At 34.6% G+C, this 57407-nt stretch carries 68 protein-coding genes, 1 tRNA gene and 1 pseudogene (2 of these 70 running past the window's edge); 50 read left to right on the plus strand and 20 right to left on the minus strand.

Going from position 1 to position 57407, the window contains the following annotated elements:
- Positions 1-267 carry the beginning of a citrate synthase gene (gene citZ / locus BK577_RS08695; protein ID WP_078432535.1) on the minus strand. Its footprint begins 849 nt before the window's first position, so only the first 267 of its 1116 coding nucleotides appear in the window; its start codon is at positions 265-267; its stop codon lies off the left edge, out of view.
- A 592-nt stretch (positions 268-859) separates the two neighbouring features.
- Positions 860-1321, minus strand: a complete 462-nt coding sequence (locus BK577_RS08700; protein ID WP_026560832.1) for a DUF441 domain-containing protein — start codon at positions 1319-1321, stop codon at positions 860-862.
- A 164-nt stretch (positions 1322-1485) separates the two neighbouring features.
- Here BK577_RS08700 and BK577_RS08705 point away from each other — a divergent pair, with 164 nt between their 5' ends.
- Positions 1486-1758 carry a tRNA (adenine(22)-N(1))-methyltransferase TrmK gene (locus BK577_RS08705; RefSeq protein ID WP_078432536.1) on the plus strand — a complete coding sequence of 91 codons (273 nt, stop codon included), beginning with the start codon at positions 1486-1488 and terminating at the stop codon, positions 1756-1758.
- A 2-nt stretch (positions 1759-1760) separates the two neighbouring features.
- Positions 1761-2882 (plus strand): Nif3-like dinuclear metal center hexameric protein, encoded by a 1122-nt coding sequence (locus BK577_RS08710; protein ID WP_078432537.1) that lies wholly within the window; start codon positions 1761-1763, stop codon positions 2880-2882.
- A gap of 44 nt (positions 2883-2926) precedes the next feature.
- On the opposite strand, the gene BK577_RS08715 is transcribed toward BK577_RS08710, so the two are convergent.
- Positions 2927-3871 (minus strand): 4-hydroxy-3-methylbut-2-enyl diphosphate reductase, encoded by a 945-nt coding sequence (locus tag BK577_RS08715; RefSeq protein ID WP_078432538.1) that lies wholly within the window; start codon positions 3869-3871, stop codon positions 2927-2929.
- Between the two features lie 149 nt (positions 3872-4020).
- Positions 4021-4668: a VrrA/YqfQ family protein gene (gene vrrA, locus BK577_RS08720; protein ID WP_078432539.1), complete on the minus strand. Its 648-nt coding sequence runs from the start codon at positions 4666-4668 to the stop codon at positions 4021-4023.
- Between the two features lie 206 nt (positions 4669-4874).
- Here vrrA and BK577_RS08725 point away from each other — a divergent pair, with 206 nt between their 5' ends.
- Together BK577_RS08725 and BK577_RS08730 are read left to right on the plus strand one after the other, a co-directional pair.
- A complete protein-coding gene (locus BK577_RS08725) occupies positions 4875-6191 on the plus strand; it encodes a DEAD/DEAH box helicase (protein WP_078432540.1) in 1317 nt (438 codons plus the stop codon).
- An 11-nt stretch (positions 6192-6202) separates the two neighbouring features.
- Positions 6203-7096, plus strand: a complete 894-nt coding sequence (locus tag BK577_RS08730; protein WP_078432541.1) for a deoxyribonuclease IV — start codon at positions 6203-6205, stop codon at positions 7094-7096.
- Positions 7097-7224: 128 nt separating this feature from the next.
- On the opposite strand, the gene BK577_RS08735 is transcribed toward BK577_RS08730, so the two are convergent.
- Positions 7225-7479, minus strand: a complete 255-nt coding sequence (locus tag BK577_RS08735; protein ID WP_078432542.1) for a DUF2624 domain-containing protein — start codon at positions 7477-7479, stop codon at positions 7225-7227.
- A gap of 178 nt (positions 7480-7657) precedes the next feature.
- Between BK577_RS08735 and BK577_RS08740 the strand changes: the two genes are divergently transcribed.
- From BK577_RS08740 to zur, 3 genes are read left to right on the plus strand one after another with little or no spacing between them, the layout of a single operon-like run.
- Positions 7658-8419, plus strand: a complete 762-nt coding sequence (locus BK577_RS08740) for a metal ABC transporter ATP-binding protein (protein WP_026558727.1) — start codon at positions 7658-7660, stop codon at positions 8417-8419.
- Positions 8420-8434: 15 nt separating this feature from the next.
- Positions 8435-9277: a metal ABC transporter permease gene (locus BK577_RS08745; RefSeq protein WP_078432543.1), complete on the plus strand. Its 843-nt coding sequence runs from the start codon at positions 8435-8437 to the stop codon at positions 9275-9277.
- Positions 9274-9687 (plus strand): zinc uptake transcriptional repressor Zur, encoded by a 414-nt coding sequence (zur, locus tag BK577_RS08750; RefSeq protein WP_078432544.1) that lies wholly within the window; start codon positions 9274-9276, stop codon positions 9685-9687. The genes BK577_RS08745 and zur overlap by 4 nt, the downstream gene beginning before the upstream one ends.
- Positions 9688-9725: 38 nt before the next feature.
- Here the strand turns inward: zur and BK577_RS08755 are convergent, their stop codons facing one another.
- A complete protein-coding gene (locus BK577_RS08755) occupies positions 9726-10295 on the minus strand; it encodes a hypothetical protein (RefSeq protein ID WP_245823452.1) in 570 nt (189 codons plus the stop codon).
- 140 nt (positions 10296-10435) lie between these two features.
- Here BK577_RS08755 and BK577_RS08760 point away from each other — a divergent pair, with 140 nt between their 5' ends.
- The gene (locus BK577_RS08760) at positions 10436-10825 is read left to right on the plus strand and encodes a hypothetical protein (protein ID WP_078432546.1); all 390 of its coding nucleotides are present in this window, start codon (positions 10436-10438) and stop codon (positions 10823-10825) included.
- Between the two features lie 100 nt (positions 10826-10925).
- Entirely contained in the window at positions 10926-11114 is a 189-nt protein-coding gene (locus tag BK577_RS08765; RefSeq protein WP_078432547.1) for a hypothetical protein, read from the plus strand.
- Between the two features lie 62 nt (positions 11115-11176).
- Here the strand turns inward: BK577_RS08765 and ispG are convergent, their stop codons facing one another.
- From ispG to BK577_RS08780, 3 genes are all read right to left on the minus strand, one after another.
- The gene (gene ispG / locus BK577_RS08770; RefSeq protein WP_078432548.1) at positions 11177-12289 is read right to left on the minus strand and encodes a flavodoxin-dependent (E)-4-hydroxy-3-methylbut-2-enyl-diphosphate synthase; all 1113 of its coding nucleotides are present in this window, start codon (positions 12287-12289) and stop codon (positions 11177-11179) included.
- Positions 12290-12429: 140 nt separating this feature from the next.
- Positions 12430-12753 (minus strand): LysM peptidoglycan-binding domain-containing protein, encoded by a 324-nt coding sequence (locus BK577_RS08775; RefSeq protein WP_078432549.1) that lies wholly within the window; start codon positions 12751-12753, stop codon positions 12430-12432.
- Between the two features lie 142 nt (positions 12754-12895).
- Positions 12896-13675 carry a DUF1189 domain-containing protein gene (locus BK577_RS08780; protein WP_078432550.1) on the minus strand — a complete coding sequence of 260 codons (780 nt, stop codon included), beginning with the start codon at positions 13673-13675 and terminating at the stop codon, positions 12896-12898.
- 238 nt (positions 13676-13913) lie between these two features.
- Here BK577_RS08780 and BK577_RS08785 point away from each other — a divergent pair, with 238 nt between their 5' ends.
- From BK577_RS08785 to phoU, 10 genes are all read left to right on the plus strand, one after another.
- Entirely contained in the window at positions 13914-15545 is a 1632-nt protein-coding gene (locus BK577_RS08785) for a Na/Pi cotransporter family protein (protein WP_180321205.1), read from the plus strand.
- 238 nt (positions 15546-15783) lie between these two features.
- Positions 15784-17577: a methyl-accepting chemotaxis protein gene (locus tag BK577_RS08790; protein WP_245823453.1), complete on the plus strand. Its 1794-nt coding sequence runs from the start codon at positions 15784-15786 to the stop codon at positions 17575-17577.
- A gap of 213 nt (positions 17578-17790) precedes the next feature.
- Positions 17791-18276, plus strand: coding sequence for a DUF456 domain-containing protein (locus tag BK577_RS08795; RefSeq protein ID WP_078432551.1), 486 nt, complete (start codon positions 17791-17793; stop codon positions 18274-18276).
- Between the two features lie 152 nt (positions 18277-18428).
- A complete protein-coding gene (gene sodA, locus BK577_RS08800) occupies positions 18429-19037 on the plus strand; it encodes a superoxide dismutase SodA (RefSeq protein WP_026558739.1) in 609 nt (202 codons plus the stop codon).
- Positions 19038-19195: 158 nt separating this feature from the next.
- Positions 19196-20485 (plus strand): MFS transporter, encoded by a 1290-nt coding sequence (locus BK577_RS08805; RefSeq protein ID WP_078432552.1) that lies wholly within the window; start codon positions 19196-19198, stop codon positions 20483-20485.
- Positions 20486-20981: 496 nt separating this feature from the next.
- Positions 20982-21974 carry a PstS family phosphate ABC transporter substrate-binding protein gene (locus tag BK577_RS08810; protein WP_078432553.1) on the plus strand — a complete coding sequence of 331 codons (993 nt, stop codon included), beginning with the start codon at positions 20982-20984 and terminating at the stop codon, positions 21972-21974.
- Between the two features lie 182 nt (positions 21975-22156).
- The gene (pstC, locus tag BK577_RS08815; RefSeq protein WP_051475377.1) at positions 22157-23062 is read left to right on the plus strand and encodes a phosphate ABC transporter permease subunit PstC; all 906 of its coding nucleotides are present in this window, start codon (positions 22157-22159) and stop codon (positions 23060-23062) included.
- 2 nt (positions 23063-23064) lie between these two features.
- A complete protein-coding gene (gene pstA / locus BK577_RS08820; protein ID WP_026558742.1) occupies positions 23065-23949 on the plus strand; it encodes a phosphate ABC transporter permease PstA in 885 nt (294 codons plus the stop codon).
- Positions 23950-23969: 20 nt separating this feature from the next.
- Entirely contained in the window at positions 23970-24797 is an 828-nt protein-coding gene (pstB, locus tag BK577_RS08825; protein WP_078432554.1) for a phosphate ABC transporter ATP-binding protein PstB, read from the plus strand.
- 118 nt (positions 24798-24915) lie between these two features.
- Positions 24916-25572, plus strand: coding sequence for a phosphate signaling complex protein PhoU (phoU, locus tag BK577_RS08830; protein WP_078432555.1), 657 nt, complete (start codon positions 24916-24918; stop codon positions 25570-25572).
- A 65-nt stretch (positions 25573-25637) separates the two neighbouring features.
- Here phoU and BK577_RS08835 read toward each other — a convergent pair whose 3' ends face one another.
- A complete protein-coding gene (locus BK577_RS08835) occupies positions 25638-26153 on the minus strand; it encodes an endolytic transglycosylase MltG (RefSeq protein ID WP_078432556.1) in 516 nt (171 codons plus the stop codon).
- Positions 26150-26509, minus strand: coding sequence for a hypothetical protein (locus tag BK577_RS08840; protein ID WP_078432557.1), 360 nt, complete (start codon positions 26507-26509; stop codon positions 26150-26152). Before BK577_RS08840 ends, BK577_RS08835 begins: the two co-directional genes overlap by 4 nt.
- Positions 26510-26688: 179 nt before the next feature.
- Between BK577_RS08840 and BK577_RS08845 the strand changes: the two genes are divergently transcribed.
- The 7 genes from BK577_RS08845 to BK577_RS08870 all read left to right on the plus strand — a co-directional run bounded on the left by BK577_RS08845 (position 26689) and on the right by BK577_RS08870 (position 31879).
- On the plus strand, positions 26689-27153 hold the full coding sequence (locus BK577_RS08845) for a hypothetical protein (RefSeq protein WP_078432558.1): 465 nt from the start codon (positions 26689-26691) through the stop codon (positions 27151-27153).
- Positions 27146-28351, plus strand: coding sequence for a glycosyltransferase family 4 protein (locus tag BK577_RS08850; protein ID WP_078432559.1), 1206 nt, complete (start codon positions 27146-27148; stop codon positions 28349-28351). Before BK577_RS08845 ends, BK577_RS08850 begins: the two co-directional genes overlap by 8 nt.
- A 97-nt stretch (positions 28352-28448) precedes the next feature.
- Positions 28449-28598: a 50S ribosomal protein L33 gene (rpmG, locus tag BK577_RS08855; RefSeq protein WP_026558749.1), complete on the plus strand. Its 150-nt coding sequence runs from the start codon at positions 28449-28451 to the stop codon at positions 28596-28598.
- A gap of 60 nt (positions 28599-28658) precedes the next feature.
- The gene (locus BK577_RS08860) at positions 28659-29216 is read left to right on the plus strand and encodes a 5-formyltetrahydrofolate cyclo-ligase (protein WP_078432560.1); all 558 of its coding nucleotides are present in this window, start codon (positions 28659-28661) and stop codon (positions 29214-29216) included.
- Positions 29217-29993: a DUF92 domain-containing protein gene (locus BK577_RS08865; protein WP_245823454.1), complete on the plus strand. Its 777-nt coding sequence runs from the start codon at positions 29217-29219 to the stop codon at positions 29991-29993. It begins immediately after the preceding gene.
- 55 nt (positions 29994-30048) lie between these two features.
- A complete protein-coding gene (locus BK577_RS25940; RefSeq protein WP_169908045.1) occupies positions 30049-30216 on the plus strand; it encodes a hypothetical protein in 168 nt (55 codons plus the stop codon).
- 124 nt (positions 30217-30340) lie between these two features.
- The gene (locus BK577_RS08870) at positions 30341-31879 is read left to right on the plus strand and encodes a rhomboid family protein (RefSeq protein ID WP_078432561.1); all 1539 of its coding nucleotides are present in this window, start codon (positions 30341-30343) and stop codon (positions 31877-31879) included.
- On the opposite strand, the gene BK577_RS08875 is transcribed toward BK577_RS08870, so the two are convergent.
- On the minus strand, positions 31876-32745 hold the full coding sequence (locus BK577_RS08875) for a hypothetical protein (protein ID WP_078432562.1): 870 nt from the start codon (positions 32743-32745) through the stop codon (positions 31876-31878). The genes BK577_RS08870 and BK577_RS08875 overlap by 4 nt on opposite strands.
- A 150-nt stretch (positions 32746-32895) precedes the next feature.
- Here BK577_RS08875 and BK577_RS08880 point away from each other — a divergent pair, with 150 nt between their 5' ends.
- Both BK577_RS08880 and BK577_RS08885 read left to right on the plus strand, forming a co-directional pair.
- Positions 32896-34359, plus strand: a complete 1464-nt coding sequence (locus BK577_RS08880; RefSeq protein WP_078432563.1) for a spore germination protein — start codon at positions 32896-32898, stop codon at positions 34357-34359.
- Between the two features lie 340 nt (positions 34360-34699).
- Positions 34700-34984, plus strand: a complete 285-nt coding sequence (locus BK577_RS08885) for a hypothetical protein (protein ID WP_078432564.1) — start codon at positions 34700-34702, stop codon at positions 34982-34984.
- A gap of 159 nt (positions 34985-35143) precedes the next feature.
- Here the strand turns inward: BK577_RS08885 and BK577_RS08890 are convergent.
- Together BK577_RS08890 and BK577_RS08895 are read right to left on the minus strand one after the other, a co-directional pair.
- A pseudogene (locus BK577_RS08890) lies at positions 35144-36152 on the minus strand (IS110 family RNA-guided transposase).
- 446 nt (positions 36153-36598) lie between these two features.
- A complete protein-coding gene (locus tag BK577_RS08895; protein ID WP_078432565.1) occupies positions 36599-38029 on the minus strand; it encodes a carbon starvation CstA family protein in 1431 nt (476 codons plus the stop codon).
- A gap of 332 nt (positions 38030-38361) precedes the next feature.
- Here BK577_RS08895 and BK577_RS08900 point away from each other — a divergent pair, with 332 nt between their 5' ends.
- From BK577_RS08900 to BK577_RS08925, 6 genes are all read left to right on the plus strand, one after another.
- Complete coding sequence (locus tag BK577_RS08900; protein ID WP_078433512.1) at positions 38362-38556, plus strand: YqgQ family protein; 195 nt, start codon at positions 38362-38364, stop codon at positions 38554-38556.
- A gap of 98 nt (positions 38557-38654) precedes the next feature.
- Complete coding sequence (locus BK577_RS08905) at positions 38655-39611, plus strand: ROK family glucokinase (protein WP_078433511.1); 957 nt, start codon at positions 38655-38657, stop codon at positions 39609-39611.
- Positions 39612-39957: 346 nt separating this feature from the next.
- Positions 39958-41859: an LTA synthase family protein gene (locus tag BK577_RS08910; RefSeq protein ID WP_078432566.1), complete on the plus strand. Its 1902-nt coding sequence runs from the start codon at positions 39958-39960 to the stop codon at positions 41857-41859.
- Positions 41860-41977: 118 nt separating this feature from the next.
- On the plus strand, positions 41978-42904 hold the full coding sequence (locus BK577_RS08915) for a M14 family metallopeptidase (RefSeq protein ID WP_245823455.1): 927 nt from the start codon (positions 41978-41980) through the stop codon (positions 42902-42904).
- A 248-nt stretch (positions 42905-43152) separates the two neighbouring features.
- Positions 43153-44274: a YqgU-like beta propeller domain-containing protein gene (locus BK577_RS08920; RefSeq protein WP_139367286.1), complete on the plus strand. Its 1122-nt coding sequence runs from the start codon at positions 43153-43155 to the stop codon at positions 44272-44274.
- A 20-nt stretch (positions 44275-44294) separates the two neighbouring features.
- A complete protein-coding gene (locus BK577_RS08925; protein ID WP_078432569.1) occupies positions 44295-44606 on the plus strand; it encodes an MTH1187 family thiamine-binding protein in 312 nt (103 codons plus the stop codon).
- A gap of 52 nt (positions 44607-44658) precedes the next feature.
- On the opposite strand, the gene BK577_RS08930 is transcribed toward BK577_RS08925, so the two are convergent.
- A complete protein-coding gene (locus BK577_RS08930) occupies positions 44659-44832 on the minus strand; it encodes a DUF2759 domain-containing protein (protein ID WP_026558761.1) in 174 nt (57 codons plus the stop codon).
- Between the two features lie 263 nt (positions 44833-45095).
- On the opposite strand from BK577_RS08930, the gene BK577_RS08935 reads away from it, so the two are divergent.
- Complete coding sequence (locus BK577_RS08935; RefSeq protein ID WP_078432570.1) at positions 45096-45728, plus strand: MBL fold metallo-hydrolase; 633 nt, start codon at positions 45096-45098, stop codon at positions 45726-45728.
- 45 nt (positions 45729-45773) lie between these two features.
- Here BK577_RS08935 and BK577_RS08940 read toward each other — a convergent pair whose 3' ends face one another.
- Positions 45774-46022 (minus strand): DUF2626 domain-containing protein, encoded by a 249-nt coding sequence (locus BK577_RS08940; protein WP_026558763.1) that lies wholly within the window; start codon positions 46020-46022, stop codon positions 45774-45776.
- 349 nt (positions 46023-46371) lie between these two features.
- On the opposite strand from BK577_RS08940, the gene BK577_RS08945 reads away from it, so the two are divergent.
- The gene (locus BK577_RS08945; RefSeq protein ID WP_139367287.1) at positions 46372-46752 is read left to right on the plus strand and encodes a Spx/MgsR family RNA polymerase-binding regulatory protein; all 381 of its coding nucleotides are present in this window, start codon (positions 46372-46374) and stop codon (positions 46750-46752) included.
- Positions 46753-46794: 42 nt separating this feature from the next.
- On the opposite strand, the gene BK577_RS08950 is transcribed toward BK577_RS08945, so the two are convergent.
- Positions 46795-46866 (minus strand) — tRNA-Gln (locus tag BK577_RS08950).
- 210 nt (positions 46867-47076) lie between these two features.
- Here BK577_RS08950 and comGA point away from each other — a divergent pair.
- The 9 genes from comGA to BK577_RS08990 are packed head-to-tail and all read left to right on the plus strand — an operon-like array spanning position 47077 to position 51817.
- Entirely contained in the window at positions 47077-48144 is a 1068-nt protein-coding gene (comGA, locus tag BK577_RS08955; protein ID WP_078432572.1) for a competence type IV pilus ATPase ComGA, read from the plus strand.
- A complete protein-coding gene (comGB, locus tag BK577_RS08960) occupies positions 48134-49165 on the plus strand; it encodes a competence type IV pilus assembly protein ComGB (protein WP_169908167.1) in 1032 nt (343 codons plus the stop codon). Before comGA ends, comGB begins: the two co-directional genes overlap by 11 nt.
- Before the next feature lie 9 nt (positions 49166-49174).
- Positions 49175-49477, plus strand: coding sequence for a competence type IV pilus major pilin ComGC (gene comGC / locus BK577_RS08965; RefSeq protein WP_026558767.1), 303 nt, complete (start codon positions 49175-49177; stop codon positions 49475-49477).
- Positions 49467-49913 (plus strand): competence type IV pilus minor pilin ComGD, encoded by a 447-nt coding sequence (gene comGD / locus BK577_RS08970; RefSeq protein ID WP_169908169.1) that lies wholly within the window; start codon positions 49467-49469, stop codon positions 49911-49913. Before comGC ends, comGD begins: the two co-directional genes overlap by 11 nt.
- Positions 49879-50226 carry a competence type IV pilus minor pilin ComGE gene (comGE, locus tag BK577_RS25945; protein WP_169908171.1) on the plus strand — a complete coding sequence of 116 codons (348 nt, stop codon included), beginning with the start codon at positions 49879-49881 and terminating at the stop codon, positions 50224-50226. The genes comGD and comGE overlap by 35 nt, the downstream gene beginning before the upstream one ends.
- On the plus strand, positions 50117-50653 hold the full coding sequence (gene comGF / locus BK577_RS08975; RefSeq protein ID WP_078432575.1) for a competence type IV pilus minor pilin ComGF: 537 nt from the start codon (positions 50117-50119) through the stop codon (positions 50651-50653). The genes comGE and comGF overlap by 110 nt, the downstream gene beginning before the upstream one ends.
- Positions 50650-51030, plus strand: a complete 381-nt coding sequence (gene comGG / locus BK577_RS08980; protein WP_078432576.1) for a competence type IV pilus minor pilin ComGG — start codon at positions 50650-50652, stop codon at positions 51028-51030. Before comGF ends, comGG begins: the two co-directional genes overlap by 4 nt.
- 41 nt (positions 51031-51071) lie before the next feature.
- Positions 51072-51587 carry a shikimate kinase gene (locus BK577_RS08985; protein ID WP_078432577.1) on the plus strand — a complete coding sequence of 172 codons (516 nt, stop codon included), beginning with the start codon at positions 51072-51074 and terminating at the stop codon, positions 51585-51587.
- 35 nt (positions 51588-51622) lie between these two features.
- Complete coding sequence (locus tag BK577_RS08990) at positions 51623-51817, plus strand: YqzE family protein (RefSeq protein ID WP_026558772.1); 195 nt, start codon at positions 51623-51625, stop codon at positions 51815-51817.
- 48 nt (positions 51818-51865) lie between these two features.
- On the opposite strand, the gene BK577_RS08995 is transcribed toward BK577_RS08990, so the two are convergent.
- The 3 genes from BK577_RS08995 to BK577_RS09005 form a co-directional block, all read right to left on the minus strand.
- Positions 51866-52180, minus strand: coding sequence for a DUF3889 domain-containing protein (locus BK577_RS08995; protein WP_139367288.1), 315 nt, complete (start codon positions 52178-52180; stop codon positions 51866-51868).
- A gap of 177 nt (positions 52181-52357) precedes the next feature.
- Positions 52358-52498: an anti-repressor SinI family protein gene (locus tag BK577_RS09000; RefSeq protein WP_078432578.1), complete on the minus strand. Its 141-nt coding sequence runs from the start codon at positions 52496-52498 to the stop codon at positions 52358-52360.
- Entirely contained in the window at positions 52491-52874 is a 384-nt protein-coding gene (locus BK577_RS09005; protein WP_078432579.1) for a helix-turn-helix domain-containing protein, read from the minus strand. The genes BK577_RS09000 and BK577_RS09005 overlap by 8 nt, the downstream gene beginning before the upstream one ends.
- A gap of 410 nt (positions 52875-53284) precedes the next feature.
- Here BK577_RS09005 and BK577_RS09010 point away from each other — a divergent pair, with 410 nt between their 5' ends.
- From BK577_RS09010 to galU, 5 genes are all read left to right on the plus strand, one after another.
- Positions 53285-54025, plus strand: coding sequence for a YveK family protein (locus tag BK577_RS09010; protein ID WP_078432580.1), 741 nt, complete (start codon positions 53285-53287; stop codon positions 54023-54025).
- The gene (locus tag BK577_RS09015; protein WP_245823456.1) at positions 54015-54683 is read left to right on the plus strand and encodes a CpsD/CapB family tyrosine-protein kinase; all 669 of its coding nucleotides are present in this window, start codon (positions 54015-54017) and stop codon (positions 54681-54683) included. The genes BK577_RS09010 and BK577_RS09015 overlap by 11 nt, the downstream gene beginning before the upstream one ends.
- 230 nt (positions 54684-54913) lie before the next feature.
- On the plus strand, positions 54914-55069 hold the full coding sequence (locus tag BK577_RS25950) for a hypothetical protein (RefSeq protein WP_169908175.1): 156 nt from the start codon (positions 54914-54916) through the stop codon (positions 55067-55069).
- Between the two features lie 16 nt (positions 55070-55085).
- Positions 55086-56909, plus strand: coding sequence for a polysaccharide biosynthesis protein (locus BK577_RS09020; RefSeq protein ID WP_078432581.1), 1824 nt, complete (start codon positions 55086-55088; stop codon positions 56907-56909).
- 16 nt (positions 56910-56925) lie between these two features.
- Positions 56926-57407 carry the 5' portion of a UTP--glucose-1-phosphate uridylyltransferase GalU gene (gene galU, locus BK577_RS09025; protein WP_078432582.1) on the plus strand. 400 nt of this gene lie beyond the right edge of the window, so only the first 482 of its 882 coding nucleotides appear in the window; the start codon lies at positions 56926-56928; its stop codon lies off the right edge, out of view.

The following is a 57407-nucleotide window of genomic DNA, read 5'->3' on the forward strand; positions in this document are numbered from 1 at the left end:
GTGGACTTTATCGATAGGATATGATTTGAAGTGTTCAATAACCTGCTGTGGAATTTTTGCATTTTCAGCAAGCTGTTTTTTAATTTCTGCAAGTTGTTCTGAATTTGGAAGTTTTCTGTGCCATAATAAATAAACCACTTCTTCAAAGCTAGCATTTTCAGCTAAATCATCAATATTGTAGCCCACATATGTTAGAGTATCATCAATGATTGAGCTAACAGATGAAGTAGTTGCAACGATTCCTTCAAGACCTTTTGTTGCTGTCATATAAAACCTCTCCTTTGCCTTTTATTCCCCATTTGAGTCATCTTAAAGTTTAAAAGATTTAAGTACAAGAAATATTGACTTCACTATTAAATGGTGTTCCTTTATGTAAGGAAGCTTTGTCAAATATTTTTCTAATCATATATGAAAAAATCATTATGATGGCTCTTTAGAACAAGAATGTTAATACTTAAATGTTTACTTTTAAACTTTTAGACGATCGAGCGCTTGCTCACATGCAAGCAGCAGAAAGAAAATGCTTACATTTTTTATTATTTTGAAAAAATATCACATATTAATTACATGTGACGTATTTTATACTATCTGGTAAGCAAGAATTGAATTGATAGTATAACCAGTTTGCTACAGGCAAACTACCTTCTAGCATGTAGGCATTTTTTTTGAAGCTAATCCTATTATAAACAATTATCTGATTTTTGTGAATGAAAACCACTTTAATAGTTAAAAATTTGTTAGAAAAATGTTTTTTTAAGGATTTCTTCTATATAAACTACAACGCTATTAATACCATAACATAAATTTGTTATATTAGTGTACAGGTTTTTTCTACATAAATGATGACATTTTTTCTATCTTAACTAAAAATCTTAACAATTTGCATAGCTAAATAAGCGATGCCCGCACCAATTAACGGTCCTACTGCAACACCGTTAAAAAGTGTAACCGCAAGAATTGTACCGAGGACTAAAGCTGTTGTAATATGTGGATCTTCTGCAAGTAGTGTAAGACCATTTTTGGCAATCAAGGCAACTGCAATTCCTGCTCCTAAAGCAATCCAGGCATATGATGATTTTAGAGCATCAATTAATTGCTTAAAGCCAATTTCACCTGTTGCAATCGGGACTAATACAGCGATTGTAATGATCGTCACTCCCCAATTAATCCCTTTCGAACCTATCGCAGGTAATAATTTTGCTTCTAAACCTAGCAATTTAATTAGAAGCAAGGCTCCCACTGCAATCAATAATGATTGGTTTTTAGCTATAAATCCAATAGCTAAAAGAATAAATAAAAATAAAGACGATTGACTAAACATGATGTAAAACCTCCATAAATTACTTCGATTTATTCTATTCCTATATATGTCATCATTTCATTTTTAAATTTAAAGTATAAACAAGCTCCATTTGTAATAAACATGCTATATACCAATTAAATATCTATGAGCTCAACTATTTTGATAGTAGATATTCATATAGCATGGAAGAGGACCATAAAATATATGAGGTTCTTGTAGCCGAAAAAGGGGATCCAAAGAGACCTTATCAAACATACTCTTATGAAGCGAATTTACTTCTGGGTCCTTTTTTAGCCCAAAAACAATCGGACATATTTTTGAAAAAATGGACTGGTGAATTAAAGCACCTAAAATCCATAATCCAACAATTAGAACAAGCAGGTTATACATATGAAAATAATGAAAAATACCAAGAATTGAGTAAGCAAGTAAAGCTGATTGAGGAGGTATTGTAAGATTGACAAAAATTCCAAACGGCTATGAAGTCATTCAATTATTTGAACAATATTCACCAAAGTCTCTTGCTGTTGAAGGAGATAAAATAGGGCTCCAAATTGGAACGCTTAATAAAAAAATTGAACATGTTATGGTTACCCTAGATGTGGTGGAGTCAGTTGTCGATGAAGCGATAGCTAAAAAAGTAGACTTAATTATTGCACACCATCCTCCTATTTTTAGACCGATTAAAAATATGACAACAGATACTGCATACGGCAAGATGATTGAGAAATGTATTAAACATGATATTGCGGTATATGCTGCACACACTAATCTGGATGTTGCAAATGGAGGTGTCAATGATTTACTAGCAGAAGCCTTGCAATTGAAGGAAGTGGAAGTGTTTATTCCTACATATGAAGACCAGCTAAAGAAACTGGTTGTTTTTATTCCATCATCATATGAAAAAGAGCTGCGAAATGCACTGGGAAAAGCAGGTGCGGGCCATATTGGAGAATATAGCCATTGTTCATTCGCAACTGAAGGAGAAGGGAGCTTTTTACCTCTTGATAAAGCCAATCCTTTCATTGGTGAAAGAGGAAAAGTTGAATATGTTGATGAATCAAGAGTTGAAACGATTTTCCCTGCTTCTATACAAAAGAAGGTTATTCAAGCTATGTTAAAAGCTCATCCTTATGAAGAAGTGGCTTATGATATATACCCTTTAGAACAAAAAGGATCAATAATGGGGTTAGGGCGTATTGGTGTTGTGGAAAATGAATTAAGCCTTGAAGAATTTGCTGTGCATGTGAAAAATAGCCTTGGAGTTGAACGTGTAAGAATGGTAGGTGACCCTTCCAGTAAGGTGAAAAAAGTGGCTTTATTAGGCGGCGATGGAAACAAATATATCCAACAGGCAAAAATCAAGGGTGCAGATGTATATGTAACAGGTGACCTGTATTTTCATGTTGCACAAGATGCGTTGATGTTAAATCTTAATGTGATTGATCCTGGACATCATGTCGAAAAGGTCATGATCGAAGGAGTAGCTAAAAAGTTAGGGGAATTGTGTGAAGAACATCATTTTGATGTAAATGTGTTTGGCTCACGGGTAGATACGAATCCTTTTAAATTTGTATAAATGTGCATTAAAAAAGCGTCTGACTGAATTCAGACGCTTTTTGGTTAATTTTTTATTTTTACTTTTGGTAATATTTTTGACAGTGGTACTTTATCATTTACATTCCAAGTAGAGTCATCTAGCGGATTGTATTGCTCAAGGAATTGGATGACTTTTTTTGTAATTGGTGTCGGTGTAGATGCTCCTGCTGTAACAGCAACAGTTTGAACATCCTTAAGCCATTCAAGCTTAAGCTCGCTTAAATCTGAGATACGATATGCTTTTGTCCCGGCAATTTCTTCAGATACCTGTGCTAATCGATTTGAGTTATTACTTTTAGGATCTCCGACTACTATTGTTAAGTCAGCATCTTTTGCTTGTTCAGCCACAGCTTCTTGGCGGACTTGCGTTGCCAGACAGATTTCACGGTGAACTTCTACATGAGGGAATTTTTCCTTCACTGTTTCCATAATATCAGCAACATCCCATTGACTCATTGTTGTTTGATTAGTAACAATGACTTTCTCATTTTGAATGTTTAACTTTACGACATCCTCTGATGATTGCACAAGATGTACGATCTGTGGAGCAACACCTACTGCGCCTTCAGGTTCTGGATGCCCTTTTTTACCGATATAAATAACATCGTATCCTTGAGCTTCCTTTTCGCGGATAAGGTCATGTGTTTTTGTTACATCTGGACATGTTGCATCTAGTGTAACAAGCCCTTTTTCTTTTGCGATTCGTCTAACTTCAGGAGAAACACCATGAGCTGTAAACACTACTGTTCCTTGATCTACTTTCTCCAGTATGTCTAATCTGTTTTTTCCATCAAGGGTAATAATTCCATCTTCCTCAAATGCATCTGTTACATGTTTATTATGAACAATCATTCCTAAAATGTAGATGGGTCTTGGTAATGATTTATCTAAAGCAGCGTTCTTTGCAATAACCATGGCATCAACGACACCATAGCAATATCCACGTGGTGCGATTTTAATTATATTCATTAAACTGCCTCCTTAAGAGATCAAATAGGAGCAGGAGCAAAGTAATAGTCATGTCCTGTTTCCACTCAAAAAAGCCGTGTATACGGCCTTTTTCACTAACAATCTCTTAATATTATAACGAAGAATAGGGAATATTACAAAGAAGAATATTATATATACATTTTAGGTTGTGAGCTTCTGGTTGAAGGCTTTCGTTTTTTACTACTTGTTGTCGGTGCTTCTTTTTCCTGTTTATCTTCAGTTACGATTGGCCGAGTAGCCTTTCGCTTATTAGATGGTTGTGTATTGGTTTGCTGGTTTAACTCTTCATCTTTTTCGGAAGAAGAAGATTCCGGTTCCGCTGAGGTTGTGTCAGAATCATCACTACTATTTAGTTCACGATAAATTTTTATCATGGCAGGCAAATTTTTGACAAGTGGTCCATATTGCTGGACCATAGGTGTTACTTGTTGTGCCATCCCAAGAACACGTTGAACGTTTCCTAGCATTCCTGAAATATTTGATGGATTCATCAGGCCTTGAAGTCCTCCGGAAGCCCTAGTTGCATTAGTGACTGCATTAGCCCCCCCCATAAAGCCTTGAGGGTTACCTGCAGCAGCACCCTGTGATCCTGGCAGAAAGCGGGATATTAACCCTTTTAATCCACCGCCACCTGTTCCTCTTGGCGTCATCGAACCAAACTGAGGACCTCTTCCCATACCGGGTCCGGGCATTCCTTGTCGTCCCATTGGAATTTGACCTTGCTGAGGGAAGAATCCTCTAGTGTTCATGGGAGGCATTGGTCTTTGTTGAAACATATTTTTCCTCCTTTCCAATAATTGTTCCTCTATCCTAGACTATGCATAAAAGAGGTATTTGGTTTCTGGGGTATTTCTGCAAAACAAATTGAATTTGAGTTTTTCTTTTATTAAGGTATAATCTAATGATGGACTGATAAAGTGATTCGATAATAATTTTCTATGATCGATTGATATGAAAGCTTTATCGAAAAGGAGAGATACGGATGGAACAAACAAAATTTGAGCGTTTTTCATTAAAACCTTTTATTATAGAAGCATTGACAAAGGAATTAAACTTTTACGAGCCAACTGAAATTCAAGAAAGGTTAATGCCTTCCATTCTAAAAGGGGAGAGTGCAATTGGACAATCTCAAACTGGTACAGGAAAAACTCATGCCTATTTATTGCCTTTATTAAATCAAATAGCAGCGGAGAAAAAAGAAGTACAAGTTGTCATCACTGCTCCTACCCGGGAATTAGCAACTCAAATCTATCAGGAGGTAGGAAAAATTATTACTTATTCTCCCGATGAAATTTCGGCTAAGCTATATATCGGAGGAACAGATAAGCAACGAACCATCGAAAAGTTAAAAACACAACCACATATTGTTGTAGGAACTCCCGGAAGAATTAATGATCTTGTAAAAGAGAATGCATTGATCATAAACAAAGTTCGTTCGTTTGTTGTAGATGAAGCGGATCTCATGCTTGATATGGGCTTCATCAAGGATGTGGATATGGTAGCCGGTCAAATGCCGGAAAACCTGCAAATCTTAGTTTTCTCTGCAACTATTCCTGAGAAATTAAAGCCTTTTTTAAAAAAATATTTGGCAAATCCGCGATTTACACATGTTGCTCCTAAACAAGCAACTGCCGCAAAAATAGAACATGTTCTTGTACCTGCAAGACATCGTGATAAATTAAAGCTCGTTTATGATATGTTAGTTGATTTTAATCCTTTTTTAGCAATCGTTTTTACAAATACGAAAAAAAATGCTGATATTGTTGCGGATGCCCTAATAGAGAAGGGGCTAAAAGTTGGTAGAATACATGGTGATTTATCCCCTCGTGATCGTAAAAAGATGATGAAACAAATAAATGAGTTAGAATATCAATACGTGGTAGCAACTGATTTGGCTGCCCGTGGTATTGATATTAAGGGAGTAAGTCATGTTATAAATTACGAGATTCCAACAACAGAGTTGGATTTTTATATTCACCGCGTGGGTCGTACAGCCAGAGCAGGTAGTTCGGGGATTGCAGTAACATTGTTTGAAACTTCTGACGATGATGCATTAAACAAACTGGAAAAACTAGGAATTGAGTTTGTTAATAAAGATTTTGTTGCTGGAGAGTGGAAGGATATAGATGACCGTAAACGTCGTCAAAATCGAAAAAGGGTAACAGATGAAGTTGATGCATTGGCAAAGAGTATCGTTCAAAAACCAAAGAAAGTAAAACCTGGTTATAAGAAAAAAATGAATCGTGAAATGGATCAAATTAAAAAGAGAAAAAGAAGATTAACAAAGAAACAAAAATAGGGGGAGTAAAAATGCTGAAAATTGGATCACATGTTTCAATGAGTGGGAAGAAAATGTTATTAACTTCAAGTGAAGAAGCCGTTTCATATGGAGCCAACACATTTATGATCTACACAGGTGCTCCACAAAACACAAGAAGAAAAAAGATAGAAGACCTTAACATTGAAGCGGGACAAGCTCATATGAAAGAGAATGGTATAGAGGAAATTATCGTCCATGCTCCGTATATTATTAATATAGGAAACACGACAAATCCGGCAACATTTGAACTAGGTGTAAACTTTTTACGTTCAGAAATTGAACGAACAAAAGCGCTTGGAGCTAAACAAATTGTTCTGCATCCGGGTGCACATGTAGGTGCAGGTGTGGATGAAGGAATACGAAAGATTATCGAAGGTTTAAATGAGGTTTTAGAACAAGATCAGGAAGTACAGATTGCTTTAGAAACAATGGCTGGTAAAGGTTCTGAATGCGGAAGATCCTTTGTTGAATTAGCGAAAATAATTGATGGTGTGACTCATAATCAGCACTTATCAGTTTGCTTTGATACATGCCACACACATGACGCAGGGTATGATATTGTGAATGATTTTGATGGAGTACTAAAACAGTTTGATTCTATTATTGGATTGGACAGAATAAAAGTGCTGCATATTAATGATAGCAAAAATCCAATGGGTTCTAGTAAAGACCGCCATGAAAATATCGGTTTCGGTCATATTGGCTTTGAAGCACTGAATCGAATCGTTCATCACGAAGCTCTAATGAATGTTCCTAAGATTTTGGAAACTCCTTTTGTTGGTGAAGATAAAAAATATAAAAAGCCTCCTTATAAATTTGAAATTAATATGTTCAGAGAAAAAATGTTTGATGAGGGACTTTTAGAAAAGATATTAAATCAATAGGGAAAGAGGAGAGAACTACATACAAAAAGTAGTTCTCTTTTTAATTAACCATAGCAATATTTATTTAAAAGCGTAAAGTCAATTTGAAAAAGAGGATATTCAGAGTTTGAATATCCTCATAAGTATGGTTAGTTCGTAAATTTCTGGAATATTTGATTTACTTGTTGAGCTGTTTGTGGAGAGGTAATATTTGCAATCTGAGTAAGTAGTTTTTTTCTTTCATTCACATTAAAAATATTGATGTTTTTTCCATGCATAGCTTTTACAACTTTAGTCGCTTGGGGACGTTCTATTGTTATATTAAATTGCTTCGCATATTGCATGAGTTCCTCAACAGAAATGTTGTTTAACTTTTGGTTGATAATTTTTTGAAATAAGATCATATTTAAACCTCCTCTAAAACAATGTATGGAAGGTTTGATTAAAATGTGCCGCTTTTTAAGAACGCAAATTGCTTTACATTTTATAAAGATTCCTGTACAATTCTTATGTTGTAAAAGTCTAACATATAGAAATCGATTATAAATCGTAACGATTCTTAAATCATAAAGGAAGATGCAAATGAATCAACCGGTTGTAGAAATAAAAGATCTAAATTTTACTTATGAGCGGCAAAGAGTACTTGAAAATATAGATTTAACGATAGAACAAGGCAGTTTTCTGGGGCTTGTCGGGCCAAACGGATCCGGAAAAACAACATTATTAAAATGTTTATTAGGGTTATTAAAACCTCAGCAAGGTGAAATAAAGTTGTTTGGCCATCAAATTCAAAAGTTTAAAAATTGGCATGAAATTGGGTTTGTTTCACAAAAGGCAAATAGCTTTAATACCGGATTTCCAGCATCTGTGTTTGAAGTGGTGTCAAGTGGTTTAACGTCTAGGCTTGGATTGTTCAAATTTATGACTAAACAAGATCGTACAAAAGTGTATGAAGCGATTGAAGCTGTTGGATTAAGTGCTTTTGCAAAGCGCAATATTGGAGAAATGTCTGGTGGACAACAGCAAAGAGCGTTTATTGCAAGAGCCATTGTAAGTAACCCCAAATTGTTAATTTTAGATGAACCAACTGTTGGAGTAGATGCTCAAACGGTTCAAAGCTTTTATGATATGTTGTTATCCTTAAATAAGGATCTTGGTATCACACTAATCTTGGTAACTCATGATGTAGGCACGATTACAGACAAAGTGTCACATGTTGCATGCATTAATAAGCATTTACATTTTCATGGGAACTCCAAAGAATTTGAATCACTAAAGGATGATGAGATGTCCGACTTTTACGGACACTCCTTACATGTGTTATCACATGATCACTCCCACTAATGGAGGAAATATGAAATGTTAAGTAGTCTTTTTCAATATGAATTTTTACAAAATGCCTTTATTTCAGGAATGCTTATAGGGTTAATTGCCCCTTTACTTGGTGTATTTGTAGTTGTAAGAAGAATGTCTTTAATCGCAGATGCACTTAGTCATGTTACATTGGCTGGAATTGCCGCTAGTTTATTATTAGAAAAAAAGGTAACTGCTTTTGTAGGAATCAATCCACTATATTTAGGCATGGCATTTTCAGTTGGTGGTTCCCTTTTCATAGAAAAACTTAGAACAGTTTATAAGCATTATCAAGAATTGGCTATCCCGATTATTTTATCAGCAGGTGTGGGGATCAGTGTTATATTTATTTCGCTTGCTGACGGCTTTAATACCGATTTATTCAGTTATTTATTTGGTAGTATAAGTGCTGTAAGTCGTGCGGATATGTATGTGATCTCAGCAATTACAGTTGCAGTTATTTTCGTCATATTTTTCCTATATAAAGAACTCTTTTTGTTATCATTTGATGAAGAACATGCGGTAGCATCTGGTATTAGTGCTAAAGTTATTCACTTTATTTTTATTTTTATGCTGGCACTTGTCATTGCAGGCTCAATGAGAATTGTTGGGATTTTGTTGGTTTCATCTCTTATGACATTACCTGTTGCTGCCAGTATTAGAATTGCTAAAGGATTTAAGCAAACGATTTTCTTTTCTGTACTATTTGGTGAAATATCTGTTATTATTGGATTATTCCTAGCCTATTATTTAGATTTAGCACCTGGCGGAACAATTGTCATCCTATCAGTTCTTATTTTGATTATGACAATAATATGGACTAAATATACAAAGGGGAAAGTTTCATGAACGTTCAAGAAGCTCTCGACTTATTAAAAGAAAAAGGATACAAATACACAAGTAAAAGGGAAGAGATGCTCCAACTCTTTGCTGACCATGATAAGTATCTTACAGCTAAAGATGTGTTGGAATTTTTGAAAGATGATTATCCAGGTTTAAGTTTCGATACAATTTACCGAAACCTTTCCCTATTTGCTGATCTTGGGATTTTTGAAATGACAGAGTTATCTGGTGAAAAGCACTTTCGATTTACATGTAGCACAAAACACCACCATCATCATTTTATTTGCATGAAATGTGGGAAAACGAAAGAACTTCCTGGTTGTCCAATGGGAAATCTAACGGATAGTCTAAATAATTATGATATAAGCGGTCATAAGTTTGAAGTATATGGAAGATGCCCTCAATGTCAATTATAAAGAAAAAGGAAGGCTTCAGTTTTTAGCCTTCCTTTTTCTTATATCTTTATTTCGGTCCATTGCTGGACCCATTTCTTTGCCTCACGCCAATTATTCACTCTAATAACCCCTTTTGGAATTGGATCTTGATTATAGGGTGTATTAAATAAGATAACTGGAATACCGTGTTCTTCATTTATCATGCAGGCATTATCATGCTTGTCCTCAAAGAAAATGGAAATATTATTTTCCTTAACAGCCGCAAGTTTATCATGGTTCCCAATTAATTCAATATGGTGATAAAAAAGGTCTTTATCTTTGAACCATTGATTTGTAATTTCCATTAAATGCTTTCTTCTGGCGCTAATAAACATTAATTGGTGCATATCTTTCCATTCATCTAATACTTCTTTTGCATGTAAAGCCAGTGGTGCTTCTTTATAGATAATAGGCTCGAATTCGTCCATCCAGCTCCAAAAGTCAGCATCTGTAATGTTATAAACTTTTGTTAAATCATATTGAGTTAAATCTTGATATGTTAAGGATTTTTTAAATGACTGATTTAAATAAGGTAAAAAGGTTTGCGGATCTGTAACAGTACCATCTATGTCGATTCCTAGTCGTAACATTTCTTTTCTCTCCTTCATGAAGTCCTAATACATAGTGTACCATACAGAATTTAATCGAACAGAAAAGTTTTACAGTTATACTTTTTGACACTAAGTTTATAATAAGAATGCTCCTTTATTTAAGAAAGGATGGGATCTACATGGCAGACGAAAATAAGTTCAATGAACGAGATCGTTTTGACAATCCTGATTATAGGGGAATCACGCCGCTAGATCGAGAAATAGAAACAGATTATGAAACAGAAGCAGCTGCTGAAATTGCAGCTCCGGTTAATATGGGAGGTACCTATAAGGCAGCTGATACTGAGACTGATCGAGGTGAAAGAGTTGGTGAAGGCAAAGGTATTGGATATCTGGCCTTAGCTTTATCCATCATTTCACTATTTATTTTACCTGTCATTTTAGGAGCAGCAGGTATAATTGTTGGATTTATTGCCAGAAGAAGAGGGGCTCTTACAACAGGGGCTTGGGCAATTGGAATAGGTGTCGTTTCAATTATCTTAGGTATCTTTATCATGCCGTTCTTTTAGAATAGCTGATAAGACATTGAAATTGGGGGTTGATCTTTATGGTCAATCCCCAATTTATTATTTCAATCATGAGCTTTTTAGCGGTAGGGGGATAGGGCATATGGAAATGAAAAAGAAACAATCTATTCACAATCCAGTGAAATCCAGTCAAATAAATAATGATGCGTATGAGGCTAATATGAAGCTCCAGGAACGGTTTTATGAAGAGGATAGCAGGAAAGAGGATTCAGCTCTCTCATTGGCTAACAGCAGCAATTTTGGAACGTTTATCTTACCTGAAGATGTATAAAAAAACAAAGAAAAAAGGATATCCACAAATTGTGGTATATCCTTTGTCATTCATGATCTTTTTTATGCGTTTGCTTCAGCTTTCTCTGCGGCCTGCTTGGCATAATGTTCTTCCGCAATTTTATCAATTTCTTTTTTCAGTTCCTCAACCATTGTCGCTTCAGGAACTTTACGAACGATTTCTCCTTTACGGAAAAGTAGACCTTCCCCACGAGCACCAGCTATACCAATATCAGCTTCACGAGCCTCTCCTGGACCATTTACGGCACAACCTAAAACGGCAACCTTAATTGGTGCTTTAATCTGTGCAATATATTCTTCTACTTCGTTTGCAATACTTATTAAATCAATTTCGATTCTTCCGCAAGTTGGGCAGGAAATTAATGTTGCAGCATTTGCTGCTAAGCCGAAAGATTTTAAAAGTTCACGGGCAACTTTAACTTCCTCAACTGGATCGGCACTTAAAGAAACACGTACCGTATTTCCAATCCCCTTGCTAAGAATTGCTCCTAAACCAGCTGCACTTTTTACGGTTCCGGCAAAAAGTGTTCCTGATTCTGTAATACCTAAGTGTAAAGGATAGTCAAAAGCTCTAGCTGCTTTATCGTATGCTTCAATGGCTAAGTTTACATCAGAAGCTTTCATTGAAACGATAATATCATAGAAGTCCAAATCTTCCAGGATTTTTATATGATGCAGGGCACTTTCAACCATACCATCTGCAGTTGGATAACCGTATTTTTCTAAAATCCGTTTTTCTAACGAGCCTGCATTTACTCCGATTCGGATTGGAATTTTACGTTCTTTTGCTGCTTTTACGACAGCTTCTACTTTTTCTCTTCTCCCTATATTCCCCGGGTTGATTCTAATTTTATCTGCTCCACCCTCAATTGCTTTTAACGCGAGTTTATAGTCAAAATGAATATCAACAACAAGTGGAATATTAATTCTTTTTTTAATTTCGGCAATTGCATTAGCTGCACGTTCATCAGGACATGCAACACGTACAATTTGACAACCTGCTTCTTCAAGACGGTTAATTTCAGCTACAGTTGCCTCAACATCATGGGTTTTAGTTGTTGTCATACTTTGAATAACAACTTCATTATTTCCACCAATCGTTAAATTACCGACTTTTACAGGTCTTGTTTTCGTACGATGTATGATTTCACTCACGTGTAAATCGCTCCTTAAAATAGTTTAAGCATTTCATGAACATATAACTTTATGATACTTGAGATTCTGCTTTTTTTCTAGTAATTCTACTTTCCAACCTCATTTTACAGGGAGGGGTATGAATTGACAAGGATGATCTATTATTTATAATCTGGAAAAAAGTACGATGTACCAACCTGAATTTCCTCCACTTTTATACCATTATTAAGTTTTTCAAAATCCTTAACAAGCTGATCAATTGAAATTGGAAGTGTACCATGGTATTTCTCTGTTATCGTTAAAACAGTATCACCTTGTTTGACAGAATGTTCATAATAAGCTGCTTGTTTATCTTCAATATTATTATTGTGTACTGAAGATACAATGGCAGTTTTATTCATAACTGGGAGTGTGCCAACTTTTAAATCATAATAAATAATATAACAAATAAAAAAACATAGGAGTAAAATTGAGAATCGCTTCATTTTTTAGATCCTCCAATGAAAGGATTTTATATAATGATCCTATGCTTGTCCTATTTAAATATGTCTGCTTTTTCTTATCTTCATAATAAAATTTTAAAAATTATACATGGCACTTAAAAAACGCGGATTTCTCCGCGTTTTTTTAAGTGGTTTCAATCTTCTTCTTATTTGGTGGGATTTCTTTTAATACGAGGTATAGGACGATTAAATGAACAAACCAATTCAATAAGAATCCGCTTGGAACAACCACCTGCAAACTATCCATGATGATAAAGAAGATGGTCGCTAATGTTGTCGAGTATGCTGCAATAACCCATAATTGTTTAAAGTTAACTTTTCGCTGCAGACTGTTTTTAAATGCCAAGCCAAACAAAGCTAAAATGGTAATTTCAATAAATTTTACGAATGCACCAAATAAGTACATAACAAGAATCATAATTGTAAGTACGATTGGAAGCAGCTGGTTGAACTGTGATGTGATCTCCATGATATCTTCCTTTGAGATGGCCATGTTCAAAAGGGAATATTCATAGGTTTGTGCTTGTCCATTTGCCGCAAAAACAAATTTATCTGATAATATCCCAATTGCATTTTCTTTTGCTTCCATCTCCTCCACACCATAAGCTCCAGAACCGTCTAAAATGATGAAAAATCCATCCTTCTTTATCTCTACTGGTTTTTCTGAGTCTGTTGAGAGTAACCCATTCTCAATTGAGAAAGAAGGCAAATCGTTTCTTAGTGTTTCATCAAAACTTTTCAAGCCTTCACTTAAGCTGCTTGAAAAATAAAGAGCAGTTGGTAAGGTGCTTAACAAGGATAAAATAAAGACGAACAGGATCGTTTTGCCTATTCCTTGGAACCGAAATTTCGAAATCGTTTTTGGAGAATAAATACTTACATAAAGTTGCTTAAATATATTCATGCTAAGAAGACACATCCTTCAAAAGTTTACGCTCTCTATTTTATATCCCTTGAAAGATAATGACAAGGAATCAAGGCTAGATAAAAGGAATAATCAAATAAAATTCACTTTGTAAAGATATTATAAATTTTTTGTAAATATTTTTAATAAATCTCTTTACAAAAAAACAGTATTTCGTTAATAATTGTAAGGGTTGTAGATGTTTGTCGACAAAAGACGAAATGAGGAGTTGGAAATTTTGGAATTAGATATCCAGAAGATGATATTTGAATTCATTGGTGGATTAGGGATTTTCCTTTTCGGAATCAAGTATATGGGAGATGGTCTTCAACGATCAGCCGGTGATAAGTTGAGAGACATTTTGGATAAGTTTACGACAAATCCGTTAATGGGTGTTTTAGCGGGTGTTATTGTGACGGTATTAATTCAATCCAGTAGTGGAACAACTGTTATTACGGTTGGTTTAGTAAGTGCTGGATTTATGAGTCTTAGACAAGCTATCGGTGTAATTATGGGGGCTAATATTGGGACAACCGTTACGGCATTTATTATCGGTATTAAAGTTTCGGATTACGCGCTGCCTATAATCGCTGTCGGAGCAATATTACTATTTTTCTTTAAAAACAAGAGAATACATAATATCGGTCAAATTGTTTTTGGATTTGGTGCACTATTCTTTGGATTGGAATTGATGGGTGATGGAATGAAACCACTCCGCACCTTAGAGGCATTTCATGATTTAACGGTTAGTATGAGTAGCAATCCGTTATTAGGTGTAGTAGTTGGAACCCTTTTTACTGTTATTGTTCAAAGCTCCAGTGCAACGATTGGAATATTACAGGAGTTATTTGGCCAGGGATTAATAGATATTAATGCAGCACTACCTGTTCTTTTTGGAGATAATATTGGAACGACAATTACAGCAGTGTTAGCATCTATTGGTGCTTCTATAGCAGCAAGAAGAGCAGCATTGACACATGTTATTTTTAATTTAATTGGAACAACCATTTTTCTTATTTTCTTACCTCTATTTACAAATTTTATGCTGTATTTACAAGGAGCATTACATTTAAATCCTGAAATGACGATCGCTTTTGCACACGGTACTTTTAATTTTACAAATACGTTGATTCAATTACCGTTTATTGGTTTCTTAGCGTTTATTGTGACGAAGTTAATTCCTGGTGAAGATTCAGTAATAGAGTATAAAACAAAACACTTAGATCCGATATTTATAGAACAATCTTCTTCTATTGCACTAGGGCAAGCAAAGGAAGAAGTCCTTCGGATGGGACACTTTGCAACAATTGGTTTGGAAGCAGCAAGAGACTATCAAGCAACATACTCTCAGAAAAATGCAGACACTGCCATGCAACTAGAAGACGCGATTAATAATTTAGATCGAAAAATTACAGACTATTTAGTACTTATATCAAGAAGTGAAATGTCTCCAACTGAGTCTGAAGAACATAGCATGCTAATGGACACAGTTAGAGATATCGAACGAATTGGTGATCATATTGAGAATGTAGTAGAATTAGTTGGTTACCAATTAACAAACAAAGTTAAATTAACTGATTCAGCTAAAAAAGATTTAGAAGATATGTTTGAATTAACGATACAAACATTAAAGGATGCTGTTACAGCTCTTGATGACAAAGATACAGCTTTAGCATCAAAAGTATTAAAATCTGAAGAGCAGATAGATAAGATGGAAAGAACCCTTCGTAAAAAGCATATCATGCGTATTAATGAAGGTAGCTGTACAGGTTCAGCCGGTATTGTTTTTGTTGACATCATAAGCAATTTAGAACGAATCGGCGATCATTCCGTTAACATTGCAGAAGCTGTTTTAGGATATAGAGATTAATCTTAAATTGAATATATAAGGGAAACAAGGTTTCTTATTTTAAGGCTGTATTAAAGTAAATTTAATATAGCCTTTTTTATTTATTTTTTGCACTATAAAAAGAAAGGACAATAGCAGGCCGTAATCCCCTGATTTAAAATAAGGAATATGTCTTATTGACGTATTTTCAATCTTAACACTAGCTTAATATTTCGATGTTATAATTAGTCGAAATTACACGAGAGATGGAGGATTCGGTTTGGGAAAGAAATGGGTTGACCACATCAATAATATTTTTATACATAAGAAGTTTGACCAGAAAAAACTTAGTCAGAACAAGAAAAATATTAATAATAATCTATCTGCATCCAACCGTTTATTTGATAAAGCATTTAAAAAGTTTAGTTTGCAAAATCGTTTATTGTTCTTATTTATTTTCTTATTAATTGTTTCTGTTACTATTGTAGGTATTAGTTCCTATATTAAGGCGAAGGATACAACTATTGAAACAATTGAAAATCGTATAAGTCGTGAATCTGAAGTTATGACATATGTCGCTAAAAACTTAAAGTTTTTATATGTAAGTGATGATTCATATTTTATGCAGCAGTTAGAGATTAGTATCCGTGACCAGCAGCGGCAGTTAGAAACAGACGGGATTGAATCTCATTTATATTATTATTCCAATGGAGAAATCAACACATTTAAAGTAAGTAATCATTCAAAAATCTCTTTCACAGATGCTTTTAAAGAAAAGATTGCAAAAGAAGATAAAGGGGTTTTTCACCAAACAATTAAGGGGGAAGACTATACAATTTCTGTTATTAACATGCCTGAGATTAATGGGAAATACCTTTTAATCGTTCCAACAGCATCTTATTTGGGGCCAGTAAATGAAATGGCACAATTTATGATTGCTGTAATTGTTGTGAGTTTAGTTATTTCAATCATTTTGCTAATTTTATTTGTTCGCAGTGTAACAAAACCTTTAACTGAGCTTCGGAATGTTATGTCAGAGGTGCGCGAAGGGAATTTAAAGAAAAAAGCTTTAATTAATACAACCATTCCGGAGCTACAATCTCTAAAAGTAAGCTTTAATATGATGATAGAACAGATGAGTAACGTTATAAATGAAATAAATGAAACAACAACAGAACTAGAAACAACCGGAGAAAAATTGAGTCATTCTTCTGAGGATGCCCTTTCTTATAGCCGACAGTTAATAACTGCCATTAATGTTGTAAAACAAGGGGCTGAACAAACAGCAAGCAGCTCGGATAGCAGTGTAAATGGATTTCAATCAATGAAACAAAAAATACAAATATTAATCTCTGGTATGGATATGGTATTCCAAAGCTCTGAGGATATGAATATATCAGCTAAGCGTGGAGAAAAGAATAATACATACTTAATTAATACCATTAACAGTTTTGAGAGAGATTTTGAACATATGACATCAACCATACAAGAAGTAAAAGAACATTCATCTTCAATAACAAATCTTGTAGGTTTAATAAAAGGTGTTGCTGACCAGACGAAGTTATTATCTCTTAATGCTACAATCGAAGCAGCAAGAGCAGGAGAAGCAGGGAAGGGATTTGCCGTTGTTGCAAACGAGGTACGTAAACTAGCTGAACAATCTTCTTCTGCTACTGTAGACATCTCCAAATCAATTTCTGAAATGGAAGATGTAACTATACGTGCTACAAAAGAATTTGATGAAATGCTTTTAAAGATAAGACGCTATCTAGAAACGGCAAACGATTCAAAAGCATCATTTGATGAATTAATGAAAGAGATAGATACAGTTAGTAAGAAGCTCCAAGGAATGCAGGGAGAGCTTCAAAAATTAAAGTTGGTACTTCCAGACCTTGAAGAACAAACATTAAGCTTTGCATCCATTTCACAAGAAACCCTTGCCAGTACTGAAGAAATGCTTTCAACAAGTAATGACCAAATACAACAGATGGAAAGCACTCATGAAATTGGCTTACAATTAAAAGGATTATCCAATTCATTATCTGGCATTTCCAAACAATTTAACGTAAACTAAAAATGACAGGTTGTATAAATTCTCATATTTATACAACCTGTCATTTATAATTTGTGTCCAATATAAATAAGCTAGAAGAAAAAGGTGTATGCACCTAATATCAAAATAGCTTTAAGATAGTGAGGGGGATTCTAAGTAAGAACAGAAACTTGGAAGCTAGGCAGTCCCCTGTTTTACTTAGCAAAGTGAAAAATTTTCAAGGAGGTTTTTGCCATGCATATAATCTATTGGTCAATGATCATCCTAATGTTTGTTGTTGCTTTTATAGGACTTATTTACCCAATCATCCCAAGTGTGATATTTATTGGCATAGGATTTTTATTATATGGTCTTTTCTTTACTTTTGCTGAATTAACATGGATTTTTTGGATTATACAGGGGCTCTTTATTGCTTTATTGTTCGGAGCGGATTATCTTGCAAATCTATTAGGAGTTAAAAAATTTGGAGGTAGTAAAGCGGCTATTTGGGGAAGTACAATCGGTCTTTTAGTCGGTCCTTTTATTATCCCTTTCTTTGGAATTATAATCGGCCCTTTTATTGGGGCGGTTATAGCAGAGCTATTAATTCATAAAAAGAACTTCAAAGATGCTCTTCATGCAGGATTTGGATCTTTAATAGGATTTATATCAGGTGTTTTTGCAAAAGGACTTATTCAGTTAATAATGATTGCTTATTTCCTCATTCAGGTTCTAAGGTAGTTTTTTCACTTGTATATAATTTATTTTTTTGAGAAAACTGTTATTTGTGTTTAAGGCTTTTCAATTGAAAGTATAGGACAATTTTGGTAACCTAGGAATTGAGAAGCCTGTATTGGCTTTTAACTTGTACATATATTGAGGAGGAATTAATAATGGCTTATGAATTACCACAATTACCTTATGCGTATGATGCACTAGAACCACATATTGACAAAGAAACAATGAATATTCATCACACAAAACATCACAACACTTATATCACAAATGTTAATGCTGCATTAGAAGGAAATGCTGATTTAGCAGGTAAAAGTGTAGAAGAGTTAGTTTCTAACTTAGACGCTGTTCCAGAAGCTATTCGTACAGCAGTGCGTAATAATGGTGGTGGACATGCTAACCACAGCTTATTCTGGACGATCTTGTCACCAAACGGCGGCGGTGAGCCGACAGGTGAGCTTGCTGATGCAATCAATGCTAAATTTGGAAGCTATGATAGCTTTAAAGAAGAGTTTGCTAAAGCAGCAACTACTCGTTTCGGTTCAGGTTGGGCTTGGTTAGTAGTAAATAATGGTGAGCTAGAGGTTACTAGCACTCCAAACCAAGATTCTCCTCTAATGGAAGGCAAAACACCAGTTCTTGGTTTAGATGTTTGGGAGCATGCATATTACTTAAACTATCAAAACCGTCGTCCAGACTACATTGCATCTTTCTGGAATGTAGTAAACTGGGATGAAGTTTCTAAGCGTTTTAACGCAGCGAAATAATTAAAATAATTTTTCTATTAAGAGAGGGCTAACATTTTTGTTAGCCCTTTTTGATTTGAAATCTTCTCTTAACCGAATATGACTATTTACAATCTAAATACATAACTACAATCCGATAAGACAAACTATGTATTAGAAGTTGAAGGGGAGTAGTTGTTATGTCAAAAATGAAGAAGCTTATTGGTGATGTAGAGGTTAGTAAGGATTTAGTTTTATTATTAGTGATAGGTGGATTGTACTCCTTAAGTATTGCTCTTTCTAACACATTTGTGAACGTGTACTTATGGAAACAATCGGGAAAGTTTATCGACTTGGCCATTTATAATTTATCAATAGTGGTCATGCAACCTCTAACATTTATCTTTGCAGGTAGATTAGCTAAAAAAATCGACCGTGTAATCGTATTAAGACTGGGAGTTATTTTCTTAGCTTCATTCTTCTTGATTGTCCTCATGATAGGAGGCTCTGCTGCAAAATTTCTCTATGTTTTAGGTGGGACATTAGGTATAGGCTATGGTTTTTATTGGCTTGCATTTAATGTTTTAACATTTGAAATCACAGAACCTGAAACGAGGGACTTTTTTAATGGATTTTTAGGTGTCATGAATTCCACAGCGGGAATGGTTGGTCCAATCGTTGCGGGCTTTGTTATTTCCAGGTTAAAAAATTTTACTGGTTATACAACAATCTTTACCATTTCTCTCATATTGTTTTCAGGAGCAGTAGTGCTTAGCTTTTTTTTAAAGAGAAGAAAAGCAGAAGGAGATTATTTATTAACACGAATTTTTCATGAAAGAAAAAACAACAAAAATTGGGGACTTATTACCAGAGCGCATTTCTTTCAAGGTTTACGTGAAGGAACTTTTGCTTTTGTAATTGGTGTATTTGTTTTTATTTCTACTGGAAGTGAATTGGCATTAGGAACTTTTGGATTAGTTAACTCCGCAGTTGCTTTTCTGGGCTATTATCTTGCAACAAGAGTGATAAAGAAAACGAAACGTAAACGTTTCATACTAATTGGTGGGACGTTACTGTATGTTTCGATTTTCTTAATACTTTTTGATCTGACCTATCAAAGATTGCTTATTTATGGAGTACTTATTGCAATTGGCTACCCTATGTTACTCGTTCCATACATGTCGTTAACATATGACGTTATAGGAAAAGCATGGAGTGCTGCCAAGGCTAGAATTGAATATATTGTTGTAAAAGAGATTTTTCTTAATGCAGGTAGAATTGTTTCAATAGTTGGGTTTATTATCGCTATTTCTTTCTTTGATGAAAAACAAAGTATTCCGATTTTACTTGCAATTATTGGTGCGGGACACTTCGTTATCTACTTTTTTGTGAAACATGTTCAGCTGAAAGAAAGTGATAAAAGCATTGAGCATAAAGGTCATAAACCAGTTTTGAAAAACAATCTTGTTGATGGTGATAGTAGTGGGTGAAATTTATAAAAGGGCTACTTTCGATATTCCCCTGTGTTAGCCTCATCCGGATATTTGCTTTTGTTTTTAGTTTTTTATTTCTTCTTCACCTTTTCGATTATAGATGAGAGTCTTTTTTACTTAAGAACAAGTATATTTGCCCCTATTGTTCCATCATCTGTCGGTTGTTTAGGTGAAGAAGACACTTCATAACCTTGTATTATTTTTTACATTTTCAAATTTCTTCTTTTTAAAGCTCCGATTAATTATTCTCCCTCATTTTGTCCGTCTTTTCTCAAGTTGAAGTGCTTCTTTTTTACATTCCTACATTTATTCCCTTATGAACCTCCTTTATTTATCTTTAATACATCTGAAAGCCCCTAATTAAACAAAATGTGACAATCTCCACCACGAATTTACAAAACCTTTACATTTGCTTAAAACGTCATTAATACTTAAGCGTTATTCTATTACTCGTAGGACAAAACAAAAAACATTCTTTAGGGGGAATATGGCAATGAAAAGCTTTAAGAGCTTAGTATTACTTTTAGTAATGGGAATTTTAGTAGTATTCGCTGCAGCATGTGGTAATGGAGCATCTACAGAAGAAGAATCAAATACTGGATCTGGAGATTCAAATGAAGAAGAAACTGCATTAGAAGGTAGCGTTGTAATAGATGGATCAGGAACAGTTTATCCTTTTATGGCAAAAATGGCGGAAAATTATATGACTGAAAATGAAGAAGTTTCCGTTGAAGTAAGCCGTGCAGGTACTTCTGCTGGTTTCGAAAAGTTTCTAGTAGCTGAAAACGGAACAGATTTCAACGATGCATCGCGTGAAATCAAAGATGAAGAAGCGGCTAAAGCAGATGAATTAGGTATTGAATACAAAGAATTCCAAGTTGCTCTTGATGGTTTAACGTTCGTTATCAACAAAGAAAACGATTGGGCAACAGAAATGACTCAAGAAGAAGTAGTTAAGATCTTCCTTGCTGAAGGTGGAGTAACTAAATGGTCTGATATCAACCCTGAATGGCCAGCTGAAGAAATCAAGCCAATGGGTCCTAACGAAAACCATGGTACAAACGAATTCATGTTTGAAACTATCATGGAAGAAAAAGACTTTGTTGATTCTGTAAATTTACAACAAGAATATTCTACTCTTGTAGATCTTGTTTCTAAAGATAAAAATGCTATTGCATTCTTTGGATATGGTTACTACGACAGCAATAAAGACAAGCTAAATGCAGTAAATGTTGACTTTGGTAATGGTCCTGTTGCTCCAAGTTTAGATACTATCGGTTTGGATGATGCAGCAGCTTATAAACCATTTACTCGCCCAGTCTTCACATATTTAAATGTTGGAATGGCTAAAGAGAAGCCTCAAGTGCTTGATTATGCAATCTATGCTATGGAAAATGCTCAAACTGTAGCTTCAGAAACTGGATTTGCTCCATTAAAAGATGAAGTAATTCAAGAGTCTATCAGCTTCCTAGAAGGATTAAAATAATCATAATTATTGCTTTTCCTATTCACAGAAGATGAGAAGTTGATGAGAAGATTGGCTTCTCATCTTCTTATGTGTTTCCTCTATTAATATAATCTACTAAAAAAATTTCACCTCCCACAAATAAAATAAATGGAGGATGAAAGGGGTTTTCGATCTTGGATAACAAAGAAAGCATCCGTGACATGATTGAAAAAAAGAGAAGCTCTACAAATCTAACTTCTGTCACAGAAAAGGTTATGCCTAAGTTTTTATTAGCTATTGCGACAATATCAATCCTTACAACTCTTGGCATAGTTATTACTTTATTAACTGAAACAATAAACTTTTTCAAAGATGTTCCTTTTTTAGACTTCTATACTGGAACTATATTAAATCCGCTAGGTGATGATGCACAATTTGGTGTACTTCCATTACTGACAGGGACGATTTACTCTACTGTAATAGCGATGTTTGTGGCTATTCCTGTAGGTTTAATGGCAGCTATTTTCTTAAGTGAGTATGCTTCCGATAAAGTACGAAGAATATTAAAACCAATACTTGAAATTCTTGCTGGTATTCCTACAATTGTATATGGTTTCTTTGCATATACTTTTGTAACACCTTTATTGAGATCCTTTATTCCAGCTTTAGATCCAACAAATATCCTAAGTCCTGGTATTGTAATGGGTATTATGATTATTCCTATGGTAGCCTCACTTTCTGAGGATGCAATGAGTTCTGTCCCTAACTCAATGCGAGAAGGAGCTCTTGCTCTTGGTTCAACAAAACTTGAGGTGACTTGGAAAGTTGTTATTCCAGCAGCTATATCCGGAGTGATTGCTTCATTTGTATTAGGGATTTCCCGTGCTATCGGAGAAACGATGATTGTAGCTATAGCAAGCGGAAGCAACAAAGACTTTACGTTTGATCTTACACAATCAATGCAGACGATGACTGCTTATATCGTTGAAGTAACTGGAGGCGAAGCTCCTGCTGGTTCAACTATTTACTATAGTTTGTACGCTGTCGCAATGACCTTGTTTGTATTTACACTCATTATGAACCTCGTTGCCCAGTATATTTCTCGTAAATATAGGGAGGAGTATTGATTATGAAATATGTAAATGTCGAACAAGTACAAAAGAAAATGGGGTCACGTCTATTTGCAAATAATCTTGCAAAAGGGCTTTTCTTATTAGCAACACTTTTCGGATTAGTCATATTATTAACATTAATCTATAGAGTATACTCAGATAGTATTGGATGGATTGATTTTCAGTTTATTACAAGTAAGCTGTCAACAACGGCAGAACGTGCAGGAATCATGGGTGCAATTGCAGGGACTTTATGGTTAATGGTTGTCGTTGCTCCAGTTACGATGTTTTTAGGAGTTGGAACAGCCATTTATTTAGAGGAATATGCAAAGAATGGAAAATTAAAATCTATTATTCAAACGAATATATCTAACTTGGCAGGTGTTCCTTCTGTTGTATTCGGTATCTTAGGCTTAACTGTGTTTGTACGTAGTTTTGAATTAGGGAACATAGTGCTTGCCGGTGGCCTAACGATGTCTTTATTGGTACTTCCAATCGTTGTCGTTGCAAGCCAGGAGGCTATTCGAGCTGTTCCACAGTATTTAAGAGAAGCATCATACGGAATGGGAGCTACTAAGTGGCAAACAATAAAAAACATTGTCTTGCCGGCAGCAATTCCTGGTATTTTAACTGGATTAATTCTCTCTCTTTCAAGAGCTATAGGTGAAACAGCTCCACTTGTTGTTATTGGTATTCCGGCTTTGTTAATTCCACTTCCAGATGGAATTTTTGATAAATTCACAGTGTTACCAATGCAGATTTATTACTGGACTGTTGATTCAGCACTTGTTGCTGAGTATGCAAATCTTGCTGCTGCGACAATTGTTGTTCTTTTAATCGTATTATTCTTAATGAATTCAATTGCAATTATTATTAGAAATAAGTTTCAAAATAGATTTTAATTTTCGGGGGGTTTTTAACAATGGCAGTATTATCCGATCGTGAAAACAAAAAAGTAACGAATATAGATAGAGACGGAAATCAAGTAGATAATAAGAAAATTGTTTATGATACAAAAGATTTAAATTTATGGTACGGTGGTGACCAGGCATTAAAAAACATTAATCTTTCCATATATGAAAATGAAGTTACAGCAATTATTGGACCTTCTGGTTGTGGGAAATCAACATTTATAAAAACGTTAAACAGAATGGTTGAATTAATACCGGTTGTTCGTATTTCAGGAGACATTAGGTATAGAGAAAAAAGTATATTAGATAAAAGCTATACAGTTGAAGATTTAAGAACAAAGGTAGGTATGGTTTTCCAGAAACCTAATCCATTCCCTAAATCGATATATGATAATATAACATATGGCCCTCGAATTCACGGTATAAAAAATAAAGCTATTTTAGATGAGATTGTTGAGAGAAGTTTACGTGGTGCAGCAATCTGGGATGAAGTAAAAGATCGATTAAAAGAAAATGCTTATGGGCTTTCGGGAGGTCAGCAACAACGTTTATGTATTGCTCGCTGTTTAGCGATTGAACCAGATGTAATATTAATGGATGAACCAACTTCAGCTCTTGATCCAATATCTACTCTTAAGGTAGAGGAATTAATTCAAGATTTGAAAAAAGATTATAGTATAATCATCGTTACACACAACATGCAACAAGCTGCTCGTATTTCAGATAAAACAGCGTTTTTTCTAAACGGAGAAGTTGTTGAATTTGATGTAACCGATAAAATCTTTTCAAATCCGAAAGATAATAGAACAGAGGATTATATAACAGGTCGATTTGGTTAAACAAAATGTCGTGCATTTTCGAAGGTGCACGACTATTTTGTTTAAATTGGTTCTTCGTAGTTTTATGAAAGTACTGTTTGGGGAATATATAACAGTACGTATATAGGAGGTAAAGAATATGGGTGTCAGAGAGAAATTTGATTTTGATTTGAAAAATTTAAGAGATAAATTAATTGAATTAGGTAGTTTAACAGAAGTTGCCTTAACAAAATCAATAAATGCACTTGAAAATCAAGATATTGAAGAAGCGTTACAAATAATTGAAGATGATTATAGAGTTGATGACCTGGACGAAGAAATCAATGATTTGGCAATTCTTTTAATCGCCAAACAACAACCTGTTGCAACAGACTTACGTAGAGTGATCGTAGCCATTAAAATTTCCAGTGATATTGAAAGGATGGCAGACTTTGCTGTAAATATTGCAAAATCTACAATTCGAATTGGTGACGAGCCATTAGTTAAACCTATTCATAACATCAGAAAGATGCATGAAATAGCAACAAAAATGTTATCACTTTCTATTAAGGCATTTAATGAAGAAGATCTTGTATTAGCAAAAGAGGTAGCTGATATGGACGACCAGGTTGATGACCTTTATGGAGAAACGATTAAGGATATCCTTTATTTGATGGAGAAAAAAGATCATCTTCAACAATTAACTCAGCTTTCCTTTATATGTCGTTATATCGAAAGAACGGCCGATCATGCAACAAATATTTCTGAAAGTATCATGTATCTCATTAAAGGTCAAAGATATGACCTGAATAGTTAATATAAAAAATATATATTGGTTTATGATCCAAAATAAAAAAGCTAAGAAGAAGTTCTTCTTAGCTTTTATCTAGTAATTGCTTCAGCAAGCTGCTGGAAAGTCATGCCCTTTTGAACCTCAAAAGTTCCTAACTGCACTTGTGTATGATAATTATTTTTGATTAAGTACTGATCAAATTCAAAGGAGTCAGTAATAATCGCATTTTGTTCTAGTAGATCAGAAACTTCACTTGTCGTCATACCAGCTTTTATTGTTACTTTATATTTTATAACTTCTTCTTTTTTTTCTTCAGTTTCTTTTGTTTCTTCTGTATTTTCTGTTGTTTCTTCTGTAGGAGTTTCTTCAGTTGCTTTTTCAGTTACTTCAGCATTTTTTGTTGCTAGTAATTCTTCATATTCATCAATTGAAATAGCCGTTTGCTGGTTGCTGGTTAAGAATTGTTCAACTTCCTTTTCGGAGAGCTCTTTGTGTTCAGCGTTAGCCTCTGTTTGTTGATCACCTGAAAAAAGATAGGTTCCACCAAGTACAGAGGTTGCTACGATCATACCTGCTGCAAATGCCTGAAATCCTGTCTTACTCATGTTAATACCCTCTCATTCTGTTCAACAATTAATTTTACTTCTTCTACAGTAGTTGCTTCTGATAATGCTATAGCTTCAATAGACATTCCTTGTCGATACTTAGCAAGTATACGGGTAGGGTTTCCTTTTTCCTCTTCTTGGATTGAACTGTTTTGTTCTTTTAATGGTGCGTCATTTTGTAGTAACTCTTCTTCCACAATTCGCATTTTCTTTTTAAGCTTATAGATCTCTTGCATAGCAGACAATTGAAGATGGTCCAATTCCTGTTCAAGTTCTTTTACATTGTCGCGTTGGAAGAAAGATACACCGATAAGCGCAATGCTTATAATAAACAAAATGATAATCATTATAGTCATATTTTTCACCTTCTTAGATTATTTCCCTCTACCTTTATATCATAAATCTTCAATTGAAAGAAGTGATATTTTGAAGAAATTGTAGTTTTTTGACGATATTTCTTTTTTGATACATTCAACCGTAATATTTTAATCATGATAAGATAAAGAGAACATGATGACGAAAGAAGAGGTACTATATGAGCTCCCGATCTTATGATAATGTCGAACAATATATTGTACGTAAACAGGCATCTATTTCTGTCGATTATATTGAAATTATTCCATATCCAAACCATATTATCATCTCATGGAACATTATCTCCTCATCTCAAAATCTTCTTACGGACATTCTAAATGAAGACTTTCGTGATTTATTATGTACAGTTAATTTGGTTAGAGTAAAAAAGAATAAAGAAATGTTAACAATGAATGTTACAGGAAGTAATGGAATAATTGAGCTTAGCTCTTTAGGAAAAGGAAAATATTATTGTGAGTTAGTTGTAGTAAATTCACAAAATGAAACAATTACAATAAAAAAATCCTCATTAGTTAGTATCTCTAATAACCATATACAATCTAAGAATCAAGATTGGAAGCAAGTATTAACGAAAAATAATAATAGTTGGTATACTGCTTTCTCCGGGTACACGGTATATGAATAAATTAGGAACCAAACATGTATCAACTGTCCTTCATCTTACAACTGAATATGGTGAACAGTTGATAGGGGGACTTGGAAGACACGTAAATGACCTTGTACAATCTTGCAAAGAGGAAAATTTGACAATTATAGTTATGACAATCTCTCACACAAAAAATGAATCATATTCATTTAATGATGGAATTCATATATTTCGTTTGCTTCCATGGCAAGAGGATTCGGCGAGCTTACCTGATTATTTCCGAAATCTTAATTTTCGATTTACTCAATTTATTCTACAAGACCTCCACATACAATTTGATCTTGTTCATGTTCATGATTGGTTTTTTGCAACGACTGCTTGTCAGATTAAAAAGATGATAGGGATACCCTTCGTCTCGACAATTCATTCGACTGAACGAGAACGAAAACAATTTAATAATGGGAGAGTTATTCCTCAAATAGTAGAGTATGAAGATCAGTTGCTGCAATGTTCTGACCATATCATAGTATGTAGTGAATATATGAAAGACATTTTGTTAGTACGCCAACCAAATAGACAAAAATCTATATCTGTCATACCGAACGGCATTATTCTTAAAGATTTTAAAGAGATGCTAGGTAGAGATGCAGCATTAAAAAGGTTTCCATTTATAACAAATCCATTTTTATTAGGAATGGGGAGATTGGTGAAAGAAAAGGGATTCCAGATTTTGATCGAGGCATTTTCACAGATACACCTACAGTATCCAACCTTAAAACTTGTGTTAGCAGGTAGCGGACCATATGAAAATGAACTAAAAAGAATCGCAAAATTATATAAATTAGATTCAAAAGTTAAATTTGTTGGCTTTCTATATGAAATAGAACGAAATACATTACTATCTAAATGTGAAATGGTCGTGATTCCAAGCTTGTATGAACCTTTTGGTATTGTTGCATTAGAGGGTTTGGCGGCTTCAAAACCAGTTATAGCTTTTAAAACGGGCGGGTTAAAGGATATAGTAAAAGATAACCAAGGGATATTGTTAGAAGGGATTTCCAGTGTTCAATTAGCTGAAAGGTTACATATATGCCTTCAACATCCAAAAGATGTGGAGACTGTGGCTCTGCGGGGCTACAAGGCGATGATCGATGAATATCAATGGTTATCTATTATAAGAATAACAATTTCCGTGTATAACAAAGTTGTAAGCAATAGAAATTTCTTTAATAAGTAAAAATAATAAAATACATGTGGAATTTGTTTATTAATAATGGTATTATATTAAAGTCTGATTTGTTTTATAGTTTTTTTAAGTTTGGAGGGAAAGAAACATGCGTGTAAATATTACATTAGCTTGCACTGATTGTGGCGAACGTAACTATATTTCTAAAAAGAATAAACGTAATAATCCAGATCGTCTTGAGCTTAAAAAATATTGCTCAAGAGAGAAAAAAATGACAGTACACCGTGAAACAAAGTAAGCAGTAGGATATTTATTCCTACTGTTTTTTATTTATTTCCCATAAAAGGAGGCTCCTCAATTGGAAAAGAGCCAATTAAGAGAAATGGTTAAAAAACAATTAGAGGAATTACATTCTGATACTTTCATAAAAGGCTGTGCGGACATACATAGACACTTATTTACATCTAGCAAATGGAACAAGGCAAAAACGGTTGCTTTAACAATTTCTCGAGGAAGAGAAGTTGATACAAAAAACATTATTGAAGAAGCCTGGAAAGAAAGGAAAAATGTTGTAATTCCTAAGTGCGATCCAAAATCAAATACAATGACATTTCGCAGAATTGAATCATTTTATCAATTAGAGACAGTGTTTTTTGGATTAAGGGAGCCAATTGTAAGCAAAACGATACCTGTTGAGCCTAAAGAGATTGATCTCATGATTGTTCCAGGTCTATGCTTTGATCAAGAAGGATATCGTATTGGATTTGGCGGCGGTTATTATGATCGTTACTTAGAGAAATATCATGGTGATACTATTTCATTGGCATTTTCCTGTCAACTATTTAAACGTTTACCAAGAGAATTACACGATGTACCTGTCGATGGAATAATTACAGAACTAGGAGTAGAAAAGTAAATGATGGTGCTGGGTATCCTTTTTATTATTTTTCTGTCGGTTGCTGCATGGAAATCAAAAACCTTAACAAAAAGTGGGATGATTGGAGCGATGATTGTTGGCTCAGCCATTTATGTTGGCTTTTCATGGAAGGGTATCCTTTTGCTAGGGTGTTTCTTTGTCACATCTAATATGTGGGGGAAAATAAAATCAAAACAAAAAGACTCTTTACATGATATGGTAAAAAAACATAATGAGCGGGATATTATTCAAGTTTTTGCAAATGGCGGAGTTCCTGCTTTTATAGCGATGATTTCAATATTTGATCCTAGTAACTTTATTATTTATACAGTGTTATTCAGTATTTCATTAGCTGCGGCTAATTCAGATACTTGGGCATCAGAAATAGGAACATTAAGCAAAGGTCAACCTCGAATGTTATTAACATGTAGGAAAGTGGAACGCGGTACGTCAGGTGCTGTTTCATTATTAGGTACATGTGCAGCGTTAGTTGGCTCGTGTTTAATCGGTGCGATAGCGGTTTTATTGTTTGACTTATCAATCAAGAACCTTTTAGTTATTTGTTTATTTGGTTTCCTAGGAAATATTATTGATACGATATTAGGTCAAACCGTTCAGGTTAAATATATCTGTAGAGTTTGCCATAAAGTAACTGAAAAGAAAATACATTGTCAACAACTTGGACGTAAAACAAGTACATTTTCTTTTTTGGATAATGATGCGGTCAATGTCTTATCCATTGTCTTTTCAACATGTTTATCCTTACTTATTCTATAGATAAAAAGGATAAAAATTGCATCTCCTACTAAAGATATAAATAGGAGGGATGAAGATGAGACGATTAATTGTGCTTTTAGCTGGTTCATTTGCGATTTATCGCTATCGATACCGCATTGTGAATTTTGTGTTGGGTAACCAGCAGCTGCGAAGATATTTTATTAATTTATCAATGAGAGTACCTTTTATTCGAGATCGCTTTGTTAATCGGGCATTTCATTAAGTTTTCATTGTAAGCTGACGTTTATATAGATGTCAGCTTTTTACATGTTATTAACATGAAGCAGTTTTCTTTTTAATCAAATTAGGGAATTGGTATAATGAAGAAAAAATAACGGAGCGATGATATGGCGTTTGAACAGGATTTTGTCTATTGGTCATTGGTTGAACAATTAGTTGTTGACCAAAATTATTCGATTTTAGCAATATCACAGGATGGAAATGAAATGATCCTGCAGCCTTATCGAAAAAAGCAATATTCTATTATTCGATTAAGAAGAGCTGATGTTGACTGGGGAAATACACTTGCAGTAGATATTGAACAAGCGGGAAAGCGATTTGAACAATTAGTAAAAAATGGAGTAAGAGGACCAATAACAGTTTTAAATATTTACTTTTCACCTTTAGCTCCGGTAGACGATTATCCTGAGGTCTTTGTAAAAGGATATAGCGGAGGACGTAAAGGGAATATTGATATTACTTCCATGATGATAAGAAATGATAATCTTGAAGAAAGCATGGAGAAGATTCAACAGGCAATGTCAATTCAATTAGACATCGAAAACATACTCGACGATAAAGAGATAAATTCGGAGGATATTCAGTCTATACGAACAAAGGTTATTACTCATCAGAAAGAAATGAGGGATGCTGAAAGAAAGTTATTTCAAAATGGGAAACCATTCTTCACTAACGTTTTTTTAGCACTCCAGATTGTTATGTTTCTTGTTTTAGAGCTTAATGGAGGAAGTACAAATACTGAAACATTAATACAGTATGGTGCTAAGTTTAATCCTCTTATCTATGAAGGTGAATGGTGGCGTTTTGTTTCTCCAATTCTCTTACATATAGGTTTTATACATTTACTTATGAATAGCTTTGCTTTGTTTTACATAGGACCAGCTGTAGAACGTGCATATGGAAAATGGAAATTCTTGTTCATTTATTTAGTTGCTGGTGTTTCAGGTTCAATTGTCAGCTTTGCATTTAGTCCGTTTCTATCAGCAGGAGCCTCAGGAGCTATTTTTGGGTGTTTTGGGGCTTTGTTATATCTTGCTGTATACAATCGGAAAGTTTTTTTTAGAACAATGGGCTCTAACTTATTAATAGTTGTGGGGATTAATTTAGCCTTAGGCTTTGTCATTCCTAATATTGATAATGCTGGTCATATTGGAGGATTAATTGGCGGCTTTTTAGCTGCGCTTATTGTACAGCTACCACATCAGAAAAAAGTGTTGATTAGACTAATTGGGATTGTTGGCACAGTTGTGCTCTTATTTGGATTGTTTCAATACGGAATGAGCCAAGCAAAGGAGCAATATCCTGAATATATTGCATTACAAGGTCAAGAACTTATTCAAAATGAGAAGTTTGAAGAAGCTTATCGATACCTTAGTAAATCTATTTCTAATGATCATAACTCAAATGATGTCATATTTTTAGCTTCGGTAGCAGCCATCCAATTGCAAAAGTATGATGAAGCAATCGATTATCTGCAACGTATCATTTCAGTTGATGACAGCTACCATCAAGCACATTATAATCTAGCGCTTTTATACACTAATCAGCAAAATATTGATCAAGCGATTGAAGAAGTCACAAAAGCATTAAAATATGATCCGGATAATAAAAAATATCAAGCGTTGAAAGATGAATTAACTCGCTAATTGTTGATATTTTGAATGAACTTAAAAGGTGTTCCATCTTCAGATTGAATGATAACAATTAAATGAGAACGATCCTTTGCAAAAAGAAGGAGAGGCATTGTACTACCAATTGGTTCAATGATCTTTCCTTCTTTTGTTTTTAGACCTAAAAAGTAATTTTTATATAGACCTTCCCACAAACTACCAATTATCTCTTGAGTTTTTTCTTCAGAAAATCCCGGTAATGGACGAGTTTGATAATGAGCAAGCTCAACAAGGGGAATTGGACTGTATTGATTTATATCAATTTTGAAATGTTGAAGTAATTCATTCCAGCTAAATTCTAAATGTTGTTCTGCTACTTTATCTAGGATATCCTTCCACTCTTGTTCTTCTTCTGTTTGAGGTGTTTTAAATGAAAAGAGTTTGGTAAATTCTGAATCAATGACATACAGATGGTCAGTGGACATTTTTTGGACACTTCGTATTTCATCTTCATTCAAGTGAACTTCACCGTAATGCAAACTTATCGCTTCGTAGTGGCTGCTGTCTTCTCCGCTTACTTTATTGAACTGTGCCAGCTTTTGGCTTTGGTCTTCCCATTCTGATAGAGTTTTTACAAGTTTCCCGTCTGAAAAGAGAAGAGATAAGTCTTGTCTTAGAAAGGCTTGTTTATCAGTAATCGATGTTACGTCCCACTCGATTATGTACTCATCATCATCTTTCTTGCCAACAAATTGTAATAGAGTAGAAGCTTTTGTAAATGAAACTGTATCAGTTATAGGGAAAAAAATAATACTCTCACGTGCATTTTGCCCTTTAAAAAAATATAGAAACATAGATGTACATAAGGCAAGAAGGATCAATACCATCCATTTTTTCTTCATTTCAATCACTCCGGGAAAGACAGGTTGCTAAAGTTTATGTGCAAATGTACGAATATATGAGTACAAGCTGGAAAGAAAATATACAGGTATGTTTTACCAAATTTCCGTCAATGATGAGTAACAAATAGTGAAACGAAATGGAGTAAACAAATGTCTTATGAAGTTGATAAAAAAATAGCGACAAAAAGTTTACAAGAAAATACAGCTTATTTAAGCGAACGTCTGGGAGTTAAAAAAAGCTTTGACGTGATCCAATTAGATGTTGAGTATGCCGGGCGTGAAATGGCTTTATTCATGGTTGATGGGTTTGTTAAGGATGATATTCTTCATTACTTAATGAAATATTTATCCGAACTGACACCGGAACAAATTGAAGAACATACACTTGAAAAATTACTAAAAACGTATATTCCTTATGTTGAAATTGATAAAACAGATGATTTAAATACTGTTGTGCAAACAGTTTTAGCAGGCCCAACAGCTCTCGTTATTGATGGGATCGATCAAATTATCTTAATTGATGCCCGTACATATCCTGTACGAGGTCCTCAAGAGCCTGATATGGAACGTGTTGTCCGCGGATCAAGAGATGGTTATGTCGAAACAATTGTATTTAACACAGCCTTAACTAGGAGACGGGTAAGAGACCGGTCGTTAAGGATGGAATATTTACAGGTGGGACGACGATCAAAAACAGATGTGGTTGTTTGTTATTTAGAAGATATCGCAGATTTGTCACATGTAGAAGACTTAAAGAATTCTTTGCAGGCAATTGACACAGATGGTCTTCCAATGGGTGAAAAAACAATAGAAGAATTTATTTCAGGTAGGCATTTAAATCCGTATCCTGTTGTAAGATATACAGAAAGACCTGATACTGCGGCAGCACATCTTTATGAAGGTCATGTAATAGTTTTTGTTGATGGTTCACCAAGTGCCCTTATTACTCCTACAACATTCTGGCATCATTTACAGCATGCTGAGGAATATCGAAACAAACCCATAGTAGGGGCTTATTTGCGAATTGTTCGATTTATTGCCGTATGGGCATCAATTTTCATTTTGCCGCTTTGGTATTTATTAGCGAAACATCAGGAACTATTGCCCGATAATATAAAATATATCGGGATAGAGGATGCGGGTCAGGTCCCATTACTTGTACAATTTTTGCTAATTGAATTAGGAATAGATATCCTGAGGATGGCTGCTATACATACACCATCATCCTTAGCTACTGCATTGGGATTAGTGGCAGCCCTAATGGTTGGTCAAGTAGCCGTTGAGGTAGGGTTGCTTACAAATGAAGTTATTCTGTATTTGGCCATTGCAGCGATAGGTACATTTGCAACTCCTAGTTATGAGTTAGGTCTGGCTAATAGAATATATCGAATCATTTTATTAATTTTTACTGCTTGGTTGGGTATAATTGGTTTTGTTGTTGGAATTACAGGGTGGATCATTATGCTTTCACGTATGAAATCATTTAATGTACCTTACTTATATCCATTTATTCCATTTAACTATCGGGCAATGCGGGATGTATTATTTCGCGCACCAATGCCATTGAAAAACAGAAGACCACCGTTCTTGCATCCCCAGGATCCGGACAGGTAACTTATATATCAAAAGGCAGGCTCAACTATAATTAACGGGTTCGGTTTTCGAGTACAAAAACTTAATTCGCACACTAATTAGCAGTCCAATTCGTAACTGAATTGGACTGCTTCTTTTTGTTGATATAGCGGGCAATTATGTACGTTCTATGCTGTTTTAGCACTTGAATTCGCCCCCCTTTTTGCAGAGTGACAGAAGTTATTGTCAGCGTGCGAATTGGTATGTTGAAAACAGAAAACAGGTTTCTGGATATTTATGTTAAAATGGTGTATAGGCTTATTCAACTAACGATGCAGGTTAGCATTACACGACATAAATAAAAATATATGGAGGTCTAGTTATGTGGGTAATATTTGGGATTATTGCAATAGTAACAACTTTTATAAATCTTTATATGTATAAAGCAGGAAAGGATTATAAGCTCGCTATGGCGATGGCATTATCATTTACAGCATTAACAATTTGTGCAGATTACAGTTATCTAACTCGGTGGGTAAAAGCGGAAGATTGGGCGGCTTTATCGGATGTAATACCTGGTATGGCAAGGGCATTTTGGTTTTTGACAATTGTTTCTATCTTACTAAATATAGCACCCATATTTTTAGAACGGAAACGTAAGAAATAATGACTTATTGTGTAAGTCTGTATGTATAACTACCATGAAAATTAACTTCTGTAATAAATTGAAAAAGGCAATACTGAAGAAGACGCAGCTCATTCGTTTTTTTAAAAAGAGGAGAGCGCCAATTTCATTGATCTATGTTAATTAATAAATTGGTCTGGATTAAGAAGCTTTAGGTTCTTCGAGCGTAACGGTGTATCCTAAACTTTCGAGTCGTCTCAGTGAATGTCGAACAATTGATTGTTGTCTCTGCTTATCAAAGTAGTCTTCGCCTAAGTCTACATACATTTCTTTTCGGGTTAAGAGATAATAAGAGATACGGTAACATTGCGTGAGCGACTACAATACCAGCACGATTCTTGCCTTTTCGTGATGCTGTACGCCAATACAGTGCTCCGAGATAGTTTTTTGATCCTCTAACTGAATGAGCTGCTTCGGTTAACGCCGATCTTTTAGTTTTAGCCGATTTTCTTTTTCCTGCACTTTCGTTTTGCCCAGGAACTAATCCTGCCCAAGAACGTTTTAACATGAGACGTTGATGTGAATTGATATAGCCTCTTAGGGCGAGTTCAAGCTCTTCTTTCTTCTTTTTCATAGTGCGTCGAGCAAAGTTTGCTAGTTTTTCAGGATCCTCCTCATCATCAGCTATGGCATCGAGCATATCACGAGCCGAAACACCCAGAACGTCGGAAACAACAGATCCCAATTTAATGTTTGCACCTTCTAACACCTTCTGGATTCTGTTATGTTGCCTGGCTCGTTCTTCAATAATACTTCGGCGATAGCGAACTAGCTCACGCAGTTCACGTTGATTTCGATCTGGAATATAACTTGCTTTGAGTAGTCCGTGGCGAAGAAGTTTGGCAATCCATTCTGCATCTTTCACATCTGTTTTGCGTCCAGGTACTGCCTTCATATGTTGGGCATTCACTACTAGAAATTCAATATCCTCAGCCTTTAGTAAATTCACAATAGGTTTCCAATAAACACTTGTGCTTTCCATTGCGACATGGGTACAGTTATGTTGTTTAATCCAGTTAACCAACTGTAATAGAAATACAGTTTTAGTAGAAAACGTTTGAATCTCCTTTCCTTCAGCTGTCATAACACAGGCAGTAATATTGTCCTTATGGACATCCATACCGCATGCTCTTTCAATGACTACATCCATTGAAAACATCCTTTCTACGGCGATCACTATAATTAGAGGCTGGTGCAACAACCAGAATTAGGATTAATCTACCATGTGTGCTTCCCGTAAGGGAGTGACAGTCAGTGGTGCACCGTGGTCGGTGGAGTCAGACTAACGGATGGGCTCTAACGCACCATAGTTCAGCGACCTTCCTCTCCCAGCCGTAGAATCAGTATTGACGGTTAGTGACCATTTTCATTCTCTGTGGTAAAGCGATGATTTTTGCGCTTCATGGATGGCTAACGGGTGCTTATCTTCAATAACGTGCTACTATAAAGAAAGCTCAGAGCATAATGGCTCCGAGCCTTTTTTGTGCTAATTTTACTGCTAAAGTGTTCTGATAATTCAACTGGAAAAAGCATTGCAAATTCGCAGTTTGTACTTCAAAACCGAACCCGTTAAACTATAATGAGCCTGCCTTTTGTTTAAGCTGCTTTTTCAAAAGGTATAGGATTATTTTTATGACGTTTCAGCTGGATTAAGAACCAGATAAATACAGCTAAAAAGATAAATGCACCGCAAATCATTGAAGTTTGATAAGAAAGTTGGAACCCTTCAGGTGCATAAAAGATATAAGATCCTGTGACAGCTGTCATAAAGAATGCTGGAACAGTGGATATCCAATGAAACTTCCCGTTTTTCAATAAGTACATGGCTGCTGTCCATAACATAACTGTTGCAACAACCTGGTTTGTCCATCCAACATAACGCCATAAAAATGTGTAATCCATTTGTGTTAATAAATAAGTTGGAACAACTACTGGAATCGTCATAAGAACAGTTTTCATTTTTGAATCAAAATTACCGAACTTACTTACTAATTCGACAAGCATCATTCGTGATGAACGTAAAGCTGTATCGCCAGTTGTAATAGGTAAAATGATAACCCCTAAAATCGCTAATATTCCTCCAAATTGTCCTAACGTTGTTTTGCTAATTTCATTGACAACCCCAGCAGTTCCACCCTCTGCAAGTGCTCCTTGAAGCCCGTCGGTACCTCCAAAGAAAGTCATTCCAGCGGCAGCCCATATTAATGCGATAATTCCTTCAGCAACCATTGCACCGAAGAAAACTCTTCTGCCATCACTTTCTTTTTTAAGTGTACGGGCCAAAATCGGACTTTGTGTACTGTGAAAGCCAGATATTGCACCACAAGATATTGTAACCATTAAAAGAGGCCAAACAGGAATTTCTCCAGGATGCAGATTTTCGAAAGTAAGATTAGGGATCGAATGATCCATAAAAAATAAGGCAAAGCCAATTGACACAGCCATAATAATTAAAATAAAACCAAAAATAGGATAAATCTTTCCAATCAATTTGTTTATTGGAAGTACAGCAGCTAAAACAAAATAAACAAAGATAAGCAATAATGAAGATGAATAGCTTAAAGGAGTAAGCTGTTCAACCAATTGTGCAGGACCAGCTGTAAATGCAGCTGCAACTAATATCATCAGAATGATTGAAACAATATTAATAACCGTTTTTACCGTATTTCCTAAATACCGGCCAACTAGTGTGGGATATTGCTCACCACCATGTTTAATTGAAAGCATCCCGGAAAAATAATCATGGACAGCACCTGCAAATAAACAGCCAATTACGATCCAAATAAATGCAACAGGACCATATAAAGCCCCCATAATGGCTCCGAAGATAGGTCCAAGCCCTGCAATATTTAAAAGTTGAATCAAGGAAGCCTTCCACCAGCTCATTGGCATATAATCCAAGCCATCTGTTTTTGTGAAGGCAGGAGTGATCCGGGTGTCATCTATTCCAAAAACTCTCTCAACTACTTTTGAATATATGAAATATCCTGCAATTAATAATACTACTGATAATAGGAATGTAGCCATTTGTGTTCCCCCTCACGATACACGTTGTAATAGGTAACATTATTTTAAACTTGTATTTATCAAAATTCAATATATTTTTTAGAAAAAATAAATTATTCAGAAAAATTTATAGATACTTAATTTTATTGATGTCGAAAGTATGGTTTTTTATGGATTGTGGAGATCTTTAGTATATCGAAATATTATTAAAAGGAAATAAGAAAAATATATTCATCAATTAACAAGTATATTTTTAAACGTTTTCTTGACGCTTCGTTGTTTTTCTTTATACTTTATAGTAGTACTAAATTAATAGTGTAAAAGTGATTTTTCAGATTGAAGTAGGTGATCATGTGAATACCATTTATGATGTACAACAACTGTTGAAAAAGTTCGGCACGATCATATACATAGGTGACCGTATAGCTGATTTAGAGCTTATGGAGGATGAAGTTAAGCAATTGTATCAATCTGGTCTTATCGAACCAAAGGTTTACCAAATGGCTATCCTTCTTCTTAGACAAGAAATCCAAAGCTTGAAACGGTAGTAAAAAGAGATCATTTATAATGAGAGTAACATTCCAAAAAGAAATGTGAAAACGTTTGCTAGAGGATCTATATATAATAGTAGGAAAAGGTGATGGAAATGAATGAACAATGGTTAGTAGGTATTGATTTAGGCGGAACAACAATTAAAATGGCATTTATTAATTATTACGGTGAAATTGTTGAAAAATGGGAAATTCCAACTGATAAAACAGGTAAAACCATTACTACAGATATTGCCAAAGCAATCGATACAAAACTTGAACAAATGGGACTAACAAAGGCGAAGCTTGGTGGAATAGGAATGGGAGCACCTGGTCCGGTTAATTTAGAAAAAGGTCTCATTTATGAAACACCAAACCTTGGCTGGGAAAATTTCCCCCTTCGTGACCATATTGAACTGGAAACAGGGTTGCCTGCTGTAATAGACAATGATGCCAATATTGCTGCACTTGGTGAAATGTGGAAGGGAGCAGGAGATGGAGCTAAAGATTTAATATGTGTAACACTTGGTACTGGTGTAGGTGGAGGGCTTATCTCCAATGGAGAAGTTATACACGGCATTAATGGTGCAGGTGGAGAAATCGGACATATTACTGTTGTTCCTGATGGTGGAGCTTTATGTGGTTGTGGTAAAACAGGCTGTATTGAGACAATTGCTTCTGCAACTGGTATAGTCAGAATCGCAAAAGAAAAACTACAATCTTCAGATGAAGTGAGTATTTTAAGAAAAAATTCAGATTTAAGCTCAAAAGATGTTTTTGACGCTGTTGAGCAAGGTGATGCACTTGCCGAGGAAGTAATAGATTACGTTACTTTCCAACTTGGTCTAGTCTTAGCTAATATTTCTAATGGGCTTAATCCAGAAAAGATTGTTATTGGTGGCGGAGTGTCTAAAGCAGGAGATCTTCTCATTTCAAAAGTGGATCACTACTTTAAACGGTTTGCTTTCCCGCGTGTGGCTCAGGCAGCTTCTATTTCAGTGGCAACACTTGGAAATGATGCAGGTGTGATTGGTGGAGCATGGTTAGTAAAAACCAAACTTTTAAATAATTAAATGTGAATAGGTAATAGTAAAAAGGAGCTTCGTTTCATGATGCTCCTTTTCCATTACTTCATATCCTTTTAGAGAATAGGGCGAATTTATGACATTCATTTTTCAGAATCTTTAAACTTTATATACAAACGAAACTTTTTAGGTTTTGAAACGTCTAATAGTAGGGTATAGAGAATATGCTAAACATTATAATTCTATCAAGCTATTGTAATGACAATATTAAAAAGCATTGATTTTTTGTAAAGAAAGTATTAAGATATGTTTTAGTGTGTAGCATTTAACCTAATAATTGGAAAATATAAAAGAGATAAGCGTGTCTGTCCTATGGGATGAGGAGGTAGTAGCTGTGCGCAAGAAATCTTTTTCGAAAATCTCATTTTTACTCTTAGCAACATTATTTCTTTGGATAAAAACGTATATTGTCTATAAAACTAGCTTCGATATAAAAATTGAAAATTTCACACAAGAGTTTATTTTGTTTATAAACCCATTAAGCTTTTTATTATTACTATTCGGGTTTGGGTTGTTCCTGAAAGAAAAAAATAGAAACCGATATATCTTTGGAGTAAGTATCTTTGTAACAGTACTTTTACTTGCGAATATGGTCTTCTATCGATTCTTTAATGATTTCTTAACAATACCGGTATTATTTCAGACAAGCAACATGGGAGATTTAGGAAGTAGTATTACAAACCTATTTTTACCAACAGATATTTTAATGTTTGTTGATCTTGTCATTCTATATTGGTTATTAAGAAAACCCGCGTTTAGAACTTTGTCGGTTTTAACCAAAAAGGAAAAATCAGCTTACTTTCTTTTAGTTGCATCCGTTTTTTTCTTTAATTTAGGATTAGCTGAAGCGGAACGCCCACAGCTCTTAACTCGTTCATTTGACCGCGAAATGCTTGTGAAAAATATTAGCGTATTTAACTTCCATATCTATGATGCTGTCCTTCAATCTAAAACGTCTGCTCAACGTGCTTTAGCAGATAGTGACAGCTTAACTGAGATTGAGAACTATGTGAATGCAAATCGTAAAGAGCCGCAAGAGGATCTCTTTGGAATTGCAAAAGACCGAAATGTAATATTATTATCACTTGAATCCTTACAAAGCTTTGTTATTAATGAGCAATTAAATGGAGAAGAGATTACTCCGTTCTTAAACGACTTAATCAACGAAAGCTATTACTTTGAGAACTTTTACCACCAAACGGGTCAAGGTAAGACATCTGACTCGGAATTTTTAGTGGATAATTCTTTATATCCATTAGGAAGAGGAGCTGTCTTCTTCACAAATAGTAATAACGAGTATACTGCTACACCTGAAATTTTAAAAGAACATGGATATTACTCTTCGATATTCCATGCAAACAATAAAAGTTTTTGGAATCGTGATCTAATGTATCAAGCGTTCGGATATGATCGTTTCTTCGATGTGAATGATTATGAAGTCACAGAGGAAAATTCAATTGGTTGGGGATTAAAAGATATTGACTTCTTCGAACAATCTGTTCAGCACATGGATGAATTACCACAACCATTTTATACGAGATTAATCACTCTAACGAATCACTTTCCATTTGAATTAGGGGAAGAAGACCGATTCATTGACGAATTTGATTCAAACAGTAAAACATTAAACCAGTATATTCCGACAGTTCGCTATATGGATGAATCTGTCAAACGTTTCTTCGAAGAACTAAAGAAAACAGATGTATATGAAAATTCAATTATCATTTTGTATGGTGATCATTATGGAATTTCAGAAAATCACAATGTGGCAATGGAGAAATTTTTAGGAAAAGAAATTACGCCATTTGAGTCCATTCAATTACAACGTGTTCCATTTATTGTTCATATACCGGGTGTTACTGATAAAGAACCTCAAACTTTTACAAAGGTTGCAGGACAAATTGATATCCGTCCAACAATCATGAGCTTACTTGGTATCGACGCAAGTGATCAAATTCAATTTGGTACAGATGTTTTCTCTGAAGATAAATTATCATTTACGGTCCTAAGGGATGGAAGCTTCATCACAGAGAATAATATTTACACGAAAGGTTTCTGTTATGATAAAGAAACCGGTGAGCCGACAGATCAATCCGTTTGTGAACCATATATGGAAAAAGCAAAACAAGAGTTGAATTATTCTGATGAAGTGATTTATGGAGATTTACTCCGTTTTTACGGAGATAACGCTACAGAAGTAGGCGAAACAGAGGCTGCTGAGTCTAAAGAGGAATGATACTTTAGGACTGACTTATTCAAAGTCAGTCCTTTTATATTTAATTAGATAATTAAAACAACAATTGGTCAAATCAATCATAGGCTATAGTAAGTAATTAGGTATTGGAGGTTTGATGATGACCATTCAAAAAAATACAGAAGTCAATGATGGGAACCTTCTTTATACAAAAAAGCCCTATAGTTCTGATGAACTGTATGATGATCTTGTTAAACTAGAAAATATGTATCCTTTTATTAAACGAAATATAATTGGTTATAGTGTTTTAGGTAAACCAATTATGGAGGTCATGGTCGGAAATGGACCTAAGAAAATTCATATGAATGGATCCTTTCATGCTAATGAGTGGATTACGACAAGTATTATGATGCATTGGTTACATGAGTATCTTGAATTAGTAAGTAAAAACTCATCCGATAAAGAACAGGGTATGATCGATCTTTATAAAAATACGTCACTATCATTTGTTCCAATGGTAAATCCTGATGGAGTTGATCTTGTTTTAAATGGGATTCCTGATATAACTGAGTATGAAGCTGCTCTTTTGCAGATGAATAACTTAAGTATTGATTTTTCACAATGGAAAGCCAATATTAGAGGTATAGATTTAAATAATCAATACCCGGTTAATTGGGAGATCGAGAAACAGAGGAAAATACCAAAAGCTCCTGCTCCACGGGACTATCCAGGAGATGCTCCTCTTACAGAGCCAGAAGCAATTGCTCTTGCAGAATTAGTAGAAAAAGCCAATTTTGATCGCGTCCTGGCATTTCACACACAAGGGGAAGAAATTTACTGGGGATATTTACGTAAGGAACCAGAGGAAGCTGAACACATTGTAAAAGAATTCGAAAAGCTTAGTGGATATAAAGCTGTGCGAGATATTGACAGTCATGCAGGATTTAGAGATTGGTATGTGAATAAATGGAGAAAGCCAGGTTTTACAATTGAACTAGGAAATGGCGTAAACCCTCTTCCTTTTGATCAGTTTGATGAAATCTATAAAAAAAGTAAAGGGATCTTTTATTCAGCACTTTATATGTGAAGTCTTAGAGTGGTATTTGTATCAACTTTACCACTCTTCTTTCAAAAAAAATATAAAATTTAAGATGAAATTACGAGGATTGACATAGCTTTTTAAATGAAAAGTATGTTACTTTAAATGAGGTGTGCTCACCACTTTTTTTTGTGAATGAATGGAGAAAAAATGAAACATCTTCCATATTAAAACGTATAGTTTAGTAGGACAAGAATTATAATTGATTTTTAGGAGAGCAAGGTGAGAAAATGTTGATGAGATTAACAAAGTTATTTTCCATCATGTTGTTAATCCAGCTTTTTTTATCAGGATGTATTCCATCTCATCAACAGGAGAATAACCAAGAACAACAACCTAGCAGAGAGAGAATCATTCAAGAAGAAAAAGAACCGGAAAACCAACCTGAAGAAAAGAAAATGAATCTGCAATTGGACATTAAAGAGGAATTATTTCATTCTGTTGCTGATTGGCTGGATGATGAAACAGTTCTATATATTGTAAATAATGCTGAAGGTTCTGAAGTTCATACATACAACTTATATACAGGAGATACTAAATTATTTTACAAATCTGAAGATCCAATTGTTCAAATGAAGGCAAACGAGGATAATAGTTTGTTCTTTGTCCAAACAAGTCCATCTAGCTATGAGGCGGAATTGCTTTTTCTTAATCGTGAGGGTGATATCCAGTATCAAACAGAGATTGAATCTTATGAACTTTCATTTACATGGAATCAAGTTAATCCTGATCAGCTTTTTGTCACAAGCTTTAATGAGGACTGGTCATATTCAACAAAAATCATTGATATACATAATAATCAGATCATGGAAAATCCTGTAGACATTCCTTTTATCCAATGGATTAACAATAATCAGGTCTCCTATATAAAATGGGATCAGGAAGAACCTTCTTTGACTGCACCATTGTATATGTATAATCTAGAAGACCATACAGAGATATTATTATCTGAACAAGTTGTATCGAATACAAATTTTCCAAATCTCATAACGACAATTGAATTAATTGATGAAAATGGGACAGCCGTTGTCCGTTTTTATGATAGTGATAGTCAGGAGAAATTAGCAGAGATGTCTACAAGATTGGTTGCTCTTTATTCTGATTGGTCTATTCCGTATCATGATTTGGACAAGGAAGAAAACTTATTTTACATTTTTGAAGTAAATGAAGAAAAAAATGATTTTAATCTTGTTTCATTCTCACCAGATACAACTGAGAAGAAGGTCATTTTCGAAAGCATCGAGAATTTCCAAATTAAACTTTCACCTAATGGAGAATTTGCTCTTTATGGACCAAGATTTGAAAAGATTTTAGATCTAAATAATCAGTCGGTAGAAGAACTCATTTCCCTAAACTGAGATTGAAAGGACGAATTTTTATGGCAATAGTAGATGTAACCGTAATTCCTGTAGGTACCACTACACCAAGCGTTAGTGAATATGTTGCTGATATTCAACACATTTTAAAGAAATTTGAAGACGAAGGAAAAATTAAATATAAATTAACACCAATGAATACCATTATTGAGGGAGAACTTCCTACTCTTTTTCAAGTAATATCAGCCATTCATGAGGCACCATTTCAAAAAGGAATTCAAAGGGTTGCAACAAATATTAGAATTGATGATCGTAGAGATAAAAAAACAACGATGGAAGGCAAATTGGAAAGTGTTGAAAAACATTTACTATAATGAGTGAAAGTAAAAAACCCCTTAGCCGCAGCTAAGGGGTTTGCATTTCTTGTTAATGCGCAGTCGGAAAGCCGTGATGGATAAATGTCATGACAGCAAACCATCCGAATACAGCTAATGTACCAAATGCAAAGAATGCACCAAGTAGGTTCTTGTCTTTTAGTGAACGAATAAATCCGAAGATCGCAAGAATGGTTACAAGTGCGAAGATAATAACTAAGCCCATTAAAAAGCCCCCTTACTATGTAGATCATTTTCGTAAAATCATGTTTGATTTTTCATAAACTTAAATATACAAAATAACAAGTCCTTCTAATATTTTAATCGGTTTCATAGCGTTTGTCGAGCTTATTTTCCATATCTGTCAAATACAATCCATTGTCTTATTAGCATAACCAGTCTTAGCTAAACTTAAGCATTTGTCTGATTATCAACATTTGATAGAATAGTGTACAATAAAATTAACTGTGAAAATTGGAGGAATATACAATGAAATGGAGACAACTTCCGTTAGGACCGTTACAAACGAATTGTTATCTTTACTCAAATGAACAAAAGGAATGCTTAGTTATTGATCCGGGCGGGGATGGAAATAAATTAATTAGTATTCTTCAACAACAACAATTGAAACCAATTGCCATTCTTCTTACTCATGCTCATTTTGATCATATAGGTGCTGTAGATGATGTTCGAAAGCAATGGAATATTCCGGTTTATGTACATAAAAATGAAAAAGACTGGCTCTCTGATCCTTCGAAAAACGGATCACAATTATTCATGGCCGGAGCAGTGTCAGTGTCAGACCCTGATGAATTAATAAAAGGGGAAGGCCGATTAGAAATAGGCAGCTTTGTTCTCGAAGTATATGAAACACCTGGACATTCACCAGGGAGTGTTTCCTATTATGCGAAAGAAGCTGATGTTGTGTTCTCAGGGGATGCACTTTTTGCAGGCAGTATTGGACGAACTGATTTACCAGGTGGAAATCATGAACAATTAATAAAGAGTATTCATAATAAACTTCTTATCTTACCTGAAGAAACAATTGTATTATCAGGACACGGACCTGATACAAGTATTGAACAGGAAATGGAAACCAATCCTTTCTTAAACGGATTTTAATATCAAAAAACAGGCAGCCAATTCGCTGCCTGTTTTTTGATGAAATTAATGTCCCATATTTTGTCCTGGAATCATCATAAATGTTGTCCAGTACGTAAATCCGACAAAGAAGATCGTGAGGTAAGCACCAAAAATGTAAATGTACATACGCTCGGATAATTTTAAGTAAGATAAGAAGACAAAAAATCCGGTTTGTCCGAAAAAGAGTAAGGAAGTAGTCTTCATGTCACCAAGATAAAACATAACAGCGAAGATTCCTGTCCAGAAACCTAATACCCGGAACATACGATCCATATGTATCCCTCCTTTGTTGACTTTGCCTCGGCTTGAAAATGAGTCATAACGACAAAAATCTGATCCTAAAAGTGCATAAAAAATCATCTTCATATGTTAGCTTTTGACAAATATTAGTATGACATACAAGTCCACCACTCTAATCATTATAATGTACCCTTTATATAATTGTAAATAGCGTTTACAACGTAGTATTCACAATCTAAAAAGAAAATATAGATGTGTAAGATTGTTTGGTAAAAAATGAAGTAAATAACTATACATAAGTTATACAAATATTGTACAATTAAGGCGACGACGATCTGAGACTAATAGTAAATCATTAATAAATACCCGAGGAGGATGTATTGTGAAACATCTAACATTTTACAGCTACCCAAGTTGTACATCATGCAGAAAAGCAAAACACTTGTTAAAAACACAAAATGTTGACTTTCAAGAACGACATCTTTTCCGTGATCCGCCGACAATTGATGAACTAAAAGATTTGCTAAGGCTTACAACAGATGGTATAGATGAAATCTTAGCAACAAGAAGCCAAACATACAAAGATCTAGAATTTGATGTTAATGAACTGTCACTATCTGAGTTACTCAAACTTATAAATCAGGACCCTAAGTTGCTTCGCCGCCCTATTATTACTGACGGTCAGCAATTAATTGTTGGATATAACCTTCATGAACTAAGTAAGGTTGTGAAAAAGAAGGAGGTACAACGGTCAGTATCATAGAAAAAGACGTCTGCTTGTTTAAGTGGACGTCTTTTTCATAAGCTGGGCTAGCTGGATTTGAACCAACGCATGACGGAGTCAAAGTCCGTTGCCTTACCGCTTGGCTATAGCCCAATGATTTTTTTTATAGCTTGTTCATATGTACAAATATATTATGTGTAATTTTCCATTTTCTATTCAAAAAGAGATAGAAAAAGCAGGTTTTCACTCTATTAAATATAAAAATTAAATAGGCGTATTTAAACTAAAACGAGATTTTGCTCATGTGCAGTTTACTTGAAAGTTTTGTACAATGATTTTAGCTTAAGGAAAGGAGAAAATAAGTTGCAATCCATCGAACAAATTAGTGAGCGTATTATAGAGGAAGCCTGTGCATTACGAGCCTCAGATATACATATCATACCAAGGGAACATGAAACCCTCATTCAGTTCCGGGTTGACGATGATTTAATTGAAAAACACTCAATGAAAAAACAAATTTGTGATCGTATGATCTCGCATTTGAAATTTCTTGCTTCAATGGATATTGGGGAGAGAAGAAGACCGCAAAATGGAGCCTTATCACTTTCAACAACGAATATCAATGTTCATCTAAGACTTTCAACACTACCTACAATTTATGAAGAAAGTCTTGTAATACGGATTCTGCCTCAAGAAAAAATTCCGCCAATTACTCACTTATCTTTGTTTCCTTCCACAACAAAAAAACTATTATCTATCTTAAATCACTCACATGGATTAATGATTTTCACAGGTCCGACCGGTTCAGGCAAAACGACAACATTGTATTCACTCATCCACTATGCCAAGCGACATTTTAACCGTAATATTATCACCCTTGAAGATCCCGTTGAAACAAAAAGTGAGGAGGTACTGCAAGTTCAAGTTAACGAAAAAGCAGGAATTACTTATGCAGCTGGATTAAAAGCAATATTAAGACATGATCCCGACATTATTATGGTTGGAGAAATAAGGGATCGAGAGACAGCACAAATTGCAATTAGGGCGAGCCTAACGGGACATTTGGTACTCTCGACAATGCACACCAGAGATGCGAAAGGAGCTATATACCGGCTGTTGGAATTTGATGTGACCATTTCAGAAATCGAACAAACATTAATAGCTGTGTCAGCACAAAGATTAGTTCAATTAAAATGCCCGTTTTGCGAGGGTCATTGTTCTCCCTTCTGTAAAAAACTTAGACAAAAAAGGCGATTAAGTATTTATGAATTACTATATGGAAGAAACCTTTCTGCTGTTATAAAGGAGGCACAGGGAGAAGTAAGCCAATACCATTATCCAACACTTAAGGATGTAATTAAGAAGGGAATAGCACTAGGGTATCTATATCCGAATTCGTATGATCGATGGGTATTTCATCATGATGAATAAAAAATGGACATTACATGATCAAACAATGATTTTAAAAAGATTAAGTGATTTATTAGACAAAGGTTATACATTAAATGAAGCATTAAACTTTATCTCTCTAAATGAACATGGTTTTAAGAAAGTCGATTTACTTCAATGTTTAAAAAAGCTTTCATCTGGTGTTTCTCTTCGTTTAGCATTAAGTCAACTTCATTTCCATCGTGATGTGATCAGCTATCTTTATTTTGCGGAGCAACATGGTGATTTGGAATTTTCCTTACGGGAATGCAGTGATATCTTGCAAAAAAAGATTACCCAAATGGAAAAGCTAGCAAAGCTATTACGATACCCGATATTTCTAATAATCACTGTTGGCATAATCTTGTCCATCGTTCACTTTATTATAAGTCCCCAATTTGAACAGCTGTATCAGTCAATGAATATTGAAGCAAGCTTTTTCTCCCTTTTCCTCATTGTATCCTTTACAGCTCTGAAATGGTGTAGCTTTTTTGCGGCAGGTTTATTCGTTTGTTTACTTAGCTATTACTATTATTTCTTTCGAAAAATGCCAGTTGAGGAGCGAATGCTGCTAGTCATAAGAATTCCAATAATAAAAAGGTTTTTTACTATTTTCAATAGTTATTTTTTTTCTTTACAGCTTAGTAATTTGTTAAAAGGAGGAATGTCAACTTTTGAGAGTTTGAAAGTATTTCAAAATCAAGATATTTTACCTTTCTTTCAAGTGGAGGGGTCTTACTTAATCAATCGGTTAAGTGCTGGAGAACAATTACACACAATTATTGAGAATCGAGGTTTTTATGAGAAAGAGCTGCCATTAGTGATTTTACATGGACAAGCAAATGGTCAGCTTTCAAGAGAGCTTTATACTTACAGCCAACTCATTATCGAAAAACTTGAGCAATCAACCCTTAAAATGATGACCATTATCCAACCGGTTATTTACGGATTTGTCGGAGTAATCATCTTGTTCGTGTACTTATCGATGCTACTGCCAATGTATAAAATGATGGAAAGTTTATAGGAGGATCTAATGAAAAAGGAAAAAGGATTTACATTAATTGAAATGCTGATCGTTTTGCTCGTGATCTCTGTTTTACTGCTTATTACGATTCCCAATGTGACGAAACATAATCAAGGTATTCAAAAGAAGGGATGTGAAGGGCTGATTAATATGGTCCAAGCACAAGCTACCTCCTATCACATTGATAATCAGGAAATTCCCACAATGCAAGATTTAAAAGATAATGGCTATCTCCGCGAACTCCCGGTTTGTCCAAATGGAAACGACGTTGTCATCTCTTCAACTGGTGAGGTTTCCGAGGTTGGGTCATGAGTATGAAAAAAATGGTTTTACCTTAATTGAATCGATTTTAGTATTATTTATTGTCAGTATAATGAGCCTTGTTTTAATCATCAATATTGTACCGATATACAATCAAAAAGTAATTGATACATTCTTACATCAATTTGAAAAAGATATGATGTATGCTCAACAATACGCGATAGTAAATAAACAAGCAACAACCATCCTTTTTGTACCAACCGAATATAGATACACCGTCGGAGAAAATAGGATAACTTTGCCACTGCTCCAGAGAGAATACAATAACGAAATAACGATACAAGCTACTAACTTTTCAAATCGAGTCGTCTTTAATGGTAACGGATCAATCCGCAAAGGGGGGACAATTCATATTACATATAAAAACCAAACGTACAAGGTGGTTTATTATCTTGGAAAGGGACGTTTCGATATTCAAAAATTGTAGAGGTTTTTCACTAGCAGAAACCATGACAGCATTTAGCATTTGGCTACTAATCATAACGGTTTTCATCCCTCATCTTGTTTTACTTACACAAGAAAGAGCTAATAATAGGCAGTCTTTAACAGCCATAAAATTATTACATGAAAAGGTCCAAGGTGTATCCTTTCAGTATAATGAAAAAATAAATGAGACGATTATGAAGGACAATGTGGCTTATCACCTCACATGGAAGGAGGACATGTCTGATCAAAAGGCCTGTTTGGAATGGGAAAACTACTATAATAAAACAAAGTCAGTTTGCCTGCTTGTTTCATAATGAACGGGGGTATACGATATTGAATTTGTTACTTACGTTTTTTATATACATCTTTATCATATCCACCGTCACTATCGTCTTTCATTTTCTAGTTTCTCAATCTCAGCATCCTAAGGACTTGAAACCATTTGAATGGGAATTGTTTGTTATTCAGCTTCATAAAGAAATCAAAGAATCAAGCGATGTTGTAGTTAATGAAACTAACATTACCTTTAAGAATAAACATGGTCAACAGATTAGTATAAATAAATACAAAAATCTAATTAGAAGACAGGTAGGGGGCTTAGGTCATGAAATTATGTTATTAAAAGTTAAAACTGCTACATTTAGACAAAATGAATCAGGATTTGAGTTAGCCGTTGTTAGTGAAGCAGGAAAAAGTTATACACATATTTTCCGCTCTTATAAGGAATTAGTCGAAATATGAGAAATCAAAAAGGATTTATCCTTCCAAGCGTTATGGTCATTGCATTATTTTGTTTACTCATCGTAGCACATATTTCAACAATCTTAATCAGTGAAAAGACGTTTTATGAAGAAACAAAGCAATATTATATCTTAGAAAATTTAATGAATGTTGCCGTGAAGAAATCATTACAGGAATTAAAGAGTGGGAATACTGTTGATCATAATAGTGATATTTATCATTCAAGTAATGGATATTTTTCTTATACGGTGACAACAAGTGATGAAGTGATATATGAAGTTCAATTAACATGCAGCACGAAAGAAACGAAAGAATACACAGCATCATATAAATTCGATAAATCAAAAAATGAAATAATATTCTGGTCTGAATATTAAGAAATATGGTATTGTAGAAAGAAAACATGGAGGACCAAGTGTTGAAAGCAATTTATTTAACAGGTTTTATGGGAGCGGGAAAGACAACTGTTGGAGAAAAACTGGCAGCTGAAATGAATCTTCCAGTCCTGGATACAGACCAAGAGATCATTAAGAAATTAAACAAAAGTATTAAAGATATTTTTGAACAACAAGGTGAACATTATTTTCGATGTGAAGAAACGAAAATGCTAAAAGAGTTGCCAACTGATAATATCATTATTACAACAGGCGGAGGCATCGTAATAAAAGAAGAAAATAGAGCCTGGATGAAAGAACATGGTCACATCGTCATGTTACACGCTGATCTTAATACTATTTATGATCGAGTACACTCAGATCAGACCCGTCCATTAGCAAGCAAAAAATCGAAAGACGAGCTATATCAACTTTATAAGTCTCGTGAAAGCTTCTACAACGACTGTTCACTACTAATTGAGACCGATCATAAAAATATTGAAGAGATTGTGAAAGAAATCAAAGAACGACTAAAAGAAAGCGAAATTGGAAATAGATAGAGGTAGAAACCAAAATATAATGAGGTGTTTTTACCTTGTCTACAAACGACTATGTAAAATATGTAACACAGCAACTGGTAAAATATATGGATACCCCAAAGGAAACGCGAAAACTGCAAAAAGAAGAACGAAAACATCAGGATTTATCAACGTCGTATTATAGTAACCGATGGTTCGGTGTGTTACCATTCGCCCTTAAACTTCTAATGAATAAAAAGAAGAATCACTAATTTAAAACGGATTAACAAAAAAGCTGACAATAAATTTTGTCAGCTTTTTTATGCTTCGGGAATAACTTGAACTTTTTTAATTTCACCTGTCTCTGAATCAAATGTAATTGTCGTATATACGGCAAAGTCCTGCATACCCTCGCGTAATGTAAATCGGTATTGTTTAACCGTAATATCCTTTTTCTTTTTATCCCAAATCTTCTGCGAAAACAATACCTGTGATAACGGATACCGTTTTTTCGTCTCTTTTACCGCCACATCTTCCCATGTTTTTTGAGAAACTGCATGTATCTCCGGAGTAAATGAAACCTGCACGGCTGTTAATCCGAATAAAACAGTAAGCAAAATCATCCATTTTTTCACGTATGAACACCATCCTTAATATGTATTTTTAACCAATGGAAAAAAATTCATACATTTGTTGTTGGATGTGATAGTGGTGAGGGGGATATCGGAATTAGAAATGCTGGTGGAGGGGATTAAATATCCATGATCATTAAATAATAGGCAAAATAAAAAGGTCGTCAAGAAGACGCCCTTTTAATTTTCAGAAGTTCCACCTTGTTGAAGAAATGCTTGAATTTGATCAAATGATAATCCGATCTTTTTCGCTTCTTGTATCAATTCCAACCATTCCATATCAATTTGATTATCGATAAAATGCTTTGAAATTTCAGTCATTCGGCTTGTCCTCCTGAATTAGGATGTTTTGATTTTTTGTACTTTTCCACTTTTGAAATTTCAGGTAATCCCGAAATTCTCTAAAATCATTCTTGCTCATGCCTTCTTCAATAGCTTTATGTAACAACTTACTCCACTCTTCATCAAAAATAAACTCATTTGAGTGATCAGCAGCAGTAGGCGATGATCCTAATAAATCTTCTACCTCTATTTCCAGAGTTAAAGCAATCTTTTTTAAAAACTGAAGCGAGGGATTTTTTTGTACATCTCGTTCAATATAACTTAAATAAGATTTTGATACACCTGCCAGCTCGGCTAACTCACTAATAGAATAACCCTTCTCTTGCCTCAACTCCCTTAATCGTTCTCCAACCATGCTTTGGTCTCCTTGTCTATATAACAAAAATTTTCTTCACAAAGTTCATTATATGAAACATTTTGTTCTTAATAAAATAACGTAAAGATGTGGAAATAAGAGGTATTTAAAGAAAAAGTGCAATAAGTGTTCTTTTTAACGAAAAAATGACAAATTTAAGAGTTTTTTTATTTAGGTAATTTATCATATATTTGTAAAGAATGTAATATTCTTTATTTTATGTATAGAGTTAATTTATTGACTTAACATGTAAAAGAATAAGACTTGAACTAAAAACAACATGAAAAAACACAAAATTCACTAAAAAGGATTGACTTGTTCTTTATAGTGAACTATCCTAGTTTTAGAGAACATGATCTCATGATTATTTAAATGTGTGTTCTTAATTAAGAAAAGTAGGTGGCGGGTGTATGTCTAGCTTTCAAAAGCTTGAAGATAGACGTTTAAATGAATTTAAGCAGTCCAAAGAAATTGATTTGAAAGAAGTGTTCATGATTATAAAAAGGTACGTTTGGATCATTCTCCTTATTACGATCCTTTCAACTTCAGCGGGTGCCTTTTACTCTATGTCAACTTACAGTCCTTTGTATCAATCAACATCAAGGATTATTATTGGCGCAGATAGTAATATGATAACAACATTAAAAGTCATCATTCAGGATTCCACTGTACTAGAAAAAGTTGTGCAGAAACTAGATCTCCCTTATTCTGCAGAGTCACTTAGTGGAAAAATTAGTGTTGGAAGTATAGAAAATTCTCAAGTTGTAACCATCAGTGTTGTTGACTCTAATCCAAAGCAAGCTGCTACGATAGCAAATACTGTTGCTGAAACATATAAAGATGAGATCCCAGCAATAATGGATTTTAAGGATGTTAGATTACTGTCTGAAGCAAAAGAAATTCCATTCCCGATAAATGAAAATCAAAATAGAACCATTATTATCGCAGCTATAGGTGGTATAGTCATTGGAATTGGGCTAGCATTTTTACTGGATTCTTTGAATAACAGCATTAGAAAAGAACATGAAGTGGAAGAATTACTCGGTATCCCTGTTCTTGGATCCATAGATAAAATGAAAAAGAATAACATGCAAAAGAAAAAAGGCAAGAAAACAAGTTTTGAACAGAGGAGTGAGACACTTGGTTCTTAAACTGAATAAGAAAAAGGCACTTAAAGAGATGACTAAGCGCCATTTTGTTACATACACAAATCCTGGTTCAGAAATTGCAGAACAGTATAGAACAATAAGAACGAATATACAATTCTCGTCTATTGATGAGAAATATAAAACATTGATCATTACTTCTCCTTCTTCTTCAGAAGGGAAAACGACAGCTGCCATCAATTTAGCCATTTCAATATCTCAACAAGGTGAAAGGGTCCTTTTAATAGATGCAAACCTTCGGAAACCTAAATTACATATATCTTTTAACCTAAAAGATTATCATGGTCTAACCGATGTATTGATTGGAAGAGTGGGTCTAGAGGAAGCCATTTTTCAAACTCAAATTGGTAAGCTGGATTTGTTAACAAGTGGTATTATTCCCTCAAACCCTACTGAAATTATTGGATCAGATGCAATGAAGTATTTACTTAAGGATATAAAAGAGGAATATGATACAGTTATTTTTGATAGTCCACCAGTATTAGAAACCACGGATACAAAACTTTTAGCAGGACTATGTGACGGTGTTGTGATGGTCGTAAAGGGTGGAAAGACTGATAGAGAAAAAATAGTTGAAGCTAATCGGTTATTAAAGCTTGTCAGGGCAAAGGTATTGGGAGTTATATTGAATGAAAAATCATAATTTGGGCTTTTGATGTTCGTTATAAAGAATAATAGTTTGTTAGGCGATGTCTCCTTGCCTTTATCAATGGAGGCACTCGGCCATGCTGTGGGTTGAAACTAACCTTAGACGCGAGTCGTCATTAGCATGGTGTGAGGAAGGGTTAGATGCCCTATTAATTAAAATAATCACTTATAAATCTTAACTGATCGAGACTTATAAGTGATTATTTTAATAAAGGAGCTGAACCTATGAAAGAATTTGATCGCTTTCCTAAGGTGATGAAGAAGCTCGTGCGATACATAAAACAGGAGGCATCTTTAGAACAGCTGGAGCAATTTAAAAAGGAGCTTGACCACGCAATGGAAAAAAGAACTGTCATGTTAAAGAAAACAACAGAAAACTAAATAAGGAGGTGAGACCTTGTCTTATCGAAGTCGCATATGGTTGCTTATTGGCTTAGATTCACTAATTGTTTTATCCACCATCTATTTCAGCAATGCACTAATTAACCCAAGTTTACAGGCATTAACTCTTTCTATTTTTGTTATTTCTATAACTTTATTAATAAGTCATCATCTATTTTCATTTTTATTTAAGCTTTATAAAAAGGCCTGGGAATATGCCAGTATTGGCGAACTAATCATTATATTTAAAGTTATAACTTATACTATTGTCGTAACAGCGGTTGTGCAACAAATTGTACAAAAACAAATTGATTTTCGGATCTTAGCCATAACATGGATGATTCATCTTCTATTAATCGGTGGTTCAAGATTTTTCTGGAGAATTTATCGAGATACCTACCTGAAACATCCAATTAATAAAAAACGGACACTAATAATTGGAGCCGGATCAGCTGGAACAATGGTCGCAAGGCAGCTTCTGCATAATCGTGATGCAGAGCTTGTACCAGTAGCATTTGTTGATGACAATGTACATAAACAAAAACTGGATATTTTAGGCATCCCTGTAGCTGGTGGTGTAAAAGAAATTGAGAGAATTACACAAGAACTAAATATTGCAAACATTGTTATTTGTATTCCATCATTAAATAAGAAGCAACTCAACCATATTTTTAGAGAATGTGCCAAAACAAATGCAAAAACACAAATGATTCCAATGCTTGAGGATTTAATGACAGGTAAGGTTTCTGTCAACCAATTCCGTGATGTTCAAGTAGAAGATCTGCTTGGACGTGACACAATCGAACTTGATATTAATAGTATCAGTGATTATGTGTCAAATAAGGTAGTACTTGTAACTGGTGCAGGAGGTTCTATTGGCTCGGAAATATGCCGCCAAATTTCAAAGTTTCATCCTAAAGCATTGGTTTTACTTGGACATGGAGAGAATAGTATTTATACAATTGAAATGGAATTAAAAGAAGCGTTTAAAAATAATGGGATCGAATTCATAACTGAAATTGCTGACCTTCAAGATTTTGATAAGCTCTTAAAGGTAATGGATATTTATCAACCACATGTGGTTTATCATGCAGCAGCACATAAACATGTGCCTCTGATGGAACGAAGTCCAGAGGAAGCAGTGAAAAATAACATTATCGGAACTAAGAATGTTGCACAAGCAGCAAGTGTTCATAATGTTGAAACCTTTGTCATGATCTCGACAGATAAAGCAGTTAATCCAACGAGTGTCATGGGCTCAACCAAGAGATTAGCTGAGATGCTGATTCAACACTTTGACCAAATTAGTTCAACAAGATTTGTTGCTGTTCGATTTGGGAATGTGTTAGGAAGTAGAGGTAGTGTTATACCACTTTTTAAAAAGCAAATTCAAAGTGGTGGTCCTGTTACAGTGACACACCCTGATATGGTCCGTTACTTTATGACGATTCCCGAAGCATCAAGATTAGTGATTCAGGCCGGAGCACTAGCAAGAGGTGGCGAAATTTTCGTTCTTGATATGGGGGAACCTGTAAAAATTGTAGATCTTGCCAAAAACTTGATAAAGCTTACAGGAAATAATATTGATGAGATCGGAATCGAGTTTACTGGTATGAGACCAGGTGAAAAACTTTTTGAAGAGCTTTTAAATAAGGATGAGGTCCACGAAGAGCAAATATATCCGAAAATTTATATTGGTAAAACGTCGCAATTATATATAGAAGAAATTGATTATATTATCAAAAATTTTAAAACGTTGGATCGAGAGCATTTAAGAGAGACACTTTTAAATTTAGCAAATGAACGAGTAGAATATCAGAAGAAATTAGTATCTGTTTAAGAGGAGAGGGTTAAGGTTGAAGGTTAGAAAGGCGATTATTCCAGCAGCAGGATTAGGTACAAGATTTTTACCGGCAACAAAAGCAATGCCAAAAGAAATGCTCCCAATTGTCGATAAACCAACGATTCAATATATTATAGAAGAAGCGGTTGAATCTGGTATTGAAGATATTATCATTGTAACAGGAAAAGGAAAGCGGGCGATTGAAGATCATTTTGATCACTCTTTTGAACTAGAACACACGTTATTGGAAAAAGGGAAAATGGAGCTATTAAGTGAAGTTCAAAAAGCATCCCAACTTGTCGATATTCATTATATTCGTCAAAAAGAACCTCGTGGATTGGGGCATGCTATTTGGTGTGCGCGGAAATTCATTGGCGATGAACCATTTGCAGTTCTTCTTGGTGACGACATTGTCAAAGCAGAAAAACCATGCTTAAAGCAAATGATTGAACAATATGAGCGCTACAATGCATCGATCATTGGAGTTCAACACGT

It is taken from the genome of Metabacillus halosaccharovorans (assembly GCF_002019635.1).
Taxonomy (GTDB): Bacteria; Bacillota; Bacilli; order Bacillales; family Bacillaceae; genus Metabacillus; species Metabacillus halosaccharovorans.

Coding starts and splice junctions, on each gene's coding strand:
- BK577_RS08700 (WP_026560832.1), bottom strand. CDS start 1,321: ATGTTTAGTCAATCGTCTTTATTTTTATTTATTCTTTTAGCTATTGGA.
- BK577_RS08705 (WP_078432536.1), top strand. CDS start 1,486: ATGGAAGAGGACCATAAAATATATGAGGTTCTTGTAGCCGAAAAAGGG.
- BK577_RS08715 (WP_078432538.1), bottom strand. CDS start 3,871: ATGAATATAATTAAAATCGCACCACGTGGATATTGCTATGGTGTCGTT.
- vrrA (WP_078432539.1), bottom strand. CDS start 4,668: ATGTTTCAACAAAGACCAATGCCTCCCATGAACACTAGAGGATTCTTC.
- BK577_RS08725 (WP_078432540.1), top strand. CDS start 4,875: ATGGAACAAACAAAATTTGAGCGTTTTTCATTAAAACCTTTTATTATA.
- BK577_RS08730 (WP_078432541.1), top strand. CDS start 6,203: ATGCTGAAAATTGGATCACATGTTTCAATGAGTGGGAAGAAAATGTTA.
- BK577_RS08735 (WP_078432542.1), bottom strand. CDS start 7,479: ATGATCTTATTTCAAAAAATTATCAACCAAAAGTTAAACAACATTTCT.
- BK577_RS08740 (WP_026558727.1), top strand. CDS start 7,658: ATGAATCAACCGGTTGTAGAAATAAAAGATCTAAATTTTACTTATGAG.
- BK577_RS08745 (WP_078432543.1), top strand. CDS start 8,435: ATGTTAAGTAGTCTTTTTCAATATGAATTTTTACAAAATGCCTTTATT.
- zur (WP_078432544.1), top strand. CDS start 9,274: ATGAACGTTCAAGAAGCTCTCGACTTATTAAAAGAAAAAGGATACAAA.
- BK577_RS08755 (WP_245823452.1), bottom strand. CDS start 10,295: ATGTTACGACTAGGAATCGACATAGATGGTACTGTTACAGATCCGCAA.
- BK577_RS08760 (WP_078432546.1), top strand. CDS start 10,436: ATGGCAGACGAAAATAAGTTCAATGAACGAGATCGTTTTGACAATCCT.
- BK577_RS08765 (WP_078432547.1), top strand. CDS start 10,926: ATGGAAATGAAAAAGAAACAATCTATTCACAATCCAGTGAAATCCAGT.
- BK577_RS08775 (WP_078432549.1), bottom strand. CDS start 12,753: ATGAAGCGATTCTCAATTTTACTCCTATGTTTTTTTATTTGTTATATT.
- BK577_RS08780 (WP_078432550.1), bottom strand. CDS start 13,675: ATGAATATATTTAAGCAACTTTATGTAAGTATTTATTCTCCAAAAACG.
- BK577_RS08795 (WP_078432551.1), top strand. CDS start 17,791: ATGCATATAATCTATTGGTCAATGATCATCCTAATGTTTGTTGTTGCT.
- sodA (WP_026558739.1), top strand. CDS start 18,429: ATGGCTTATGAATTACCACAATTACCTTATGCGTATGATGCACTAGAA.
- BK577_RS08805 (WP_078432552.1), top strand. CDS start 19,196: ATGTCAAAAATGAAGAAGCTTATTGGTGATGTAGAGGTTAGTAAGGAT.
- BK577_RS08810 (WP_078432553.1), top strand. CDS start 20,982: ATGAAAAGCTTTAAGAGCTTAGTATTACTTTTAGTAATGGGAATTTTA.
- pstC (WP_051475377.1), top strand. CDS start 22,157: ATGATTGAAAAAAAGAGAAGCTCTACAAATCTAACTTCTGTCACAGAA.
- pstA (WP_026558742.1), top strand. CDS start 23,065: ATGAAATATGTAAATGTCGAACAAGTACAAAAGAAAATGGGGTCACGT.
- pstB (WP_078432554.1), top strand. CDS start 23,970: ATGGCAGTATTATCCGATCGTGAAAACAAAAAAGTAACGAATATAGAT.
- phoU (WP_078432555.1), top strand. CDS start 24,916: ATGGGTGTCAGAGAGAAATTTGATTTTGATTTGAAAAATTTAAGAGAT.
- BK577_RS08835 (WP_078432556.1), bottom strand. CDS start 26,153: ATGAGTAAGACAGGATTTCAGGCATTTGCAGCAGGTATGATCGTAGCA.
- BK577_RS08840 (WP_078432557.1), bottom strand. CDS start 26,509: ATGACTATAATGATTATCATTTTGTTTATTATAAGCATTGCGCTTATC.
- BK577_RS08845 (WP_078432558.1), top strand. CDS start 26,689: ATGAGCTCCCGATCTTATGATAATGTCGAACAATATATTGTACGTAAA.
- BK577_RS08850 (WP_078432559.1), top strand. CDS start 27,146: ATGAATAAATTAGGAACCAAACATGTATCAACTGTCCTTCATCTTACA.
- rpmG (WP_026558749.1), top strand. CDS start 28,449: ATGCGTGTAAATATTACATTAGCTTGCACTGATTGTGGCGAACGTAAC.
- BK577_RS08865 (WP_245823454.1), top strand. CDS start 29,217: ATGATGGTGCTGGGTATCCTTTTTATTATTTTTCTGTCGGTTGCTGCA.
- BK577_RS25940 (WP_169908045.1), top strand. CDS start 30,049: ATGAGACGATTAATTGTGCTTTTAGCTGGTTCATTTGCGATTTATCGC.
- BK577_RS08870 (WP_078432561.1), top strand. CDS start 30,341: ATGGCGTTTGAACAGGATTTTGTCTATTGGTCATTGGTTGAACAATTA.
- BK577_RS08875 (WP_078432562.1), bottom strand. CDS start 32,745: ATGAAGAAAAAATGGATGGTATTGATCCTTCTTGCCTTATGTACATCT.
- BK577_RS08880 (WP_078432563.1), top strand. CDS start 32,896: ATGTCTTATGAAGTTGATAAAAAAATAGCGACAAAAAGTTTACAAGAA.
- BK577_RS08885 (WP_078432564.1), top strand. CDS start 34,700: ATGTGGGTAATATTTGGGATTATTGCAATAGTAACAACTTTTATAAAT.
- BK577_RS08895 (WP_078432565.1), bottom strand. CDS start 38,029: ATGGCTACATTCCTATTATCAGTAGTATTATTAATTGCAGGATATTTC.
- BK577_RS08905 (WP_078433511.1), top strand. CDS start 38,655: ATGAATGAACAATGGTTAGTAGGTATTGATTTAGGCGGAACAACAATT.
- BK577_RS08915 (WP_245823455.1), top strand. CDS start 41,978: ATGACCATTCAAAAAAATACAGAAGTCAATGATGGGAACCTTCTTTAT.
- BK577_RS08920 (WP_139367286.1), top strand. CDS start 43,153: ATGAGATTAACAAAGTTATTTTCCATCATGTTGTTAATCCAGCTTTTT.
- BK577_RS08925 (WP_078432569.1), top strand. CDS start 44,295: ATGGCAATAGTAGATGTAACCGTAATTCCTGTAGGTACCACTACACCA.
- BK577_RS08930 (WP_026558761.1), bottom strand. CDS start 44,832: ATGGGCTTAGTTATTATCTTCGCACTTGTAACCATTCTTGCGATCTTC.
- BK577_RS08935 (WP_078432570.1), top strand. CDS start 45,096: ATGAAATGGAGACAACTTCCGTTAGGACCGTTACAAACGAATTGTTAT.
- BK577_RS08940 (WP_026558763.1), bottom strand. CDS start 46,022: ATGGATCGTATGTTCCGGGTATTAGGTTTCTGGACAGGAATCTTCGCT.
- comGB (WP_169908167.1), top strand. CDS start 48,134: ATGATGAATAAAAAATGGACATTACATGATCAAACAATGATTTTAAAA.
- comGC (WP_026558767.1), top strand. CDS start 49,175: ATGAAAAAGGAAAAAGGATTTACATTAATTGAAATGCTGATCGTTTTG.
- comGF (WP_078432575.1), top strand. CDS start 50,117: ATGTGGCTTATCACCTCACATGGAAGGAGGACATGTCTGATCAAAAGG.
- comGG (WP_078432576.1), top strand. CDS start 50,650: ATGAGAAATCAAAAAGGATTTATCCTTCCAAGCGTTATGGTCATTGCA.
- BK577_RS09000 (WP_078432578.1), bottom strand. CDS start 52,498: ATGACTGAAATTTCAAAGCATTTTATCGATAATCAAATTGATATGGAA.
- BK577_RS09005 (WP_078432579.1), bottom strand. CDS start 52,874: ATGGTTGGAGAACGATTAAGGGAGTTGAGGCAAGAGAAGGGTTATTCT.
- BK577_RS09010 (WP_078432580.1), top strand. CDS start 53,285: ATGTCTAGCTTTCAAAAGCTTGAAGATAGACGTTTAAATGAATTTAAG.
- BK577_RS25950 (WP_169908175.1), top strand. CDS start 54,914: ATGAAAGAATTTGATCGCTTTCCTAAGGTGATGAAGAAGCTCGTGCGA.